The organism is Brevibacillus borstelensis (genome assembly GCF_036700025.1).
Classification (GTDB): Bacteria; Bacillota; Bacilli; order Brevibacillales; family Brevibacillaceae; genus Brevibacillus; species Brevibacillus borstelensis.
Map to the genome: position 1 here is coordinate 2,670,069 of NZ_CP144922.1, position 57,671 is coordinate 2,727,739.

Sequence of the window (57,671 nt, forward strand, 5' to 3'; positions counted from 1 at the left end):
CACGTGAGGGAAACCTCACTCAACAATTTCATCTCATTAAAAATAGGGGGTATTCTGACATGAAAAAGGTACTTTCTGTCCTGTCCGTGGCAACCCTTAGCCTGTCTTTGGTTTTGGCCGGCTGTGGAAGCAAACCAGAAGGACAACCAGGTGGTGCTAACCAAGGTGGAGCAGAAGGGGGAGCCCAAGGCGGAGCAGCGCCTACTGCACGCATCGGCATGGTTACCGACGTGGGCGGGGTAAACGACAACTCCTTTAACCAAAGTGCATGGGAAGGGCTGCAAAAACTGCAGAAGGACCTGAACCTGCCGCAGGACAACGTAAGCTACCTGCAATCCACCTCTGATGCTGACTACATCCCGAACTTGACTCAATTTGTAAAAGACAAGTGGGATCTGACTTGGGGTATCGGTTTCGTTATCGGTGACCACGTGAAGAAAGTAGCTACTGAAAACCCTGACAGCAAGCTCGCTATCATCGACGCAGAAGTAGACGCGCCAAACGTGGAATCCGTTCTGTTCAAAGAGCATGAAGGTTCCTTCCTGGCTGGTGTCGTAGCGGCGAAAATGTCCAAGAGCAAAAAAGTTGGTTTCGTGGGCGGTATGGAAATCCCAGTAATCAAGCGCTTTGAAGTTGGCTTTGAAGCTGGTGTAAAAGCAGCTGATCCAAGTGTTGAAGTAGTAAAAGTATACACGGGTGCATTTGACAAGCCTGACCTCGGTAAATCTACTGCATCCCAAATGTACGGCCAAGGCGTAGACATCATTTTCCACGCTTCCGGCGCAACTGGCGATGGCGTGTTCAACGAAGCAAAAGACCGCAAATCCAAAGGCGAAAATGTTTGGGTAATTGGTGTAGACAAAGACCAGTCCCTGACATTTGGTGATGAAGTAACGCTGACTTCCATGGTAAAACGCGTGGATGAAGCTGTTTACCGCGTATCCAAAGACGTGATCGACGGCAAATTTGAAGGCGGAAAAATCGTATGGCTCGGTCTGGCTGAAGACGGTGTAGGCCTGGCAGAAACCTCGAAGAAAAATGTGCCTGAAGACGTATTGAAGCTGGCAGATGAGTTCAAGCAAAAAATCGTTAAAGGCGAAATTACAGTACCAGAAAAGTAAGAAGACCTCTAAGACTGCACACGGACAAGGCTAGTTCGAGCGACTAGCCTTGTTCTTTACCTTCTACACTAGACCCACAAAAACGGGGGGAACATGGTTGAAACCTGTACAGACTGTTGTTGAAATGCGCGGTATCACAAAGCGCTTCCCCGGCATTATTGCCAATGACAACATCAACCTTGTTGTGAAAAAAGGGGAAATCCACGCCCTCCTGGGAGAGAATGGCGCTGGCAAGTCCACACTGATGAATGTTTTGTTCGGTTTGTATCAGCCTGAAGAGGGCGAAATCCTCATTAACGAGAAGCCGGTGAAAATCACCAGCCCCAGCGTAGCGAATGATCTTGGTATTGGAATGGTTCATCAGCATTTTATGCTCGTAGAAAAGTTTACGGTTACAGAAAACATTGTATTAGGAAATGAACCGAAATCCGGGTTACAGATAGATATGCAGAGTGCCATCAAAGCAGTCGAGAAGTTGTCCAATCAATACGGCTTGAAGGTGGATCCGCGAGCCAAAATTGAGGATATATCCGTGGGGATGCAACAGCGTGTAGAGATTTTGAAAACGCTTTACCGCGGCGCCGATATTCTGATCTTCGATGAGCCGACAGCTGTGTTAACCCCTCAAGAAATCGTGGAACTGATCGAGATTATGCACAACCTCGTCAAAGAAGGCAAAACGATTATCTTGATCACCCACAAGCTAAAAGAAATCATGGCTGTCTGTGATACGGTTACCATCATCCGCAGAGGAAAAGTCATCGATTCCGTAGGGGTAAAGGATACAAATCCGGATGACCTTGCGGCAAAAATGGTCGGTCGTGAAGTTAACTTCCGTGTCGATAAGAAGGAAGCAAATCCGAAAGAAGTCATTTTGTCTGTGGAAAATATTACGGCGATGGGCAACAGAGGCGTCAATGCGCTCAACAGCATCTCGCTGGAAGTAAGGAGCGGGGAGATCCTCGGCATCGCGGGTGTCGATGGCAACGGGCAAAGTGAACTTATCGAGGTATTGACAGGGCTGCGGAAAGCCTCCAGCGGACGTGTGCTGCTCAAAGGTCAAGATATAACGAACAAGACACCGCGCGTCATTTCGGAGTCGGGCTTGTCGCACATTCCCGAAGACCGCCACAAGCACGGTCTTGTCCTTGACTTCCCGATGAGTGAAAACATGGTGCTGGAAACGTATTTCCATCCAGAGTTCAATAAAAACGGCTTCCTGGACTACGCGGCAATAGACAAGCATGCGAGCAAACTGATCGAGGAGTTTGACGTGCGGACACCGAGTATTCACACCCCTGCACGGGCTCTTTCCGGGGGCAATCAGCAAAAAGCGATTATCGCCCGCGAAGTGAACAAGGATCCGGATCTGTTGATTGCAGCTCAGCCTACACGTGGTCTCGACGTTGGAGCCATCGAATTTATCCATAGACGTCTGATTGAACAGCGGGACAAAGGAAAGGCCGTCTTGTTGCTATCCCTAGAGCTTGACGAGATCATCAACGTTTCCGACCGGATCGCGGTCATTTACGAAGGCCAGATCGTCGGCATTGTTGATGCGAAACAGACGGACGAGCAAGAACTTGGCTTGATGATGTCTGGTGGAAAACGAATGCAAGGAGGCGGCAACGGTGAATAGAGTCATTGCCATCTTTACCAAGGAGTCGTTCCTCGTACCGGTTGCTGCCATTATTCTGGGCCTGTTGACGGGCGCTGTCGCCATGCTGGCAGGCGGTTTTAATCCAATTCAGGCATATGCGTCCCTGGTTGAAAAGGTATTTGGAAGCTCTTATAACTTTGGGGAAACGATTCGTCAGATTACCCCGCTGATCTTTACAGGTCTCTCCGTGGCATTTGCGTTCCGGACCGGTCTTTTCAATATCGGTGCCGAGGGGCAATTTATTATCGGGATGATCGCTTCTACGGCAGTAGGGATTTCTTTTGATCTTCCGGCGTATATTCATGCTCCGCTCGCAGTGATTGCAGGTGCTCTTGCCGGGGGACTGTGGGGCGCTATCGCGGGATGGCTCAAGGCTGCGCGAGGCGTAAACGAAGTGATCACGACAATCATGTTAAACTGGATTGCCTTGTACTTTGCCAACTACGTTGTCAAGGCGTTTTACCTTCAAGAAGGCCAGCAGCGCTCGGAAATGATCAAGGATTCGGCGTCTATCTCTTTTGCATGGCTTTCCCAGATGTTTGACAGTGCCCGCCTGCATTGGGGGACGTTGCTTGCGATTTTGGCCGCGGTATTCTTTTATATCCTTCTCTGGAAGACAAAGTCGGGCTTCGAGCTCCGCGCTGTAGGGTTAAACCCGCATGCTTCGGAATACGCGGGGATGAATGTGAACCGCAATGTGGTCAATGCCATGTTCGTCGGCGGCATGTTCGCAGGTATCGGCGGAGCGTGCGAGATTTTGGGCGTATTCCATTACCAATCGATTATGGCTGCACAGCCCGGATACGGCTTTGACGGTATTGCGGTAGCGCTGATCGGAGGAAACACCCCGCTTGGTGTCATTTTGGGGGCCATTCTGTTTGGAATGCTTACATTTGGAGCTGCCGGTATGAAATTCGGTGCAGGGGTACCGGTCGAGCTGATTCGGGTAGTAATCTCCTCTGTCATTTTCTTCGTTGCAGCGCATGGAATCGTCAAGTTTTTCATTAAGCCACTTTTACAGAAGAAGGAGGGTGGAAACTGATGGATTGGGGAGTGATTATCGGCAACCTTATTCATGATACCATCGTGTTTTCCACTGCCTTGATATTCGCCGCTCTGGGCGGTATGTATTCGGAGCGATCCGGCGTGGTGAACATCGCGCTGGAAGGGATGATGGTCATCGGCGCCTTTACCGGTGCAGTGTTTACTTTCTTTGCTCAGGATTCATTCGGCTCATTGGCTCCTTGGATCGGTTTGGTGGGAGCGTGCATTGCCGGAGCGCTATTCGCTACGCCGCACGCGGTCGCTTCTATCACGTTTAAAGCCGACCAGGTCGTCAGTGGTGTCGCCCTCAACTTTTTGGCAACAGGTCTGTCTGTCTACCTGACCAAGATCATTTTCAACGGTGCAGGACAAACGACGACATTGCAGCAAGTATTCAGCAAGTGGCACATCCCGGTGCTCAGCGACATTCCCATTTTGGGACATGCCATTTTCGAAGGCTACCCGACCAGTTATATTGCCTTCGCACTGGTTGCGCTTTCCTGGTATCTGCTGTTTAAAACGTCATTCGGGCTTCGCCTGCGGGCGGTCGGGGAACACCCGCGTGCTGCCGATACCGTTGGGATCAACGTAAAACGCATGGGTTACACGGCTGTTATGATCAGCGGCGCTTTGGCAGCTATGGGTGGAGCAACGATTGCGCTTACTACCACCAGCAACTTTTCTCACAATACCGTGTCCGGACAAGGCTTTATCGCCCTTGCCGCTCTCATTTTCGGGAAATGGCATCCTGCCGGCGCGATGGGGGCTGCCCTGTTCTTCGGGGTAGCGCAAGCGATCAAATCGCTGGTTCAAATTTTTGGTCTCACCAAATACGTCCCGACCGAAGTGATTTTCATGCTTCCATACATTCTCACCATCCTGGTGTTGGCTGGTGTGGTTGGACGCTCCAGCGCTCCTGCCGCATTGGGCAAAGTGTATGATACCGGATCTCGCTGATTAACATTTTTTGCGTCTGGAACCTGCTTTCTCCCCTGTGCGATAATGTGTACGAGTTTGAACGCATAGGGGGGAAAAAGATGACTCGCTGTGTACATACTAACAGCCCTCGTCTTATCAGCAGGCTTCTGGGCGCTTTTTTGCTTGTGACATCTTTCACGATAACCCACAGCATGGATGCTCATGCCCAGACATCACGCCCCGTCATCTCGATGATGATAGATGGCAAAGGGGTGCTCTCCGATGTACAGCCTCTTCATCAGAACGGACGCATTTTGGTTCCAATCCGCCTGCTTGCGGAGCACTCGGGCGCAGATGTTTCCTATGATCCGGATACACGCCAGGTGACCTTGCGGGATGGAGCCCATCAGGTGGCTGTGTTCCCTGAAAGCAGAGTGGGATATGTAAATGGAAGCCGCAAAAAGCTGGATACAGCACCCGTAGTCAGAAATAGACGGACACTTGTACCGATTCGGTTTGTCAGTGAATCCTTGGGATACGAAGTGACGTGGGACCAACGGGCAAAAGTGGCGAAGATTTGGACAAAGCCAGTCGCCGAAAATGAAAGGAAGCGCTTGGAGCGAGGAAACCCGTATATCGTCCAGGCTGGAGATACCTTGGAGACGATCGCCAAGCGGCATGGTACAAGTGTTTCTGCAATTCAAGGCAACAATGCTGACGACGCCGGGTATCTGCTCACGGGTCAACTGCTGTTTTTGCCGGGTAACGCGAAAAAGGCAGTGAACCCTCTGTCTGCCGCGGTGGACCATTCTGTGCTGCTCTCGGAAAGATACGTCTTCCCATTTGACAGCAAAAGCGAGTATCAGCCATTTGGAGACAGCTTTGGCTTTGGGCGGGAGTGGACAGAATCAAACTCGGGAACAGTCCGCTCCCATGAAGGAATTGACATCATGGCACCACAGGGGACGCCTGTTTACAGCGTAGGAGACGGCGTGATCAATCGGATCGGCTGGAACACTTATGGCGGGTGGCGAGTCAACATCACCGATGAAAACGGGAAATACCGGATGTACTACGCCCATTTGACAGCCTATCCGCCTGATCTGAAAGTAGGTTCGACGGTCAGACCCGGGCAGTTGATTGGATTTGTCGGCACGACAGGCTATGGACCACCTGGGACAGATGGCATGTTTCCGTCTCACCTGCATTTCGGACTGTATCGGACTGCAGACGATCGGGCAATCAATCCGTACTACTACCTGCAATACTGGGAAAACAACAAGGTTGATTAGCAGCTGATTAGCAAAGGAAGCATTTGGGGCAGACTACCTGTATGGAAGGACTTCAACCATGAGGAAGAAGGAGGACACCATATGTGGACATGTCCCTACTGTGGCGGGAATCACGGCTTGCCTTTTCATGACGGTCAGCTGGACGGCATGCTTTGTCTGGAACCCGATTGCGGGCGATTTGCGGAAAGCGTTTCAGACCACGACGATCTCAGTGAATGGGACGCCACGGATTTTTAGTGCATGATTAGAGGGAGCGCCAATCGCTCCTTTTTTATTTTCCTTTTTTTCGGTAAAGTGGAAGCATAAAGGAGGTAATCCGATGCAGATTGAATTGATCGAATTTTTAGACTTGATTCCGTACGGGATTGTTTTGGTTGATCGGGATGGAATGATTACCTTTGTCAACACGGCCGGTTCACAGCTTTTGGGACTGAAGAGAGAAGAGATTGTGGAGCGGCCGATCAGCAGTATTGCCCCCGGCTCTGATATGCTGCAGGTCATGAGCCAGGGACGACCCAGTTTACGCAGAGAGATTCGCTATGGCGAAAAGCTTTTTCTCGTTGACCGCCTCCCTTTCTCTGTTGCAGGAGAAGTGGTAGGTGGCATTTCCATTTTTCAGCCTCTGGGCCATATGGCAGACAGCCTCGGAAGGTGGACCGAACAAGAACGCGAGCTGCATCAGTTCAAAGAGCTGGTCGAGCAGCTGTATGACGGAATTGTCATGTGTGACAAAAGCGGGATCATTACGATGATCAATCAAAGCTACTGCGATTTTTTAGGCACGACGATTGAGGAGGCGATCGGACGCCATGTTACGGAAGTGATTGAAAATACGAGAATGCATCTCGTCATCAAGAGCGGCAAACCCGAGATAGACCAGCTAATGCGGATCGGTGACAGGGAGATCATCGTAAGCCGTATGCCGCTGAAGGAAGGGGAGGAGACGGTAGGCGCATTGGGCAAGGTCGTATTCAGCGATTTGCGCGAGCTGCGCAGTATCGTGGAACGCTACAACATCATGGAGCGAAAGCTGGACTTTTACCGTCAGGAGCTAAAGCGGATGATGGGAGCGAAATACTCGTTCGCCCATATTTTTGCCGAGCACCCCCTCATGAAAGAAGCCGTCCATCTGGCCAAACGGATCGCGCAAACGAAATCCTCGGTATTGATCCTCGGTGAGAGCGGGACCGGTAAGGAGCTGTTTGCTCATGCAATCCATGAAGAGAGCAGCAGGGCGGATGGAGCGTTCGTCCGGGTAAACTGTGCCGCCATCCCAAAGGATCTGATGGAAGCAGAGCTGTTCGGGTACGAAGACGGAGCGTTTACCGGAGCGAAAAAAGGAGGAAAGCCCGGCAAGATTGAGCTGGCAAACAACGGGACGCTGTTTCTCGATGAGATCGGGGACATGCCTTTGGATATGCAGGCGAAGCTGCTTCGCGTCCTGCAAGAAAAGGAAGTGGAGCGGATCGGAGCGACCAGACCGGTCAGCGTGGATATTCGCGTCATCGCGGCCACCCATCGTCCTTTGGAGAAATTGATTCGGGAAGGCAGCTTTCGCGAGGATTTGTATTATCGACTGAATGTCTTCACGATTAACCTGCCGCCTCTCCGGGTGCTCGGACTCTCCATCATTGCGCTGGCCCATGAGCTGATCAAAAAGCTGAACAACGAGCTGTATACCGATGTAACAGGCATCAGCCGGCAGGTACAGGAGATTTTTTTGGCGCATCGTTGGCCGGGCAACATGCGGGAAATGAACAATGTGCTGGAGAGGGCCGTACAGTTGGCGGAACAGGGGGAGCTGGAGGTGGAGCATCTGCCGCCTTATTTGCTGGACAGACAGGTGACTGTTGACAGTGAAAATGCTTCGTTTGACCTCGAGGCGGAGGTGGCCAAGACGGAAAGACTCGTGCTCGAAGCTGCACTGGCTCACTGCGGCGGAAACAAAGTCCAGGCAGCCCAACTGCTAGGCATACATAGGGCAAGCTTGTACCGGAAGCTGGAAAAGCACCGGATACCCAACGAATGATCGTCGCAAAAACGCAACATGTCGCAAAGTTGAATCAAGAATGTGTCGCAAAAATGAAACATTCAGATTCAAGAAAGCGATCAATTCTGCTCCTTTCCACTTGGCACAAAGGTTGCAAATATTCTGAATTGCAAACGGTTACAAGTGTGGAAGGAGGACCTATGCTAACAAATCTGAAACTCGACAAAGTCGCTTTGATTACAGGGGGGGCAAGCGGGATCGGGCTGTCGATCGCAGAAAAAATGTATGCCGCGGGGTGTCAGATCGCCATCGCTGACATCGACGAAAAGAAGGCGCGGTCTGCTGTTGACTCCATGGAAGCGAGGGACAGCCAAAAGAAAATCGCCATTCAGGCGGATTTGTCCAACTTCGCTTCGATCCGCGAGATGGTTGCTGTTTGCCAAAAAGAGCTTGGCGCTGTCGACATCCTCGTGAACAATGCCGGCTTCCAGCATGTTTCTCCGATTGAGACGTATGATCCTGCGACGTTTCAAAAAATGATTGAGGTCATGCTGGTAGGACCATTCGTGGCGACACAAGCCGTTTTTGCCCAGATGAAACAGCGGGGCTGGGGCAGAATCATCAACATTTCCTCGATCAATGGCAAAATCGGTGCTCCGTTTAAAGCCGGTTATTGTTCTGCAAAACACGGGATTATCGGACTGACGAGAGTGACGGCGATGGAAGCGGCAGACTCAGGTGTGACCTGTAACGCCATTTGCCCCGGGTATGTGGATACGCCGCTCGTCCGCAATCAATTGGCTGATCTTGCAAAAAGCTACCAGGTACCAGAAGAAGAAGTGCTCGAAGAGGTGATTCTCAGAAACGTGCCCCAGCACCGCTTGCTGGAGGCGGGGGAAATTGGCGAATTTGCGGTATTTCTCGCATCTGACCAAGCTGCGGCAATCACCGGTCAGGCCATCAATATCTCGGGCGGATATGTCATGCACTAATAATTTTGGGTAAGAGGGGGACTGGCAGCAGTGAAAAAGGCAAGATGGTGGTTTACGTTGGCGATGGTACTTGCCGTGGGGGCAGCGGGATGCGGACCGAAGCTGGACCAATCTTCAGGCGGTCAATCCGGCGGGCAGACGCAGGCGGGAGCAGCACCCGGCAGCCAGAGCTCCGGGGGAGAGTTCAACGTCGGATTGGCGATTTCGCTCAGCGGCGGAACGGCCAAGTTCGGGGAAGCGGTCAAGCGGGCTGCCCAAATGGCGGTCGACGAGTTTAACGAAGCGGGCGGAGCTGATGGCAAGAAAGCGAAGCTGATCGTGTACGATGACGAGGCCAAACCCGAGAAATCGGTTGAGATCGTTCAGAGATTGATACAGCAGGACAAAGTGGTCGGCTTTGTCGGGCCTGCCAACTCCGGAAATGCAAAAGCCCACATCAAGTTTGCTCAGGAAGCCGGGGTGCCGGAGATCATCCCGGTCGCGACGGGAACGACCATTACCCAGACCTATGAAAAGGAGGACAAGAACTACATCTTTCGGGTAGCGCCCTATGACAAGGGGCAGGTAGAAACCATCCTGAAGTGGGTCGTGGAAGAGAAAAAATTGACCAAGATCGGTCTGCTGCATGATACGACCGGTTACGGGCAGGGCGGCAAGACGGACGTGGAAGGCGTGCTGAAAGACAAATACAACATGACTTTGACCGCAACCGAGTCGTTCCAGGTAAACGATACGAACATGGAGGCGCAGTTGAGCAAAATGCGCGATGCACAGGTTGAAGTCGTGATCTTTTACGGTCTTGCCCCGGAGGCGGCTCAATATTTGAAATCCCGGCAAAAGCTGAACTACTATCCGCTGACGGTCGCGTCCTGGGCGATGGGGGACCCGACAGTGAAAGAGCTGGTGGGAGATCTGGTCAACAAGGACGTTTACATGGTTCAGTCCTTTACGATCGATCAAAGCGCTGAATCAAAAGCATTTCACGACAAGGTGGTAGCCAAATACGGCGAAGACATCTTCCCGATCGCATCGGCTCAAGGGTACGATTGCATGCAGCTGATCCTGCAGGCCGTCAAGAAAGCGGGAACAGACCCGAAGGCGATACGGGACGCTATCGAAAATATGACCGGCTTTACCGGCATCACGGCGATTGGGGAACAGCCGTTTACAAAAGAGAATCACGAAGCGTTGACCAGCTCCAATATGTTTTTGGCGACCTATAGGGACGGCGTAATCGTCAAGCCTTAGCGCTTCGAAGTTCTCTTGACGACTTCGTGGCACGGAAGATCTGGAGAGGAGGTAGTGTTATTGCTGCAAGCCATCGTGAGCGGATTGATTCTGGGGAGCATTTACGCGATTATTGCCCAAGGCTATTACATTACGTTTGTGACCACCCGGACGATGAACTTCGGCCAGGGAGACTTTCTGATGCTGGGCGCTTTGGTGGGATTGACAACATTGGGTACGGTGACTTCTGCAGGAATGAACCTGTTTGTATCAGTTCTCGTCACGATGGTGGTCGTGGCAGCGGCTATGGCCATGCTTGGCTGGGGGCTGGAGAGGGGAGCGATTCGGCCCCTCGGCCACGTTTTGTCCGTGGGCTGGATTCTCAGTACGGTTGCCGTTTCCTTGATGATTCGCAATATTGCGATGCTGATCTGGGGGAGAAATGTGATCCCGTTTCCGTCCCCTTTTGGAAATGAGGTCTACCGATTTGGTTCCGTGGGCATCACCAAGCACGAGATCTTTGTCGCGATCTGTGCCATCGTCATCATGGCCTGCCTGTTTTTCTTCCTGAACCGATCGCTGCTCGGAAAGGCTCTCGCTGCTGTCGCTTTCAACCCGGATGCTGCGTCGCTGATGGGCATTAACCCAAGGCGGATGGCGGTACTCGCCTTTGCTCTCTCGTCAGCGTTGGCCGGCGTCGGCGGCATCCTGGTCGGACCGATCACCAATACCGCGTTTTTCATGGGAGCAACACTCGGTTTAAAGGCTTTTGCTGCTGCCATTATCGGGGGATTGACCAATCCGCTCGGAATTTTGATCGGCGGACTGCTGCTCGGGGTCATCGAGCAGGTATTCTCTCTCTACAGTTCTGCCTACAAGGATGCCAGCGCGTTTTTGCTGATCCTGATCGTCCTTATTTTTATGCCCCAAGGATTGCTCGGAAAGAAAGTAAAGGAGAAGTTTTGATATGAAAAAGTGGCTCCTTTATCTCTTGATAGCGCTTGCCTTGTACTTCTTTCCCTGGCTGTTTCCCAGCTCGTATTACGTGCACATGGCCCAAGGCTTCCTCTACACCTATATTGTCGTAGCCGGACTCAATCTGCTTGTCGGCTTGTCTGGCCAGCTTTCATTGGGGCATGCCGGATTTTATGCCATCGGTGCCTATGTCACCGGCCTTTGCACTGTAGCCGGGGTGCCGTTTCTTCTCAGCTTGCTGCTAGGGGTCCTGATTTGTGCCGGAGCGGGCGGACTCGTGGCAATGCTGTCGCTCCGGGCCAAAGGGCCGTATCTTGCAATGGTGACGATCGCCTTTGGTTTGCTCGTGGAGATTGTAGCCAATCGCTGGGTAGAAGTGACGGGTGGACCGGCAGGCTTGTATTTGCCGGAAGCAAAGCTGTTTGGACTTGGTCTTGGAACGGTGTCTTACTACTGGTTCATTGCTGTCATAGCGCTTGTCGTCACCGTTTTGATCGACAATCTCTTTACCTCTCGATATGGCAGAACATTCCGGGCGATGGGGAACAGTGAAGTAGCTGCGGCCACAGCAGGCGTACACGTAAGCAACTGGAAGGTGCTGGCGTTTGCAATCAGCGCCTGCACGGCCGGTCTCGGAGGAGCGCTGTTTGCGTTTCAAAATGCGTATTTCAACAGCGATACCTTCACCTTCGACAAATCGATTCTGTTTCTTGTCGGCGTCATTGTCGGCGGTGCCGGTACGAGACTGGGACCGCTGGTCGGGACGATTGTCATTTTCCTCCTGCCGCAATGGGTGCAAAGCTTGTACAATTACCACCTGCTGATATTCGGCGGAATTCTGCTGCTTAGTCTGATCGCCCTGCCTGAGGGGATCATCGGGGGGATCCAGCGCATCTTCAAACAAAGGAACCAATATTCCGGCACACCTTCGCTACCTGCTCCTGATTCGGATGGGCCGAGCCAGATGGGCAGCCGGGACGGAGCCGATTTAAACGTACAGGCAGCGGTCATGGAGTTTGACGGATTTCGGGCGGTGGATGCCATCGATCTGCAGATAAAAGGCTCGGAGGTAAGAGGGCTGATCGGGCCGAACGGGTCGGGCAAAAGTACGACTGTCAACATGCTCTCCGGCGTCTATGTCCCAACCAAAGGGAAGCTGTCGTGGAAGGGTGTGGACGTAACCAGCTTTCCGCCTCATCGGATGGCTGCCGCCGGGATTACCCGAACGTTTCAAAATCTGCAGCTTTTCCACGAATTGACCGTACTGGAAAACGTGATGCTCGGCTTCCATCTCCACTACCGGAAGGGCTTTGCCGCCAATATCCTGCATACGCCCGGCTTTTTGAGAGAAGAAAGCCATTTCCGGGCGGAAGCGATGCGTCTGCTTCAATTTGTCGGCCTGGCCGAAAAAGCGGGCGAGCAGGCGGCAGCGCTCTCCTACGGTCAGCAGCGCTTGGTCGAAATCGCCCGTGCACTCGCCACCAAGCCCGATCTTTTGATCCTCGATGAACCTGCGGCAGGAGCCAGTCTGTATGAGGTGGACAATATCGTTCGGGTCATCCGCAAAGTGAAGGACTCGGGGATTGCCATTTTGCTGGTGGAGCACCATATGGAAATCGTCATGAACGTCTGCGATACAATCACCGTGCTGGACTTTGGGAAAAAGATTGCCGAGGGCGATCCGGCTTTCATCAAGAACCATCCGCAAGTCATCGAAGCCTATCTGGGCGGGGAGGAGGTGACGAAGCTTGTTGTCGGTTAATAACGTTCGGGTTCATTACGGGATGGCCGAAGCACTGCGTGGGGTCAATCTCCAGGTCGCGAAAGGGGAGGTCGTCGCTCTGATCGGGCGCAACGGCGCGGGCAAGACAACGCTGTTAAAAGCGATTACGGGACTGGTAAAACTGCGAGAAGGGGAGATTCATTTCCAAGGAAAGCGGATATCCGGCATGCCTGCTCATGAGATCATGCGTCTCGGCATCGGCCATGTACCGCAGGGGAGGCAAGTATTCGGAGACCAGACGGTGGAGGATAATCTCATTCTGGGGGCGTATACAAAGATCAAACAGCAGCCACGTCAGGTTCGCGAGTGGCTGGAGCGGGAATACACCCGTTTTCCAAGACTGAAGGAACGCGCGAAGCAAATGGCCGGGACCTTGTCCGGGGGAGAGCAGCAAATGCTGGCGCTGTCCCGTGCGCTGATGTCGGATCCCGAGCTGCTCGTCCTGGATGAACCGTCAATGGGGCTGTCGCCCTTATACGTGAAGCTCATTTTGGATACGGTGACACAGCTTCGCAGCGAAGGCAAAACGATCCTTTTGGTAGAACAGCTGGCTGCCGCTGCCTTGGCCATTTCAGACCGGGCCTATGTCCTCTCCTCCGGCCAGGTGGAAATGAGCGGAGCTGCCGACGAGCTTTTGCATGACGAAAAAGTCGTACGCACCTATCTCGGCGCATAATGTAAGAAAAGCAGCAAAAGGCGGATTGTGTAAATGCCGCTTTTTGCAGGGCAAACCGCCCGGCCGTAGCTCCTGCTATGCCGGGTGGGTTATTTTCAGGGAGTGATCTTTGCTGAACCCCCTTCCAATTGGTTACAATAGAGGGGAGTAAGTCGACGGAGAAGGGAGTTTGGCCATGAGCGAAAGCGTAAAGGAAATTTCATTTCATACCACTGCTTTGAACGGTATAAACGTACATATCATGCCTACAGCCAAATTTAAGACAACGACAATCGTGACCATGATCGAACAAGAGCTTTCAGAGGAAACCGTCACGAAGACGGCTCTGCTGGCGATGGTGATGAAGCGGGCAACAGCCCGATTTCCGGAGACCAAGCAGCTTCGTGAGCATCTGGATTTTCTTTACGGAGCGATCTTTGATGTGGACGTTGTGAAAAAAGGCGAGCGGCAAATCCTCCAGATCTACATGGAGGTCCCAAACGAGAAGTACCTGTCCCAGGAAAACGCTCTTTTGGAAAGCGCGATCCGCTTTGTGGGCGACGTGCTGAGCCGTCCCTATCTGGAAGGGAATGCATTCGCAGAAAAATACGTTGCACAGGAAAAAGAGACGCTGCGCAAGCGGATCGAAAGCCTGATCGACGACAAGATGAAATACGCCAACCAGCGCGTGACGGAAGAGATGTGCCAAGGCGAGCCGTTTGCTCTCCTGGCCCAAGGGCGGACGAAGGATCTTGCCGGCATCAGCGGCGAAAGCTTGTACGCCCATTTTCAAGAGCTGATGAGCCACAGTCCGATCGACATTTTTGTAGTCGGAGACGTGGAGCAAAAAGAGGTTGAGGCGGCAATCGGCAAATTCGTTCAGCTTGACCGCAAGGATGTCAAGCAAATCGGGCCGACCAAAGCAAAAAAACAGGTTGCCGAAGAGCATGTCGTGATCGACAGGCTGGAAGTAAATCAGGCCAAGCTGAACATTGGCTGCCGTACCCAGATCAGCTATGCGGATGAAGACTACCCGGCGCTGCTTGTGTACAACGGCGTATTGGGCGGCTTCCCGCACTCCAAGCTGTTTGTCAATGTGCGCGAAAAGGCGAGCCTCGCTTATTACGCGGTCTCCAGACTGGAGAGCCACAAGGGTATCATGATGATGATGTCCGGGATCGATGTGAAAAACTTCGACCGGGCTGTCACGATTATCAAGGAACAACTGGAGAGCATGAAGCAGGGAAATGTCGGTCAGGAGGAGCTTGAGCAGACGAAGGCGACACTCTCCAACCAATTTCGCGAGCTTCTGGACAGTGCCCGGATGATGATCGACTTTGCCTATAACGGCGTGATTAGCGGACGCAAGCGGCATCTGGAGGAGCTGCTCGCCCAGATCAACGGGATCACCGTCGAGGATTTGAAGCGGGTAGCGGCACAGGTGGCCATTGACACGATATACTTGCTGCGGGACAAGAAGGGAGATGCCTGATATGCAGACGACCGTATTTGAACAGCTGAATGAGACTGTCTACGAGGAAAAGCTACCAAACGGACTGGCTGTCTATCTGGTGCCCAAGCAGGGATTCAGCAAGACCTACGCTGTATTTACGACTCGTTACGGCTCGATTGACAGTCACTTTCGCTTGAAAAACGGCGAAGAAGTGCATGTTCCAGACGGGATTGCCCACTTTCTGGAGCACAAGATGTTTGAGAAGAAAGACATGGATGTCATGCATGAGTTCAGTAGAAATGGTGCCTCGTGCAACGCATTTACCAGCTTCAACCGGACCGCGTACCTGTTTTCTTGCACGGAAAACCTTGACCGCAATCTCAATCTGCTGCTTGATTACGTGCAAGAGCCGTATTTTACCGAGGCCAGCGTAGAAAAAGAAAAGGGCATCATCGGTCAGGAAATTACGATGTACGACGACAATCCGGATTGGAAAGTGTACATGAACCTGTTGAAAGCCATGTACCAGAAGTTCCCGATCAACATTGAAATTGCCGGGACTATCGAATCCATTTCCCATATCACCAAGGATACGTTGTATCAATGCTATGAAACGTTCTACCATCCTGCGAACATGGTGCTGCTGGTAGTCGGTTCCTTTGATCCGGAAACCGTGATGAAATGGGTGCGCGACAACCAGGCAGCGAAAGAATTTCCGCCAACGCCGGTCATCGAGCGCTTGTTTCCGCAGGAGCCGTCTGCGGTCGCCAAAGAGCGCATAGAATTTCAGTTGCCGGTAGGCTTGCCCAAATGCCTGATCGGCTATAAGGAAAAAGCAGACGGTCTGACGGGAGAGGCCTTGTTAAAGCGCGACCTGACCACTAAACTGGTATTGGACATCGCGTTCGGCACCAGTTCTTCGCTCTACCAAAAATGGTACAACGAGGGGCTGATTACGGAGAGCTTTGATTTCGACTACAGCGGAGAAAAGGAGTACGGCTACTCCATTATGGGAGGAGATACGCCTGATCCCGACAAGCTCGCGGCACAGATCAAAGAGGGAATTCGCCAATTGCAGCAGGCTGGAATCAACCAGGAAGACTTTGAACGGGCGAAACGGAAAAAAATCGGGCTGTTCCTCCGTTCGCTCAACTCGGTTGAATTTATTGCCAACCAGTTTACCAGCTACAAGTTCAACGGGAACGAGCTGTTCTCCGTGGTGCCGACGCTTGAGTCGATCACCCGCGAAGACGTAGAAGCGCGCATGAAGGAGCATTTTGTTCCCGAGCAAATGGCTGTCTCGATTGTTCGTTCCGCTTCGCCACAGGAGTAGTGAAGGTTTATGTACAGTACGCCGCCATGGGCATTGGTTACGGGAGCCTCCGGCGAGATCGGGCAGGCGATCAGCCTGGCTCTCGCCGAAAGAGGCATCCCGCTTTACCTGCATTATCATCAGTCGCCGCACAAGGTAGAGCCGATCCTTCAGGCTTGCCATGAAAAAGGGGTCTCGGCCTACGCCTTTCAGGCTGATTTGCGTCATACTGACCAGATCGCCGGGATGTTCGCAGCAATGATCACCCCACCGCTGCTCATCGTCAACAATGCATCGGTCGATCACGTAGGCCTTTTTGCTGACGTGTCGCCCATGCAGTTCGATGACTTGATCGCGACCAACGTACGGTCCGCATTTTTTGTGACCCAGGCTGCACTGCCCGCTATGCTTCGCGAGCGCTTTGGTCGGATTGTCAACATCTCCTCCATCTGGGGGATGACGGGAGCGTCCTGCGAGGTGCTTTACTCGCTTGGCAAGGGAGCGGTCAACTCCTTTACGAAGGCGCTGGCCAAGGAGCTCGCGCCAAACGGCATTACCGTAAACGCGGTTGCCCCCGGTGCCATACAGGGCGGCATGATGAACCGGTTTTCACCCGAGGAAGTGAGTATGCTTGCAAGCGAGATTCCGGCCGGACGTCTGGGCACGCCAGAGGAAGTTGCGGCCGTCGCAAGGTTTTTGCTTTCTGCGGAAGCCGGTTACGTGACCGGGCAGATCATCAGTCCGAACGGCGGTTGGTACGCATAGAAAATCGTGCATATTTTTCCCTGCTTGTTGGAACTCTACCAATGTAACGGTCGCATAGGGGACCGCAATGCATAGGAGGAGGGAAAATACATGTCAGTTCTTGACAATTTTCGCGATTGGAAAGCGTTTCTCGGCGAGCGGGTTGAGCAGGCGAAGCAAGCGGGGATGGAGAGCGACACGCTGCAAAATGTAGCCTATCAAATCGGGGGCTACCTGGCTGAGCAGGTCGATCCGAAAAACGATCAGGAACGCCTGCTGAAGCAGCTCTGGGACGCCGGCGACGAAGAGCAGCAGAAGGCGCTCGCTTCTCTGATGGTCAAGCTGGTCCAAGATCCAAACAATGTAAATCGCGGCAATTAAATAGGGTCGTAATGAATCACAAATCCCCGTCTTTTGGGGATTTTTCTTTTCCGTCCATTGTCGATTATTCGGAACGTGTTATACTACTTAGGAAGAGAAATTTGGGTGTCGGAGAGGATCGGGCATGGAAGCGCAAAAAGAGTGGTACATGGAATACGAAATTTCAAAAAATCGCCCCGGTTTATTGGGAGATGTCGCATCCATTTTGGGGATGCTCGGGATCAACATCGTGACGATCAACGGTGTTGACGATATGCGAAGGGGAATGCTGCTCACGACGGATGATGACGAGAAAATGGAAGTTCTGCGCAATGTTATCCAAAAGATGGACAAGATAACGATAACGCGGTTGCGTCCACCCACGATGCTCGACCGGTTGGCGGTTCGGCACGGCCGTTATATCGAGCGTGACAGCGAAGATAAAAAGACATTTCGTTTCGTGCGGGATGAGCTGGGCTTGCTCGTCGATTTCATGGCAGAGATTTTGAAGCGGGAAGGACATCAGCTCATCGGAATCCGGGGAATGCCTCGCGTAGGCAAGACGGAATCGATGATTGCCGCCAGTGTTTCTGCCAACAAGCGATGGACCTTTCTTTCCTCAACCCTGCTCAGACAGACGGTCCGCAGCTCGCTTGCCATTGATGAGATGTCCGCTGATCATGTATATTTGATTGACGGGATTGTTTCCACCATGCGTGCGACAGAGAAGCATCATTCTCTCCTGCGGGAAGTCATGAGCTTTCCGGCAGCCAAAATTATCGAACATCCCGATGTCTTCGTGCGGGAGTCGGAGTACGAACTGTCAGAGTTCCATTACATTATCGAGCTGCGGCAGCACCCTGATGAGGAAATTACATACGAACTGATCAACAACCGCGGATTCGACAATTTTGACATGACATAAGATGAAGGAGGGTAAGCTGTGTCTGAGCTAGGTCAAGTACTAAAAGAGGCCCGCGAAGAAAAAGGAATTACGCTCGACGACATTCAGCGGATCACAAAAATTCAACGGCGTTACTTAGAAGCCATTGAAAGGGGCCATTTGCACGTACTGCCCGGCCACTTTTACGCGCGCGCGTTCATCAAGAGCTATGCGGAAGCTGTTGGGCTAGATCCAAACCATATCATGAGCCATTTCCAGTCGGACCTGCCAGCCCAACCTCCACAGGAACAATTGGAACGGCTCCGCCGGCGGCGAGTCGCTACAACAAGCAATCCGCTTCAAGCAGGCAAGTGGGTTACCAAGACGCTGCTGGTGCTCTTTGTAGGGCTGATCATCGGGGTTATTTACGTAGCTGCTGTCAATAGCGACGGGTTTTCGACGCAGCCGGTTCCCGGAGGCAATTTGAATCCAGGGGCAGAGGTTGTAGGACCGGGCCAGGCAGGAAATCCGACACCAGTGCCACAAGTGCCACAGGCGCAAACCCCCAATCCGCCTGCTGTAACGCCGGAAACAACGCCGGATAACGGTTCGACAGCACCGGTTGTTCCGGAGGAGGTGCCGCAGTCGGTACTGACGTTTGAATCCCAGCAAGGTTCTCTGTACAAGTACACCCTGACTGGCGGCGACAAAATCAAAGTAAAAATAAAAGCGGTTGGAGAAAACTGCTGGTATGGCGCGGCGGAGGCGAAGACGACGAAATTCCCGAAACAGGGTACGCTGACCAAGGATCAGGAAGTTGAGATCGAGCTGGGAAAAACAGCGTATATACGTCTTGGCAAACCGGGTGCAGTGCAAGTGACCGTCAACGGAACGGCATTGGATACATCAAAACTGAAGTTCATGCCATCCAACGTAAGCATCACTTTGGGGCAGCCAGTCACTGAGTAGGCAAGCATTTTGCTTGCCTCAGCCTGTAGACAAAGTTCCGTAAGGAACAGGGTCTGCAGGCTTTTTTGTTGAATATAGAACATGTTACGTTTTCAAAAGTTATTTTTTAGAGGTGGCATTATGCTTAATAAGCAAGAGGCCGAAGGGCGTTATCAGATATCTGCATTCTCGCTAGATGAGTTGGTGCCAGAAGATCATCTCGTAAGAAAAATTGAAAATGCAATCGACTTTTCGTTCATCTATGACTTGGTGGAAAGCCTCTACTGTCATGACAATGGCAGACCCAGTGTTGACCCTGTAGTCTTAGTTAAAATTGCTTTCATCCAATATATTTTTGGAATTCGTTCCATGCGACAAACGATTAAAGAGATCGAAACCAATGTTGCCTATCGGTGGTTTATTGGCTATGATTTCAGTCAGCCCATTCCCCATTTCACGACCCTAGGCAAGAACTATGTTCGCCGTTTTCGGGATACTCAACTCTTCGAGTCGATCTTCCTTCGAATATTGGAGGAGGCGGTTCATCATGGATTCGTGAAGCCTGATGTGCTTTTCATTGATGCTACGCATGTAAAAGCCAGTGCGAATAAGCATAAATACGTGAAAGAAATCGTTGAAGAACAAGCGAAGAAATATCAAGAGCTGCTGGACGAAGAAATCAATCAGGATCGTATTGCACATGGAAAGAAGCCCCTTGAAAAAAAGACAGAAACTTCGAAGAAGGAGGTGAAAGTCAGCACAACTGACCCGGATTGCGGATTGTTTGTAAAAGGGGAAAAGGAACGTGTATTTGCTTATAGTTTTCATACAGCATGTGATCGAAATGGATTTGTGCTTGGTGCCAAGGTAACGCCAGGCAATGTGCATGACAGTCAGGTTTTTGAGGATGTTTTGAATCAAGTGCGAAAGACGTTTGCACAGCCTCAAGCTGTGGCAGTGGACTCGGGATACAAGACGCCTTACATCAGTAAAACACTCCTTGATGACCAGATTCGCCCCGTTATGCCCTACACAAGACCACGCACCAAAGAAGGTTTTTTTAAAAAGCACGAATATGTGTATGATGAATATTTCGACTGCTACATCTGCCCGAACGAGCAAATCTTAACATATGAGACAACAAACAAGGATGGGTACCGTATCTATCGATCAAATTCTCAAGTTTGCCGAAGTTGTCCGTTCTTGAAACAATGCACGGAAAGTAAAGACTACACAAAGAGAGTGAGTCGCCACATCTGGGCTGATTACCTCGAAGAGGTAGACCACCTCCGGCATACCGAGGAAAACAAACAAATCTATAGCAAACGGAAAGAAACGATTGAACGTGTATTCGCTGATATGAAGGAAAAGCATGGCATGCGTTGGACGACCTTACGAGGACTGGAGAAGGTCACGATGCAGGCGATGCTTGTTTTCGCTGCCATGAACTTGAAAAAAATGGCGACCTGGCTATGGAAATCAGGTCGCCAAAAGGTGAACGATCAAAACACCTTCGGTATTTTCATCAAATTATTAAACAAACTCCCTCTGCTGTTCGTTCAGCGAGGGAGTTTGTCTGCAACCTGAGGCAAGCATTTTGCTTGCCTTTTGCGCGTTCTTCAACTTTGACACTCCGTTGTAGCTTATATTATACTGTATAGGTGTAATCTGGGCTGGTGTGACCAATTGGAGGAAATGAAGGATGACAGAGAAGGTAGGCTCACGAGAAAAAGTTGCGATCGTAACATTGGGCTGTGAAAAAAATCTGGTCGATTCGGATATGATGGCCCATTTGATAGATGAGAAAGGCTACGAACTGGTCGACAATCCTGATGAAGCGACTGTCGTCATCGTCAATACCTGCGGTTTTATTGATGCTGCCAAGGAAGAATCGGTCAACAAGATTCTCGATATGGCCGAGCTGAAAGACTCCGGAAAGCTGAAATCGCTGGTAGTGGCAGGCTGTCTCACGCAACGATACAAAGAGGATATCCTGAACGAGATTCCCGAGGTGGACGGAATTGTCGGTACGGGCGACTTCATGTCGATCACCGGCATTATCGAGGAATCACTTGCAGGAAAACGTCCGGTCTATGTGGGCAATCCCATTTTTACGTACGAGGAAGTAGTCAAGCGGAAAGTAAAAGCAGGCACCTACTCCGCTTATGTGAAAATTGCCGAGGGCTGCGACAACGCCTGTACGTTTTGCAGCATTCCGATCATGCGCGGAGGATTTCGCAGCCGCACGATCGAATCCATTGTGGAAGAAGCAAGGCATCTGGCCGAACAGGGCATTGTCGAAATCAGTCTGATTGCGCAAGACTCAACCAATTACGGAACCGATATTTACGACGGAAAACACATGCTTCCCGAGCTGCTGAACCGCCTGGCAGAGGTGGAAGGGATAGAGTGGCTGAGGCTTCACTACGCTTATCCGGGCTTCTTTACGGACGAGCTGATTGACGTTTTCGCCTCCAACCCGAAAGTATGTAAATACGTGGATATGCCCCTGCAGCATTCCGAGGACCATGTCCTTAAAAAAATGCGCCGCCCAGGACGCCAGCGGGATACACGTGAACTGGTGGCCAAGATCCGGGCTCAGGTGCCGGATGTGGCTCTCCGTACATCTCTGATCGTCGGTTTTCCGGGTGAGACCGAAGAGGATTTCGAGCGGCTTTGCGAGTTCATAAAGGACGTGAAATTCGATCGGTTGGGTGTGTTTACTTACTCCAATGAGGACGATACACCAGCAGCACGGCTTCCTGACCATGTCGATGAAGAAACAAAGGAAAAGCGAGCAAACATTCTGATGGAGATCCAGCGGGAGATTGCCGCTGAGCGGAACGGACGTTTTGTCGGTCGCGAACTGGATGTTTTGATCGAACGTTACGAAGGGCGCAATGACATTTTCGTCGGTCGCACCCAGTACGATGCACCGGAAATTGACGGTGAAGTGTTTGTTTCCGGCTACAAAGGCGAGCTGGGCAAGATCGTGAAAGTAAAGATTACGCACTCCTACGAATATGACTTGGCCGGGGAGGTAGTCTAGGTGAATCTCGCCAACCGCATCACCCTTGCCAGGATTTTCCTGGTGCCCGTAGTCATGTTTTTTCTGCTGGTGCGTTACAATATCGGGAGTTTTACCATCGGCAGCCTGACGATGACCTACAACGAGCTGATTGCGGCATTGGTTTTTATCCTAGCGGCCAGTACGGATGGTCTAGACGGCTACATCGCCCGTAAAAGAAAAATCGTTACCAATTTGGGGAAGTTTCTCGACCCGCTGGCTGACAAATTGCTGATCTCTGCGGCCTTGATTTCTCTCGTGGAAATGCAAAGGCTGGAGGCATGGATTGCGATTATCATCATCAGCCGGGAGTTTGCTGTTACCGGTTTGCGTCTCGTCGCAGCGGCAGAGGGACAGGTAATTGCAGCCAGCGCCTTGGGCAAAATAAAAACGTGGATTCAGATCGTGGCGATCACGGCCGTGATTATCCGCAACTTCCCGTTTGCTATTTTTGGGATTCCATTTGATACAGTAGCGATCTGGGCCATGGTAGTGATCACTCTATACTCGGGCTATGACTACTTCGCCAAGAATCGCAACGTAATCCAATACTCGTAAGAAAACGGGTATTGGACTCTTTTTTCAATCCTCAAAGAGAATGGATGAGGGGCATGAAAGCGGAGATTATTGCTGTTGGAACAGAGCTTTTACTGGGGCAGATCGCCAATACCAATGCGCAGTTTTTGTCGCAAAAATTGGCGGAGATCGGCGTAGGAGTCTATTTCCATACGGTTGTGGGCGACAACACCGAGCGGCTGATGCAGGTCATCAAGCAAGCTTCTGTCCGCTCCGACCTGATTATTTTTACCGGCGGTCTGGGCCCGACTCAGGACGATTTGACCAAGGAAACGGTCGCGGCACATATTGACGCCGGACTTGTGACTGATCCTGTGGCGCTGGAACGCATTGAATCGTTTTTTCACCAGCGCGGCATTGTCATGACAGAAAACAATCGCAAGCAGGCGCTCGTTTTTGACCGCGGGCAGGTGTTTCCGAACGACACGGGGATGGCGCCGGGGATGGCAGCAGAGCACAATGGCCGTACATTTGTGCTTTTGCCGGGGCCGCCGAGCGAACTGTACCCGATGGCCGATCGGTATGTCATGCCTTATTTGATCGGCTTGCTGCCGGAGCAGCAGGTGTTTCACTCCCATGTCCTGCGTTTTTACGGGATTGGCGAATCCGCATTGGAAGAACAGCTGCTCGATCTGATTGAAAGCCAGGAGAATCCGACGATTGCCCCTTATGCCAAAGAGTTTGAGGTTACACTGCGGATTACGGCACGGGCAAAAACGGTGGCCGAAGCAGAGAAGCTGATCGAGCCGGTCGAGCGGGAGATTTACAGACGTTTGGGCGAATTTATCTATGCCAAAGGGGAAACCTCCCTCCACGAGGTCCTTGTAGAAGAGTTGAAACAAAACGGGAAGACCATCGCATGCGCCGAGAGCTGCACAGGCGGCAAAGTCGCCTCGCTAGTTACCTCCGTTCCCGGCAGTTCAACAGTCATGCGCGGGGGAATCGTATGCTATACGAACGATGCCAAGCGCGAGCTGGTCGATGTTCCCCAAGCTGTACTCGACACTGACGGAGCGGTAAGTGAGCAAACAGCAAGGCTGCTTGCCGAAAACGTGCGTCAAAAACTGCGCGCGACCTGCGGCATTTCGGTAACCGGTGTTGCCGGTCCGGACCCTTCAGAGGGCAAACCCGTGGGACTTGTTTACATTGGAGTGGCAATAGATGGACTGCCGACTGTTGTCAAAGAGCTCCGACTTGCCGGCAGAAGACACGCTATCGTGGGACGTGCTGCCAAATTTGCTTTATTCTACGCGCTTCAGCGACTAAAGAAAGGTGAACGTATATGACGATTTTTTCTGATTTTCCTTTACATAAATCAATTGTGCAAGCCATCTATGACATGGGCTTCGAGGAGCCGTCACCGATTCAGGCGGCGTGCATCCCGAAAGTGCTTGAGGGCGGAGACCTGATCGGTCAAGCCCAGACGGGTACGGGAAAAACAGCAGCATTCGGGATTCCGCTCGTGGAAAAAGTGACGCAAGGCAACAGAGTGCAGGCCATTGTATTGACGCCGACGCGCGAATTGGCCATTCAGGTAGCAGGCGAACTGATGCGAATTGCCAAGTACAAAAAAATCCGCACCCTGCCGATCTACGGAGGACAATCGATCGGCCACCAAATCCGTGCGCTTCGTCAAGGCGTGCAAGTGGTCGTGGGGACTCCGGGACGCGTGCTCGACCACCTGCGCCGAAAAACGCTCAGACTGGAAAATGTACATACACTCGTACTGGACGAAGCAGACGAAATGCTCGACATGGGCTTCGTGGATGACATCGAAACGATTATCAACCACCTCCCGGAAGAGAGACAAACCTTGCTCTTCTCCGCAACCATGCCTCCTGAGATCAAACGCCTCGCCAGCCGGTACATGAAGCAGCCGGAAACGATTGCAGTGAGCCGCGAGGAAGTGACCGCTCCCCTGATTGAACAGGTCTACTACAAGGTTTTTGACCGCAACAAGGTAGAGAGCCTTTGCCGCATTCTGGACAGCGAAGACGTCGAGCTTGGAATCATTTTCTGCCGGACGAAAAGAGGCGTAGACGAGCTGACAGAGGTGCTCCAGACACGCGGATATTTGGCGGACGGATTGCACGGGGACCTCTCTCAGGCGCAGCGGGACAAAGTAATGAATGCGTTCCGTGAAGGCTCGATCGAGTTCTTGATCGCAACTGATGTAGCTGCCCGCGGGATCGACGTCGGAAATGTCTCTCACGTCATCAACTACGACATTCCGCAGGACTCCGAGAGCTATGTCCACCGGATTGGACGCACGGGCCGCGCCGGACGCAAAGGTATCGCCATGACGCTGGTGACCCCTCGCGAAATGAGACAAATGATGTTTATCCAGAAACAGACGAAAGCGCAGATCATCTCCCGCAATGTTCCGTCCCTGGAGGAAGTGGCGGAGCGCAAGCAGGAGCAGCTAAGAGAGCAACTGATCTCGCTTCTGGAAAACGATACGATCGCCGAAATGTACGCGAAGGTCGCAGAATCGCTGACGGAACAGTATCCTCCTGAAAAGGTGGCAGCCGCAGCCCTGCATCTTGCCTTCCACAGTGAAATTGGCGAAACGGAAGAGGCTGAAGCCTACAACTTTGGTGAAACCGGCGCAGCAAAAGGCATGGTTCGTTTCTTCCTGAATGTAGGGCGCAACGCGAATGTTCGCCCGCAAGATTTGGTTCGCGAAATCTCCGAGTCTGTCGGCATCCCCGGCAAGGCAGTCGGCCGCATCGACATTTTCGAAAACTTCACGTTTGTCGAGGTGCCTGAGGAAGTGGCGCCGTTTGTATACGAGTCGCTGCGCCAGACGCGGATAAACGGCAAGCGGATCAACCTGGAGCCTGCAAAGCCGCGCGGCAAGCGCTCCTGATCCTTCTGCAAGGCTGGAAAAAACCACCGAGCCCCGCATTTCGGGCAGGTGGTTTTTCTATGCGAATATTTGTTCGCAAAAAATACTTGGCAAACCCTTCTGTCTCGATGTATGATGAAGACAAGAAGATAACAGTAACGATTTGGAAAGGGAGTGTCGTATTTGTCAGACCGCCGCGCCGCTTTAGAAAGTGCATTGCGTCAAATAGAAAAACAATTTGGTAAGGGTTCCATCATGAAGCTGGGGGATATGGCGAACGTTCAAGTTTCCACCGTATCCACTGGCGCTCTAGCCATTGATATTGCTCTCGGTGTGGGAGGATTCCCGCGTGGCCGAATTATTGAAATTTATGGACCGGAATCTTCCGGTAAAACGACTGTCGCCCTTCATGCGATTGCAGAAGTACAGCGTCAGGGAGGACAGGCAGCATTTATCGATGCGGAGCACGCACTCGATCCTGTTTACGCCGCCAAGCTGGGCGTCAACATCGAGGAACTGCTGCTGTCCCAGCCGGATACTGGCGAGCAGGCTCTGGAAATCTCGGAAGCGCTGGTTCGTTCAGGCGCGGTAGACATCATTGTCGTCGACTCCGTTGCGGCACTCGTACCGAAGGCTGAGATTGAAGGGGAGATGGGCGATTCGCACGTCGGTTTGCAGGCCCGTCTGATGTCGCAAGCTCTGCGCAAGCTCTCCGGTGCCATCAACAAGTCCAAGACGATTGCGATCTTTATTAACCAGCTGCGTGAAAAAGTAGGGGTTATGTTCGGAAACCCTGAAACAACGCCTGGTGGACGAGCTCTGAAGTTCTATGCCAGCGTTCGCCTGGATGTCCGCAAGGCTGAATCGATCAAAGTAGGCAATGACGTGATCGGCTCCAAAACCAAGGTGAAGGTCGTCAAGAACAAGGTAGCGCCGCCGTTTAAGACTGCGGAAGTGGACATTATGTACGGCGAAGGGATTTCCAAGGAAGGAAGCATTCTTGATATCGGTGCCGAAATCGACGTGGTGCAAAAGAGCGGAGCATGGTATTCTTTCAATGATGAGCGTTTGGGCCAAGGCCGTGAAAATGCCAAGATCTACTTAAAGGAAAATCCGGCAATCGCAGCCCAAATCGAGGCCAAGGTACGTGAATACTACAGCCTGAACCCAGGTTCCATCCCGGCAACCGAACCGGTCGTCGATCCTGAGCAAGATGAGGAACCGATGTTCGATCTGGAGTAAACTGAAAATGTGGCAGCCTGTCGCTCTAGACAGGCTGTTCCTGTTTTGTGAGAGGGGAGAAGCCGATGAAGAGCGGCAAGATCACCGCTGTTCACCGCGATATAAAAAATAAGCATCGCTATCATTTTTATATCGGTGATGAACTGGTTTTCTCGGTCCACGAAGATATATTGGTAAAGTATCAGCTTGCCAAAGGCGTAGAAGTAGACGATGGGTTTGTGCGGGAAATCCTTTTGGCTGAGGAAGAGCACAGAGCATTTTTGCTTGCCCTGCGCTATTTGGGGATCAGACCGCGTACTTCCCAGCAGGTAGTCTCCTACCTGCAAGAGAAAGGGTATCCGCTGGAAGTGGCGGAAACTATTGTGAATCGATGCAAGCAAATGGGATATATCGATGATCAGGCCTTTGCGAGGCAATGGGTAAATGAACGGCTGCGGTTAAAGCCGAGAAGTCCGATGATGCTGAGGATGGAGCTGAAACAGCGGGGGATCGACAAGGAGACAGCCGAAGGAGCGATGAGCACAGTCACCAGAGACGATGAGCTTGGTGCCGCACGTGCACTGGTTCAAAAGAAACTGCGCCGCTTCGAAGGGGAATTAGATCGAAACGACGAGCAAAAAATTCTGGCCATGCTGTACAGGAAGGGATTCTCGCAATCAGTCATTCAGGAGATTCGCCGAGAGCTGAGAGAGCACGGTGCGGACTAGAATGGCTCCATTTGCATGTTCTTGACAATTCTTGTTCACAAATAATAAAATAGATATGTATTTACTAGCTGTATCATACCTTTTCGCTGATTTGATCGCTCGTACCCAGTGAACAACTGAAGAACCGTACGGGATGTACGGATTCAGCGGACCGAGTAAAATCGGTCCTGTTTTTTAGCCTTTCGTAAGAGCGATAGAACAGCAGTACGCCGTGAATAACGAATGCTTGGAAAGCGGGGAGATGTCTTACCACAAGGAGGTGAAACAAGAAAGCCTATGAGTGCCATTTTTGAAAACTCCATAGTTATGATGATTGTGCTTGTTGCCGTGCTGCTTGTCGGACTTGCCATTGGCTACTTCGTACGCAAATCCATCGCGGAGGCAAAAATCTCCAGCGCTGAGGAAGCGGCACGACAGATCGTGGAAGAAGCCAAACGGGACGCGGAAGCCGTCAAGAAGGAAAAGGTGCTGGAAGCGAAGGATGAAGTATTCAAACTTCGTTCCGAAGCAGAGACGGAACTGCGCGAGCGGCGCAACGAGATCCAGCGCCAGGAACGCCGCATTCTGCAAAAGGAAGAGGCGTTGGATCGCAAAATGGAACAGCTGGAGCGCAAGGAAGAAGAATTGGCCGAACGCGACAGAACCATTGCGGACATGCAAAGCAAGGTGGAGCACTTATATAAAGAGCAGGTTTCAGAGCTGGAGCGCATCTCCGGTTTGACGCAAGAAGAAGCGAAAACCATCATTCTGACTGAGGTAGAGCACACGGTTCGCCACGAGATGGCCGTCATGATCAAAGAGATCGAGACCCAAGCCAAAGAGGAAGCCGACAAACGCGCTCGCGAAATCATCACAACGTCGATTCAACGTTGTGCTGCAGATCATGTGGCGGAAACAACCGTTTCGGTCGTCACGTTGCCGAACGATGAAATGAAAGGGCGAATTATCGGTCGAGAAGGACGAAACATTCGCGCGTTGGAGACACTTACCGGGATTGATCTTATCATCGACGATACTCCAGAAGCCGTTATTTTGTCAGGGTTTGACCCGATTCGCCGGGAGATTGCGAAAACCGCTCTGGACAAGCTTGTTGCTGACGGACGTATCCATCCGGCTCGTATCGAGGAAATGGTTGAAAAGGCTCGTCGGGAAGTGGATGAGAGAATTCGTGAGTACGGAGAACAGGCTACTTTTGAAACAGGTGTTCACGGCCTCCATCCAGATCTGATCAAGATCTTGGGACGCCTGCGTTACCGGACCAGCTATGGTCAAAACGTGTTGAAGCACTCGATGGAAGTTGCTCATCTCGCCGGTTTGATGGCAGCGGAATTGAAAGAGGACGTGAAGCTTGCAAAACGGGCAGGCCTTTTGCACGATATCGGAAAAGCAATCGACCACGAAGTGGAAGGTTCCCACGTGGAAATTGGCGTCGAGCTGGCCAAGAAGTACAACGAACATCCTGTGGTTATCAACAGTATTGCATCTCACCACGGAGACACGGAACCAACTTCTGTTATCGCCATGCTGGTTGGAGCCGCGGATGCTCTGTCGGCCGCACGACCAGGTGCGCGCCGCGAAACGCTGGAAACCTATATCAAGCGTCTGGAAAAGCTGGAGGAGATCTCCGAGTCGTTCGATGGCGTGGAAAAATCTTACGCCATTCAGGCTGGACGCGAGATTCGCGTCATGGTGCAGCCTGAGAAAATCGACGATGCCGAAGCAACTCGTCTGGCACGTGAGATTACGAAGCGAATTGAAAATGAACTTGACTATCCAGGTCACATCAAGGTTACCGTTATTCGTGAGACCAGGGCAGTCGAGTATGCAAAGTAAAGTGGCAGATGCCACTTTACTTTTTTTTATCGTCGCTGTGGGGAATGAGCGGAGTCATAGTTGCTGCCCTTTTTCGAGCGAATAAAATGCTTCTTCATCACAAAAGAGCCAGCAGCGGCGCGTCAAAAGCTTCGATGGCCGAAATGTTTACGACCGTGCAAAGCCGTTGCGGAAGTGCCGGCGCCAAGAGAAGGGCCGCTTTTTTTTCTGCGAGCAAGAAATGCTATACTAGTACTTGAGGTGAAGGCGAAATGAAACTGCTGTTTATTGGAGACATCATGGGATCTCCTGGACGAGACATCGTCAAAACGTATCTTCCATTATTGAAAAGAAAGTACCAACCCGCTTTTGTGGTTGTAAACGGAGAGAACTCTGCTCACGGAAGAGGGATAACAGAGAAAATTGCCAAGGAGCTGTTTGGCTTAGGCGTCCATGCCATTACAATGGGAAACCACACTTGGGATAACAAAGAAATATTCGACTACATCGACGGTGAGCCTCGCCTGATCCGTCCCGCCAATTTCCCGCAGGGAGCTCCGGGCAACGGGATTACGTATATCAAGCAATCAGAAGGAGAGCTGGCGGTCATCAATCTGCAGGGCCGGACTTTTCTGCCGCCGCTGGACTGTCCGTTTCAAACGGCGGATCAGCTTGTAGAGCAGGCGCGAAAGCGTACCAAATACATCTTTGTCGATTTTCATGCGGAGGCAACCTCAGAGAAACAAGCGCTAGCTTGGTATCTGGACGGCCGGGTTACCGCGGTAGTCGGCACGCATACCCATGTGCAGACAGCGGACGAGCGGGTTCTCCCGCAGGGTACAGGCTTTTTGTGTGACGTCGGGATGTGCGGTCCGATGAACGGTATTTTGGGTATGGATCGCGAGGCCGTCATCAGAAAGTTCATGACCCAGCTTCCTGCGAGATTCGAGGTAGCCGGGGAACCGGCCCAACTGAACGCTGTGCTCATAACCATCGACAAAGCAACAGGGAATGCGAAGAAACTAGAGAGAATCCGAATTGACGCCGACCATCCATTTATGGAATAATAAGAATAAGATTTGAATTTTTTGAATCTTTCATGTGCAGTTGCAGGAATTTTTAGGGGTTATGCGAATATCATTCTAATGATGAGAGGATTCCTATCAGACGGGAGGTTCAAAAGGATGGAAGTATTAAAAGTTTCAGCAAAGTCTAACCCCAACTCCGTTGCTGGTGCCCTAGCAGGTGTGCTTCGCGAACGCGGGGCGGCTGAGATTCAAGCCATTGGCGCCGGGGCACTTAATCAAGCTGTAAAAGCAGTAGCAATCGCACGAGGGTTCGTAGCGCCGAGTGGTGTTGACCTCATTTGCATTCCAGCCTTTACCGACATCGTGATTGATGGAGAAGAGCGCACAGCAATCAAGCTGATCGTAGAACCCAGATAATTCCTAACTGAACATGCTTTGGACTGCCTGTTTGTTCGTAGAATGAACAGGTTTTTTTCATGTATACGAAAGCAGGGCAGGTATGGTACGGTTTGATTTGAGAGTGATGCATGTCAGAGAGCTTCTATAGATATGGAGGGGTGGCTGTGGGGATTTTTGATGCCCATTGCGACGTGTTGTCCAAGCTGTGGGAGAGACCGGAGCTTGATTTTTACCAGGGGCATGAGGAGCTGCAGGCAGGTTTCCCTGACCTCCAAAAAGGGAATGTGGATATACAAGTGCTCGCTTGCTACGTGCCGCAGCATGTTCCGTTCGGAAGGCGCTTTCAGGCCGTGCTGGAGATGCTTGACCTGTTTCATGAGCGCGTGGCGAGTGAACAGTTCCGTCCAATTCTAAGCAACGCTGATTTGGAGGAATGTGTATTAAAGGGAACCAAAGGGGCTATTCTGTTTGTAGAAGGCGCGCATGCACTGGAAGAAAGCCTGGTTCAACTGAGAACTTGGCACCGTCTGGGTTTGCGAGGCATGACCTTGACCTGGAATCACGGAAATGCCGTGGCGTCAGGCTGCCAGGAACCGAATCCGGGAGGCTTGACAATGTTCGGCAGAAAGGTGATTGCGGAAATGAATCGCCTGGGGATGGTGATCGATCTCTCGCATGTGGCCGAGCCCGGTTTCTGGGATACGCTGGAGCTGTCGAAAGATCCGGTCATCGCTTCCCATTCCAATACCCGCAGCATATGTGATCATCCGCGCAACCTGACCGATGAGCAGATCAAAGCGCTCATTGCCAATAAAGGCGTGATGGGCCTGACCTTTGTAGACTTCTTTGTCACCTCGGAAAAGAGAACGGTCTGGATCGACGACCTGCTTCGTCACTTGGATCATGTTTGCGCTTTGGGAGGAGTCGACCATGTTGCTTTCGGCTCCGATTTTGACGGCATCACGACAACCTTTGGAGACCTTGCCAGAGCGGGCGATTACCACAATCTGGTGAATGCGCTCCAGAAGCGTTATAAAGAGGCGGAAGTACAGAAATTTATGCGTGAAAACTGGTTGCGTGTTTTCCGAAACGTGCTACAATAGTCATTGAGAACATTAATGTACCAAGTTCAACGTTTTATTCAGGTCAAAGTTAAGTTGAGTAAAAGCACTTGCTTTTTTGCATGGCTCGGACTACAATTGGTACAGTCTATGCACAATTTTGTCACATCTTATCGGAACCTGTCGTGTAAGGTGGGGCAGCTTTTTCTCACAGTCACTGAAAGGGTGGAATCTGAATGATTAGTCAACTTTCCTGGAAAGTTGGAGGACAGCAAGGGGAGGGTATCGAGAGTACTGGTGAAATCTTCTCGATGGCCATGAATCGGATGGGCTACCATCTGTACAGCTATCGCCACTTCTCTTCCCGTATTAAGGGTGGACACACCAACAACAAAATTCGTGTGAGCACCAAGCCTATGCGCGCAATCTCCGACGATCTGGACATCCTCGTTGCTTTCGACCAGGAGACCATTGATTTTAACGCTCACGAGCTGCGCGAAGGCGGTATCATCATTGCGGACGCGAAATTTAACCCGAAGCTGCCGGAAGGTCTGAAAGAAGTTCGCTTCTTTACCGTTCCTTTGTCCGAGATTGCAGACGAACTGGGTACGTCCCTGATGAAAAACATGGTGTCCATTGGTGCTTCCAGCGCGATCCTCGGCATTCCGGCGGAAAGCTACCGTAACATTGTTGAAGATATGTTCCTCCGCAAAGGCGAAAAAGTAGTCGAAAAGAACATGGAGGCTATTCGCCGCGGATTTGACTTTGTCAACGAATTGACGGGTGGACAACTCCCTGAATTCCAACTGGAGAAGGCTGAAGGTCAAAAACAATTGTTCTTGATCGGAAACGACGCGATTGCCCTCGGTGCAGTAGCCGCAGGCTGCCGTTTCATGCCTGCATACCCGATTACTCCGGCTTCCGAAATTATGGAATATCTGATCAAAAAGCTGCCGAAGTTTGGCGGTACTGTTATTCAGACTGAGGACGAAATCGCTGCCATTACAATGGCTATCGGCGCTAACTTCGGTGGCGTTCGCGCGATGACTGCTTCTGCAGGTCCTGGTCTGTCCCTGATGATGGAAGCAATCGGTCTGGCAGGTATTACAGAGACACCGGTTGTGATCGTGGATACACAACGCGGCGGCCCATCTACAGGTATGCCTACCAAGCAAGAACAATCCGATGTAAACGCAATGATCTACGGTACTCACGGCGATATTCCGAAAGTCGTTATCGCGCCGAGCACGGTTGAAGAGTGCTTCTATGACACTGTGGAAGCGTTTAACATCGCGGAAGAATATCAGCTCCCAGTCATTCTCATGACCGACCTGACACTCTCTTTGGGTAAACAAACCGTTGACCCATTTGACTATAGCAAGGTTGAGATCCGCCGCGGAAAACTGCTGGCTGGACAAGAACTGCCTGAAAAAGAGCAGAACGACCTGTTCAAGCGTTATGAAGTAACGGAAGACGGCGTTTCCCCGCGTGTTATTCCGGGACAAAAATACGGCTTGCACCACGTTACAGGCGTTGAGCATGACCAGACGGGTCGTCCATCTGAGAACGCAGCTAACCGTGTCGCTCAAATGGATAAGCGCATGCGCAAACTGGAAGGCGTGCTGAAAACCTTCAAAAACCCAGTCGTATTCGATGCGAAGCACGAAGAGGCTGATGTATTGATCGTAGGAATCAACTCCACGATCGGTACGATCCAGGAAGCAAAAGCTCGTCTCGAAAACGAAGGCGTAAAAGTAAACCATGCACAAATCCGTTTGATTCATCCATTCCCGGCTGAACAACTGAAAGCGCATGTTGAAAAAGCAAAACAAGTGATCGTAGTTGAACATAACGCACAAGCGCAAGTAACCAATCTGCTCAAACAGCACGTCGGACACGCTGAAAAGATCCAATCCGTGCTGAAATACGACGGAAACCCGTTCTTGCCGAAGGAAATCTATAGCGAAGTTAAGGGGCTGATTAAACATGGCGACTTTGAAAGAGTTTCGCAATAACGTAAAGCCAAACTGGTGCCCGGGCTGTGGAGACTTCTCCGTACAGGCATCGATTCAACGCGCTGCTGCTAACGTAGGTCTCGAACCTGAACAATTGGCAGTCGTATCCGGTATCGGGTGCTCCGGACGTATTTCCGGTTACATCAATTGCTACGGATTCCACGGCGTGCACGGTCGTGCACTTCCAATCGCGCAAGGTCTGAAAATGGCGAACCGCGAGCTGACTGTTATCGCTGCCGGCGGTGACGGTGACGGTTTCGCGATCGGTATGGGCCACACTGTTCATGCGATCCGCCGCAATATGAACATCACCTATATCGTAATGGACAACCAAATCTACGGTTTGACAAAAGGTCAAACGTCTCCACGTTCCGCGACCGGTTTCGTAACCAAGTCGACTCCGGCTGGTTCGATTGAATCTGCCATTTCTCCAGTTGAATTGGCTCTGTCTGTCGGCGCTACCTTTGTAGCCCAATCCTTCTCCAGCGACCTGAAAGGGTTGACTGAACTGATCGAAATGGGTATCAAGCATGAGGGCTTCTCTCTGATCAACGTATTCAGTCCTTGTGTAACCTACAACAAGGTAAACACCTATGACTGGTTCAAAGAAAACATTGTGCCGGTAGACACCATCGAAGGCTATGATCCGCATGACCGCATCAAAGCGATGGCTACTTCCATGCAGTACAAAGGCCTGTTGACCGGTCTGATCTACCAAAACACAGAACAAAAAGCTTACGAGCAGCTGGTAACCGGATTTAAAGAAGAATCCTTGGCTGGTCAAGATATTCGCATGAGCGAAGAAGACTTTGCGAAACTGGTAGCTGAATTCGCGTAAGCATGCATATTCGCACCTTTTGATGAAAAGCATGAGAAAAACCTCTCCGGGTGATGGAGAGGTTTTTTTGATGGCTGCGGAGTGCTCTTCCAGAATGCGTCACGATGTCGGTTTCCCGCGGATTTGCTGGATAAACAGCATCAGGAGGAACAAGATTACGAGTTGTCCAAACATGGGATAAAGAAGACGAAGCAAGGGACCAAAACCGATGAAGCTGATGGCGTATCCGACCAGCAGGATGCCTGCTACAATCGTATAGCGGCGTAGGCCTGTTGCCTTCTTGATCTGTTCGGAGAGGCCGAAAACATTCGCGACGAGCGTTGAGAATATTTCCGTGTAGACCAAAATCGAGAAGAAAAACGGAATCCCTTTGCCGAGGCCCTGCAGCAGAGCGATCATGGGCATCTCTGCGTGGCCGATCGCCGGCATGCGAACGGACATCGAAGCATAGGCCAACAGCAAAAGAATGCCAATGCCCAAACCGCCCAGTATGCCTCCCCATATCAGCGGTCTCTCGCTAAAGCTGTGACGACCGATTGGAACGAGCACAGCTTGTGTCAGCGAGATATTTAAGGCAACATAGTAGAGAGGGGAGCTCAGCCAGGCCCAAGGCTTGACGGCTTCGATCAGGGGCTCGTCATCCAGCCAAGGCCGGGAATATAGAAATACGAGCAGGGTAAAGCCGATCAAAAGGGGGACGAACAAGCTGTTGACGGAATGAATGGCAAACAAGCCTTTTCGTGCCACCAAAAAAATCAGGATCATGCTTACCCAAATCCCGAGCTGCGGAGATAATTGGAAAGACTCCAGGAAGACAGCTCCAGTTGCAGCCAGCATCACTGAGGTTGTTCCAAACAACACAGTCAAGAGCAGCATGTTGAAGATAGTACCGACGGGTCGTCCAAACAAATAGGTACTCAGGTCCTGGTAAGAATCGGCCTGAATCCGATAGGATAGCACCATGACCCGGATTCCGCCCCAGATAAACAAGCCGGTGGCAAGCAGAATGCCTACCAGCCCCTGAGAGCCATACTGAACAAAAAACTCAACAATTTCTTTGCCGGAAGCAAAGCCTGCTCCCACCACCGTACCGATATACGTAAAGGCAATTTGCAGTGCGGCCTTCCAAGAACGCTGCATGACAAACCTCCTGTCCCACTTACTTCATCCTATGAGAGAGGAAGCGATGAATATGCTCCTTACTGTCCTGGGGTTTCAGTCCCCTTATCCGGGCCCTGCCGGAGCGACTCCCGGCTACCTGATTCAGACCGCATATACCAACCTTCTGCTCGATTGCGGGAGTGGTGTATTAGCTCAGCTTACCCGTCATCTGCCGGTTTACGATCTGGATGCGCTCATCCTTTCCCATTATCACCATGATCACGTAGCCGATGTCGGCGTATTGCAGTACGGCCTCATGGTCCATCAATTATTTGGCCAGCGGGACAAAGAGTCTCCGCTGCCGATTTACGCTCCGGGCAAACCTGCTGAAAAAACGGCGGAACTGGTGTACCGCGATGCGACTCGTTTTTACCCGGTAGATGAAACGACAACTTTGACGATCGGGGATATCCGCGTCTCATTCCTCCGCACCGATCATGGAGATGGCGACCCTTGCCATGCAATCCGATTGGAATCGTCGGGAAAAACGATTGTATATGGAGCAGACAGCGGTCCGGGAACGGATTGGACACCGTTCGCCAGCCAGGCCGATTTGTTTATTTGCGAGGGTACTTATCTGGAGCGAAACAAGCCTGCACGCCCAAATGGACATCTGAGCGTTGGGCAGGCGGCGGAATGGGCGGAGAGACTGCGCTGCGGCTCCCTTCTCATCACTCATCTGTTTCACGAGTACACAGAAGAGGAAGTGCGGCAAGAAGCGAAAGCGTACCGGAGCGGCACTTGTTATGTAGCAAAAATCGGTTTGCAGATAGATCTATCGCTATAGAAAGAGAGGAGAGAAGCAAGATGTTTCCCAATGTCTTGGAAGTAGCACGAACATTAATACGGGAGAGAGTTGTTGCCGGGGAAACGGTGATCGACGCAACGATGGGAAACGGGAACGACACCCTGTTCCTTGCTCGTCATGTGGGTGAAACCGGCAAGGTAATCGCTTATGATATCCAACCCCAAGCCATGGAGAAAACAAAAGAACGCCTCGAGCGAGAGGGAGTCCTCGAACGGGTCGAGATGAAATTGGCGAGCCACGAGGAGATGACGCAGCTGACGGGGCCGGTCGGGGCGATTATGTTCAACCTGGGGTATTTGCCAGGGGGAAACAAAGAGATCACGACCCAGGCAGCGACTACGATCCGGGCGATCGAAGCGGGTCTGTCCCTTTTGAAGCCCGGCGGAATTATGACCGTCATGGTTTATTGGGGGCATCCGGCTGGCTCCGCTGAAAAGGAAGCGGTGCAGTTATATTGCTCGCAACTCAGCCAATTGGAATTTTTGGTGCTCCAATACCAGTATCTCAATCAGCAGAACCAGGCCCCTTTTTTGCTGGCGATAGAACGAAGAGAAATGTGAGGAGCGTTTTGCCATTTACGGAGGCCTGATTTTTGTATTTCGCAGCTTTGGACTGGCGGCAGAGATTTTTTCTTTCCCGGGCAAGCGCATGTTCCGACAACCTTAAAAAAGAATGCAAAAGGGTGTCGAAGGAGCAAACAAACATGTTCGGGAAAATAGGCACGCCCTTCCCGGGTCATATACATACCCTATGATGAGGAATGCATCAAGGGGGCAAAACTCCGTGAATAAAGTCGGAATCATGCTGGATTGGAACATCATCCAACACGGCATCAACGGCAAAAAATCGTATGAACGACTGCCTTATTATGTGGAAATCGGGAGAGAATTAGGTCTTGAGCCAGTCTTTTTTCATCCTCGCCATGTCTTGTCGAACGGAAAGGTGAAAGGCTATTTTTGGAATGGGAGCCGCTTGGTTCCGAGAGTGGTTCCTGTGCCGCGGGTTATCCATAACCGCGTGTTGACAGGAGACCTGAAAGCCCGTCAAGTAATCAGAAGCCTGAGCAAGACACAGCTCGTTTTTAACGGTTTGGTCGTCAGAGACAAGCGGAAAGTCCATCAGATGCTTTGGAAAAACCCGCAAGTGCGCAGCTATTTGCCCCATACGGTCCCTTATTCAAGAGACAACCTGCGTCATTTCCTCGACCGCTATCGAATCGTCTATGTGAAGCCATCGATTGGTTCGGTAGGAATCGGTGTGGTTCGCATCGAGCGAGAGGGGGACCATTACCATTTCATCTCTTCACAGTATCGAAAAGTATTATCTCGGCAAGGTCTGATTGTGGAGCTTGCCAGGTGGATCGGAAACAAACGGTACTTGATCCAGCAAGGTATCCCTCTGGCCCGGTATGAAGGCAAAACATTTGACATACGGGTCTCCGTGCAAAAAAACCGGGAGCAGAAGTGGTCTGTAAGCGGAATGGTTGCGAAAGTGGCCAATCAAAAGAACAAGCTGAGCAATTTGGCTCGCGGAGGTAGAGCTTTCCCTCTGGAGACCGTTTTGAGAGAGAGTTTTTCTCCTGAGCAGCAGAAGGAAATCATCGAAAGGATCGGGCTTGCAGCGATACAGTTGGCCAGGCAGTATGAAAGCTACTACCCTTCGCTTGCCGATTTGGGAATGGACATGGGGATTGATGGGAAAGGGAACCCCTATCTCATCGAGATCAATATTCGAGATCAGCGCTACTCCTTTTATAGCGCGGGGGAAATGGCAATGTTTAAGCAGACCTATCGCCATCCCCTTGAATACGCCAGCTCCCTGATGAGAGGGATGGTTCCGTCTATCAGAAAAAGCAGCCAGTAAAAAAAGCAGACCTGTTTGCCGAAAGGCCAGGCCTGCTTTTTTCTTTTAGCAAAAATGAGGGACACTATGTAGCATCAGATGGAGTGGCCTGATTTTCTGCCGCCGGGTAAGGAAGTTGGCGGAAATGGCGATATGCCACTGCCAGGATGGATTTTCGCGTCAGGATGCCCTGGAAAACCCCTTCTTCGTCCTCAATACATATAAATGGATGGTTGATCGACATTTCCAACGCTTTCAAAAACTCCTCAGAATTCTTCATCCGGGCAATTTTGGTCGTCATCACCTCATCGACTGTATAATCATCCATTTTTTCATATTCAAATCGTTCCAAGCCCAAGATTTTGTTTAAAATATTCGTTGTGCTGACCTGACCGTGCAGGCGATAGGAGTGATCCAATACGGGAATTGCCGAATAGCCAGACTTGATGAGTACGAGCAGGGCATGTTCCAAAGAATTCCCCAGTTGTACGTGAGCTACTTTTGTCGACGCAATTACGAGATCTTTTATTTTTGTATGGAGCAGTTGCCAGTCCGGATTCAAACAACGTCCACCACCTTTCTCTACATTGGCGAACCTGATTCGCCTTATGTGGTTCACCTCTATGATACCGTATGGAGAGAGGGAAGGGTAGGGCTGCGTGCAAACAAAACAAAGATGCCCGGCAAAACAGCCGGGCAAATATCGAGGTGTGGAACAAACGTCCCTTACCCTGTAGTATGCAGGATCGCAGGGCTATTTACACTAGGATTTTGTAGGAAAACAGGCGTAACTTTTTTACCGGTTCAATCGTCTTACTGATGGATCCCCTTTTGCTAGGAGCTGTGTTGCCATGCGAAAAACAATTTGGGGGGCTGTTGCCCTGTTCATGATCTTATCTGCAGGAGCCGGTTTTTTTGTGGGCAGACAGTTATCTTTGCACGGCTCAGGATTTGATCGCGCCCAAATGTCTGAAGTCCCCGACTGGCTCGTGGAGGATTTGCGCAAAGAGCTGGATGAAAGCGTGCGCAATCTGGTTGTTCCTGCCCAAATTACAGTTGTCCCTATAGGGATAAGGAAAATAGACGCATCTATAAAGCCCTCTTCGGCGACTGAGGGTACGCCGGATGCTCCTGATCTGCTCGCGGCTGTAAAACTGCCAGAGGGACTAGGGGCGACAATCCTGTACGAACGCCGAAATGGTGACTATGAAGCTGTATTCAGCAAGCAGGAGAGCGTATACAGCTATCAGGTTGTCGGGGAGGATTACTTGGTTCTGACGACAGACATCTCCGCTGTGCAAGGAGATGAGCGTGCCTTATACGTGATTCATAAGACGCCCGAAGGTTATCATGAGGCCTGGAGCGGTATCGCCCACCGCCGCAATCAACAAGAGACGATGGATGTGCTCGATGCCACCGTAAAGCTGGACCCAGAGGGAAAAACCATGGTTTATTTCAGTTTGGAACGCACTTTGGACCAGACGGGAGTCGCTTTGATGGAGAAGAGCTCCTACCAGCTTCTGCGTTACAATGAACGGACCCATCGCTTTGAAAAGTGAAAGGCGCCTAAGTTGTTTAGGCGCCATGTGTGTTTATTTGTACCCGTCTACGGCTCTTGCGTTTTGGCCTTTGGTTCCAGAAGGAAATCAGGGTGTGCTCATACAGGAAAATACACAATGGCGGGGTAATTACAAACATTGCCGCCATTAAGACCGGAGTTGACCAATTCAGCCGGAAGATGACGTAGCTCTCCAGCAGGAATAGGATCAGCGGATGCACAAGGTAGATGGCCATATTATACCTCGCCCATTTGGACAGCCATTCGCTGAGCGCCGGTAGTTTGCCAAGATACCGGGAGAGCGGATAAAAACCGACCAGGAAGCTCGTCGTATAGATCAAGTAAATCGGATCAAAAATATTCAGGCTCTGTTCATAACTGATGTGGTTGTTCAAATAGCGGTACGCGATCCAAACGCCCAGACTGATTGTCAAGATCCATGCTGGCAGCTTGATGCGATCTGTCCAGAGCCGCCATTTATCCACATGAAGTCCGGCATATGCCCCCAGTGCGAAAGTAAAGAAGTACATATAGACGTAATTTTGACCGCTTACGTATCCGTGCTCGATCAGAGAGAGCAGCGGGCCCGCAGACCAATCGATTGCCCACTGAGGATCGGCAAATAAATAGTGGAATGCGACGTACAGCGCATTTTGCAAGAAAAACAGCAGAGCGACCATCCAAAAGCGCAAATACCGCTCAAACCACTCCTTGCAAACAAAAAAGAGCAAATTCAGCTGCAGATATAACGGAATATAATATAAATGATAAAAAGAACTGCCGGTTAGCAGGCTGTGAAAAAATTGTGGAGCCAATTGGGCCACGTTAACGGTTTGCAGCTTGAAAACTGTATAAATCGCCGTCCAAATGATATAGGGAAGAACGATGACTCTCCAGCGCTTTCGCCAGAATGCCCCCCAGTCGACCTGGCGTTTCTGATACCAGTAAAAAAGCAGCATCCCCGTTGCAAAGATAAACAGCGAGCGTCCAAACCGCAGCAATATGAGCAAGACAGCCTCGATGTCCGTATTCCAGGGATACTCGCTCTGTGTCTGAATAAAGAAACCCAGAATATGAATGACCAATACGGTAGCAGCCCCAAAAACAAAAAGGGCATTCAGATCCTGAAAAGTCCCCTTTCGATTGCTATTCATATCTCCTCCTAAAGCTTTTAACAGCACGTTTTATCCACGTGCTTTTTTCTGGTTGCCAGGAAATACGTTTTTACGGTTCGGCTGTTAATTTCCAGTCTGGTTTACGCAACTCTTCCGCTGTAAATGCAAATAAGTCAAGCCTTTCTGCCAAATGGACACGAGACTCGGAAAGTGTTTGCGCATCAACGGCAAACGCTGCAGGCTGTACGGGCCATTCTGATTGAATGGCAGCAAGCAGCCGTTCTTTGACGTCGGCTACAGAGACGCTTTTGCCGGTGAGGGCATCAATACTGCCCACTGTTTTTCCGTCAATAAAGGGGATCGGCTTGTTTTTCTCCATTTCAGCCAGGCCGGCCAAATCGTAAAAATGTTCCATCCACTCTCCGCGGGGCTGGTCTTCCACATTGATGCACAACTGCAGGATGGAACCAAAACGAGTGCGGCGCTGAGCCATGCCGCCGATTTTTTTTCCGTGAATCGAAAAATCATACTCTCCGGCACAGTAAGAGCCTGTCACCTCCCCGAACTCGATGACACCGTAGTCACGCAGTCCGACTGCGAGCAAGCCGGTAACGAAGCGGAAAAATGCATCGATAGAGATGGTGGTATCGGGCAGCAAACAGGCCAAGTTTAGCACACCAGCATCGAGCGGGACACAGGCGCCGCCGGAAGACCGCAGCACACAGCCAAAGCCTTGCTGTCCAAAATGGCGTAAAGCGTCCTCCAACCGGGGGAGCTTGGCATCGCGCCGCCCCAGGTACAGGGCTTTGTCATACACCCACAAATGTAAAATGGGGGCTGCTCCATCTCTCTTCATCTGAGCCGCCAACGCTTCGTCACGGGAGAGAGGCTCAAGCGGGCTTTCCCGGTAGATGCCCGAATCCATCCACAAAAACGGCTGGTTTACAAGAAATGACATAGGAAACCCCTTCCCGGTCAAGAATCGCTACCATTATAACTCTGAACGCCATTCATTTCTAGTGATCTTCTACACGCAATTTTTGCCGCGAATAAAAAAACCGTTTCCGGCTGGCGGCCACAAGCGGACCGCACAACCGACGGAAACGGTGATATCGAAACTCAGTCAAGCACTTTAAACGTGAAGTTATCAAGAGAGGTCAGCTTGCGCGGAGCATCCTTTGTCGCATCTTTTTGCAAATAAAGGCCAAGCTGAGTATTGGAAAGCTTCAATTTTTCCTGGCCAAACAAATACTGGTTGTTCATGTAAATCGAAACGGCATCGTCTTTTACCACGATTTTCAATTTGTTCGTCCCTTTCAGCTTGTAAGAACCGGATGCAATGGTATCGAAATCGTCGTCATTGACGTCATCCACGGTCGCAAGGGTCACACGATCTTTGTTCAGGAAAACGACATGCGCTTTGCCGTCCTTTGCGTTAAAGTAAAGGCCGCCCAAACCGTTTGTCCCGTTCGCATTGACATCCACAGACATTTCAAAGTGATCCGTATTGGCCTTTTCGTTCCAGATCAAAGGCAGGAAGAAATGCTCCAGCTTGCGGTCAGTAGTCGTGGCCGTTGCTTGCTTGTTAATGACACCCCATGTGCCTACTGCATTGTCTGTATCCCAGTTTTTCAATTCCTCCGAAGAGAAATTGTCGCTGACGCTGGTCGGAAGCTCCGGAGTTGGCTTGTCAGGGGATGGGAAGACCACTTTTGTTTCATCATCTTCGCGATCCAACAGAGCCCGATACAGGAGAGAAGCCGCTTCCGCACGAGTAATCGCATCTTGCGGACGGAAGTAGTTGTTGCTTCCTTTCATCAGGTCGGTCTGGATCGAGATCGCAACGTAAGGGCGAAGCGCAGCCGAAATGCGGTCGTCATCGTTGAAGCGCTTCAGTACGCTAAGGTCGGCTTTGTGTGTGCGATCGTAGCCCAACAGGCGGACGAGCGCGACGGCAATATCTTCCCGTACAGCATACTGATCAGGCTTGTAGGTGTATTTGTTCCCGGATTTATACCCGGTCAGGTACGGCTTGGCGTATTCTACATAGTAGAACGCCCAGTGATTGCGCGGAACGTCCTGGAAGGTCTGGCTCACCTTTTGCTTGTGAATATCGACGCCAGCTGCTGCAATCATGATTTTGGCAAATTCGGCACGGGTTACCTTGTTGTTGGGACGGAATTTTCCATCCTCGTAGCCTTTGATAATCCCTTTGGACGCCATTGCCTGGATTTCTTTGTACGCCCAGTGACTCCGAGGGACATCGGAGAAGGTCGTCGACGCGCTGACGAACGGCACGACAGTGACAAAGAGCATCACCGCCATTAAAAACGTAAGAACTCTTTTCATAGAAACCTCCTGATCTCTTTTGATTTCGTTCGGCCTGCTTCTATGACGCCAGGGGACAAGGATAAGTTGCAGAAAACCAAGCCCGTTTGGCAAAATTGTGTAATTAGTCTCACGCAGAAACGCTGTTCTATGAAGAAAGCAGGAAAAGGCTATGACGCAGGGGCTCTGAAAGGGGAGCCGGTATGAATGAGACAAGTACAAGGAAACAGGGGAGGCACGGACCACAGCAGATGTGCTCTTGGGAAATTATATGGGACCGTTTCCTCATTCATGAATCCGCTTTTCGCGGACATGCCATACCGTTCGGTTGGATGAGCGAAGGAGCGGATAAAGCTCTCTGGAATCTTCATAGGATATTCGTATTTCATTTCAGGAAAAAGGCATTGATGTGCTATAATCATGAGTTGTAACTACCTACAAACACATCTTGCAGATGAGGTGATAGACTGATGTCAGTAAACAAGGAAGCGACTCCGGACTTAAAATCCGGGAAGTCATCCAAAACGGTAGAGGATTTCGCCAAATATTTTCAACCGCCCTCTTTAAAGGAAGCAAAAAAACGGGGCAAAGAAGAAATTCAAGTACACTACAACTTTGATATCCCGGAAGAGATGAGAGAGATCGGGAAGGGCAAGCGCTATCATGTACGGACATATGGCTGTCAGATGAACGAGCATGATTCAGAAACCATTGCAGGTATTCTCGAACAGATGGGGTATACGTTTGCAGAGGATTTCGAAGAGGCTGATGTAGTTCTCTTCAATACCTGTGCGATTCGCGAAAATGCCGAGGATAAGGTTTTTGGCGAGCTGGGACATATGAAGCGTCTGAAAAACAACAATCCCAACTTGATACTCGGTGTCTGCGGTTGCATGTCCCAGGAAGAGAAGGTTGTCAACAAGATCCTGAAGAGCTACCAGCAGGTAGACCTGATCTTTGGGACGCACAATATTCACCGGCTTCCTTTCCTGCTTCGGGATGCCATATTCAGCAAGGAAATGGTCGTCGAAGTGTGGTCTAAAGAGGGCGACATTATCGAGAACATGCCGAAGAACCGCGTAGGCAATATCAAGGCCTGGGTCAATATTATGTACGGTTGTGACAAGTTCTGTACGTACTGTATCGTTCCGTACACGCGCGGCAAAGAACGCAGCCGCCGTCCCGAGGACGTGATCGCAGAGGTGCGCGAACTGGCCCGCCAAGGCTTTAAAGAAATCACTCTGCTCGGCCAGAACGTCAACGCCTACGGAAAAGATTTTGAGGATATCGAATACGGATTTGGCGACCTGCTTGACGAAATCCGCAAGATCGACATTCCGCGTATCCGCTTTACGACGAGCCATCCGCGTGATTTTGACGATCATCTGATCGAGGTGCTGGGTAAACGGGGCAATCTCGTTGAACACATTCACCTGCCTGTCCAATCCGGTTCGACTGAGGTACTCAAACGGATGGCCCGCAAATATACGCGCGAACACTATCTGGAGCTGGTGCGTAAAATTAAAGCGGTGATTCCGGATGTAGTGCTGACAACCGATATTATCGTCGGATTCCCGGGAGAGACCGACGAGCAGTTTGAAGAGACGCTTTCGCTTGTTGAAGAGGTAGGCTACGACTCCGGGTATACATTTGTGTATTCGCCGCGCGAAGGTACCCCTGCAGCTGTCATGGAAGACAATGTTCCCATGGAAGTGAAAAAAGAGCGGCTGTATCGCTTGAATGAGCTGATGGCAAAAATCAGTTTGGAAAAAAATAAACCATTGCAGGATCAAGTCGTCGAGGTATTGGTTGAAGGCGAATCGAAAAACAACCCGAACGTGCTCGCTGGGCGTACCCGGACAAACAAGCTGGTTCACTTTGCGGGTGATAAATCGCTGATCGGACAATACACGCATGTAAAGATCAATGACGTAAAAACATGGACCTTGCACGGCGAAATCGTGACAAAAATCGAGGTGTAATGAATGATGGAACAAACAGGCCTGTACACGCAAAAAGAGATTTTGGATAAAGCAAGAGAGCTGGCAGCTATGATTGCACAGACCAAAGAAGTAGATTTTTACAAGCGGGCAGAACTGCAGATCAAGCACAATGAGCGCGTGCAAGATTTGATCGACGATTTAAAGAAGAAACAAAAACAGATGGTCATGTTTGAATCGATGAACAAGCCGGAGCTGGTCAGCAAAGTGGAAGCAGAATACAATCAGCTTCACGATGAGCTGGACAGCATTCCGATTGTTACGGAATTTAAGCAATCGCAAGTCGATGTAAACGATCTTCTGCAAATGGTCACCACGGTTATCACCAACACCGTTTCAGAGCGCATCGTACTGGATACCGGCGGGAACCCGTTGACAGGCGAGACTGGCGGCGGACCAGAGAAAAAGCATAAAGGCGGCTGCTGCTCCTGATACTCCGGCAACGGAAAGATACGGGAGGATGAACCGGCGACAAGCTCTGCCAAAATGGCAGTAGGTGTTTGCACCCTAGTCGGATGCCCTGCATACAAATGTACAGAAACGTTGTATGGAGGAGGTAACGAAATGTCGGGTACAGACAAAGACCTGCAGTGCCGGGAACTCATCGCAAAAGCCGTCTGCGGTAAAGGTCATAAATTCACACAAACGACCCACACCATCATACCGTCGCATACTCCTTCGACGATCCTCGGATGCTGGGTGATAAACACGAACTTCCAGGCAGAGAAGGTAGGGGACGCGGTTGAGGTATCTGGTACGTATGACGTCAACCTTTGGTACTCGTTTGCAGATAACACGCAAACCGAAGTAAAGCGGGAGACAGTCAATTTCTCCGTACTCGTTCCGCTTACGTTCTTCGACAGAAACAGCCGCGGAGACCTGGAAATCCTGGCCCGCGCCGTTGAACAGCCGAAGTGCGTCAAAGCCGAACTGAGCGGCGGTGGCACCGTCACTGTAAGAGTCGAAAGTGAATATGCCGTCGAAATAATCGGGGAAACCAAGGTATGCGTAGTCGTTTGCCATAGCTGCGACGACAAGGATTACCATTTGATTGGTGATTACGAAGACAACAGCGACGAGTTTGATGACTTTGATTCGGCCACCCTGCTGGACGAATTGGATTAAGAGGAGAGAAACTGTCTCCTCTTTTTCTTTTTGCCAAATGAAGCCCGTCTGCAAAAGCAGAGCGCGGCGGCTTCACTTTTTGCCGGATTGCGACATAGGCTATCACATCAGAGTGGAGGTGAGGCCCTTGTTTGCAAAAAGTGAAGTGGATTGCTCTCCAGCTCGATGGGGAGATCCTGGATGCCAGACAGCCTTGCCCGGAAATGAAGAGAGTACAATCAAATTTATGCAAAAACCGGATCGAATTCTTTATTTGCTGCGAACCAGCGGCATACCGGTGACGACGAAAGCGGCCCCTGAACCCGGAACCAGAATCTACCGCGTTCATCTTTTTGAAAATCACGTGCTGATGGTCGAAAAATCCTATGTGCAGCAGCAGTGGACCAAGTACTCCATCGCTCATAGCGATTTCCAGCGAATAGATCCGGCTGTCGACGATTATGAGGCAAGGGCGGTTATCCGCCTCGCGATCCGCAGCTTGTATGCGGTCGGTTTGCACCTAGGTCAGATCATCCTGCAGGCGGCCTCTCCATTTCGTGTGAAAGTACGCAGTATCTCCGCCGAATGGGACGCGGAGCATAAGCCGGGATTTCTCGCCGAGGCTGAAGCGTGGTGGTTGAAGGAACAGGGTAGCTGGGAAAGTCCTCAAATCCAGCTTGGGGCCGATCCGGAGTTTGCGCTTCGTCATCCCGACGGAAAAATGGCGCTTGCCTCTGATTTCATGGGGATCAGTGGTGTAGTAGGGTGCGACTCAACCCGTTATCGCGAAGACCTTGCACTGCATCAGCATCCGCTGGTCGAGCTCCGCCCCGCGCCCTCGGCAGAGCCGGACGCGTTGTTCTCGCGCATTGTCAAAGCGCTCGGAGCTGCAGCCAAGAAAATCGTCGACAAGGAAGTGGAATGGATCAGCGGGGGGATGCCATTCGACGGCTACCCGACAGGCGGCCATATACACTTCAGCGGGATCAGACCCCATTTTTCCCTGCTGCGCCGCCTGGATGCATACCTCGCGCTTCCGCTTGTCCTGATCGAAGATGAAGGCTGTCAAAAACGGCGTCCACGCTATGGATTTCTCGGTGATGTTCGCGAAAAGGAATACGGAATCGTAAAAGGCTTCGAGTATCGCACCTTGCCCAGTTGGCTCGTGCATCCCGTCGTGGCGAGAGGCGTTCTTCATCTGGCGCGACTGGTTGCGTCTTCGGCGGATATATTATCACGAGGCTGTATCGCCCCTGCCTTGATCCGTGCCTATTACAAGGGGGAAAAGGAACAATTGGTCCCTTACGTAAACAGCATTTGGAAGGAGATATCTGCGCTGCCTGGATACGAGCGTTCGCGGAGTTGTCTGGACGATTACTTTTCTTTTTTGCTGGCAGGTCATACTTGGCCGGCAAACAGCGATCTGAGGAAGGTATGGTGCCATTACGTCGGCAAAGCATAATCGCCAGGATGAGCGCGATCTCTTGCAGCCATGCACGGGGAAAGGTTCAACATACGGCTTTCCCCGTGTTATAATGGACGAACGAGAATGAAGCTAGGAGATAGGTTACAATGGCACAATATACACCGATGATTCAGCAGTATCTGGCGATCAAGCGTGACTATCCGGATACTTTCTTATTTTTTCGCTTGGGCGATTTTTATGAACTGTTTTTTGAAGACGCAGTCGTGGCATCGCGTGAGCTGGAAATTACCTTGACAGGGCGCGAGGGCGGCGGCGAAGAAAAAATCCCGATGTGCGGCGTTCCTCATCACTCTGCTGATGCTTATATTGCCGAATTGCTGAAAAAAGGCTACAAGGTAGCCGTCTGTGAACAAGTAGAAGATCCAAAGGAAGCGAAAGGAGTCGTCCGTCGGGAGGTCACGAGGGTTATTACTCCCGGGACGATGATGGAGGGCAAATGGCTCTCCGACAAGGAAAACAATTACATGGTTGCGATTGCGCAAGCGGAGGGCAGCATGGGTGTCGCCGCTTGTGACATGAGTACCGGCGAGATGTACGTAACCTCGCTGATTGGCAGACGAGAGGCAGCGCTGGATGAAGCGATGCAGTACCACCCCAAGGAATTGGTGTTATCCGGGTGGGCTGGAGAGCTCAAGTCAGATGTACCTGTCACATACATAGAGGACACTGAGCTGGACGGGCTTGCCGTCGACCGCCAATACGGCAACGACGCACGTGAGCTTGATCTCGCCATGCGCAAGGCAGTCAACACCCTGCTTCACTATATCGGCGTCACACAAAAGCGAAGCCTGTCACACATGTTGTTGATCAAGCGCTATGATGCCAAGCAGTACCTGCAGATGGACGGCTTTTCCCGCAGAAATCTGGAGCTGACCGAAACGATACGGGACAAATCGAAGAAAGGCTCGCTGCTCTGGCTTCTGGATCGCACCGAAACAGCGATGGGAGGCAGGCTGCTTCGCCGCTGGATTGAACGTCCGCTGGTAAACAAAAGTGAACTTGAGGCCCGCCTGGATGCCGTTTCGTATTTGAAAGGGGACATGCTGCTTCGTTCAGACTTGAGGAACTGTCTGGATCAAGTGTACGATTTGGAGCGTCTGGCAGGAAGGATCTCTTACGGCAATGCGAACGCTCGCGATCTGGTACAGCTTCGTCATTCGCTGGAAACGATACCGATGTTGAAGCGGCTGCTGCTGGAGACAGATGCACCGGTTTTGAAGGAATTGGCTGCGGGAATGGATGAGTGCGCAGACATCGTCACGTACTTGCAGGCTGCTCTCGTAGACGATCCGCCTATTTCGGTACGGGAAGGCGGTTTGATCCGGACCGGTTATGATGAGTATCTGGACAAGCTTCATACAGCGAGTCGCGAGGGCAAGACGTGGATAGCCCAACTGGAGCAGACAGAGCGGGAAGCGACCGGGATTCGCTCGTTAAAAGTGGGATACAACAAGGTCTTTGGCTATTACATCGAGGTTTCACGGGCGAATCTGGCTAACGTGCCAGCTGGCCGGTATGAACGAAAGCAAACATTGGCGAATGCGGAACGCTTCATCACGCCCGAATTAAAGGAAAAGGAAGCGCTGATCCTGGAGGCGGAAGAAAAGCTGATCGAGCTGGAGTATCAATTGTTCGTCCAGATTCGCAATGAGGTAGCGGCTCATATCCCGCGCTTGCAGAGCCTTGCGGAGCGGGTGGCAGCGATCGACGTGCTGCAGGCATTCGCTACAGTAAGCGACGAACGCGGGTACGTACGTCCGGAGCTGGTCACAACGGGTGAATGTGTCATTACAGATGGCAGACATCCTGTGGTAGAAGCCGTCCTCGAACGGGAAAAATACGTCGCCAACGACGTTCATATGAACCAGACAGATCGGCAGATTCTCCTCATTACCGGTCCGAATATGGCCGGGAAAAGCACGTACATGCGGCAAATTGCGCTCTTGGTCGTCATGGCGCAAATCGGCTGCTTCGTGCCGGCAAAAGCAGCCCGGTTGTCTTTGGTCGATCAGATTTTCACGCGGATTGGCGCTGCCGACGATCTGGCCTCCGGGCATTCCACGTTTATGGTGGAAATGCTGGAAACCAGGCACGCTCTGCAAAAAGCAACGGCCCAAAGCTTGATCCTGCTCGATGAGATTGGACGAGGCACCTCTACCTATGACGGAATGGCTCTGGCACAGGCGGTAATTGAATACATCAGACAAAAGATCGGTGCCAAAACGTTGTTCTCTACCCATTACCATGAGCTGACAGGTCTGGAGGAATCGTTGACCGGAGTCGTCAATGTGAACGCAAGATGTGAAGAACGGGCCGGAAAGCTGCTCTTTTTACACAAAATTGAGCCTGGCCGCGCAGACAAAAGCTACGGAATCCACGTCGCAGAGCTGGCCGAGATGCCCCAGCAGGTCATTGAACGTGCACGAGAAATTTTGGCGGGATTGGAGTCGGCGGGCACGACGGCAGGTGATGTGCAAATGTCCCTGGAAACGCTCTGGTCTGCTCCAGTGGCTGCTGTACGCGAAGAACCGAAATCCCTGTTGTCGCCAGAAGAGGAACAGGTGCTGTCTGAGCTCCGCGAGCTGGACCTCAATCAGACGACGCCGATGGACGCCATGCTGAAGCTTTTCCATTGGAAACAGCAAATGAAAAAAAGCAAGTAAACCAGTTCGAGGAGGAAACCGATGGGGAACATACATGTGCTGGATGACAACCTGGCCAATATGATCGCCGCAGGCGAAGTGGTAGAACGGCCCGCTTCCGTTGTGAAAGAACTGGTGGAAAATGCAGTTGATGCAGGGGCAAGCACAGTGGAAATCCATGTGGAAGAAGGCGGCCTTTCCCTGATCCGTGTAGTCGACAACGGTCAAGGCATGGATCGGGAGGATTGCCGTCTCGCCTTTGAACGCCATGCGACGAGCAAAATACGCAGTCCCCGAGATTTGTTCCGAATACGGACGCTTGGCTTTCGCGGAGAGGCCTTGCCCAGTATCGCGGCGGTTTCCCGGGTGGAACTGACGAGCACCCAATCGAGCGGGCAGGTAGGGACTCGGTTGATGATGGAGGGTGGAGCGATTGCAAGCATTAGCGAAATCGCAGCTGTCAAAGGGACCGAGATCATTGTCCGCGACTTGTTTTACAACACGCCAGCCCGCCTCAAGTATATGAAATCGATTTCTACGGAGATTGGCCATATTTCCGATTACGTCAACCGTTTAGCCCTGACATACCCTTCAGTGGCATTTACGTTGACTCATAACGGAAAGAATTTGCTGCATACATCCGGGGATGGCAAGCTGCTGCACGTAATGGCTGCCATTTACGGTGTTCAGGTAGCCAAGCTGCTGCTGCCGATCAGCGGAGAGACGCTCGATTTTCGGTGGACCGGATTCATTTCCAAAACGGAAGTAACCCGGGCAAACCGGTCGTATCTGTCTACCCTTGTAAATGGTCGATACGTACGCCATTTCGGGTTGAACAACGCGATCATGAGCGGCTATCATACATTGCTTCCGATCGGCCGCTACCCGATCGTCACGCTCCAGATCGAGATGGACCCGACTTTGCTGGATGTCAATGTCCATCCAGCAAAGCTGGAGGTTCGTTTTAGCAAGGAAGACGAGCTGTGCACGGCGATCGAGCAATGCGTGAGGTCTACGCTGCGCCAGGGACTGGACATTGTGCGTCCGTTGACAGCAGAGCGCAAGGCAAGGGTTATCGAGCAGGTGGTACAGCCGCAGTTTGATCTGACCTGGTCAAAGCCTGCCGGTCAATCGAATGCAGACACTACAAAGCCATTTCAGGCAGAAATACAGCAGCCGCTTTCCAGTCCCGGCAGCTTCCATCCGGAAATACAGGGAGCGAACGAAGAGATGCCGGCCGCTGAAGCGGTGAGCCTCGTTCGGGCGCATGATTTGGCCCGTTCAAATACAGAGCAGGCTGTTGATGCCGGAAAGCAGAAGCACAACGCTGTAAAAGAGGGCAGAGAGGAATACACAGCGTGGCAAAACGGCGGTATGGCTGCTAATACAGCACTAGCGGCCGTTTCTCCGGGGGTGTCCACGGCGACCACAGCAAGTGGGGATGATTTTGAAAGGACCGACCTGGAAGTTCATCTTCCCCGGGATGGATATGAAAAAGGTCCCGAAGAACGTGGAGCGGAGAGCAGCTTGGATCCATACGGGGAAGATGTAGCTGTTGCGGAGAAAACGGAGACAGTGCCGCAAATGTATCCCGTCGGCCAAGTGCACGGTACGTACATTGTGGCTCAGAATGAGAATGGCATGTATTTGATTGACCAGCACGCTGCCCAGGAACGTATCTTCTATGAGCATTTCATGCAGAAGCTGGCGGAGGAAAGTGTCGCAAGTCAGATGCTGCTGTTTCCGCATACGGTTGAATTGACTGCCCAGGAAGCGTTGAAGCTGGACAAACGGCTCCCGCTGCTGCGCTCCTTTGGGCTTGAGATTGAGTCCTTCGGCACAAAGACGTTTATCGTACGTGCACATCCTCACTGGTTCCCGGAAGGAAGCGAGCTGGAGGTAATCGAAGAGCTGATCCAATTTGTCATGGAGGCCAGCGAGGCAGCACAGGCTGATATTCGCTCGATGAGGGAGAAGGCAGCGATACTCATGTCCTGCAAAGCGTCGATCAAAGCGAATCGTTTCCTGACACACGCGGAGATGGAAAGCCTGCTAAGCCAACTTCGGGAAAGCTCCAGTCCATTCACCTGTCCGCATGGCCGCCCGATCATCATTCATTTCTCCAGTTATGATTTGGAGAAAATGTTCAAGCGCGTTATGTAAGTTTCTAAGTGAAAAAAGGGTCAAGGGCTGTCTGCACAAGCCCTTGACCCTTTTCATGTAAAGGAAGATATGGTCGAATGTTGCGAATCGCAAGTCAGGACTCTGCTTTGGTTACTTCAATGTACTTCAGCGTATGGCCAGACATATCCACTACCTTGAAGCAATAGCCGTCCTCCACGAGCTTGTCGCCGGTCTTGGCAGTGAAATGCTTGGAGAGGAACCAACCGCCGAGTGTATCGATGATATCGTCTGAAAGGTTGGTGCCGAGCAGGTCGTTTACTTCGCTGATGATAAGCTTCGCGCTTAAAATATAGTGATTGTCTTTCAGTTTGCGGATATCGGGTATCTCGTCAGCGTCGAATTCGTCTCTGATTTCCCCGACTATTTCTTCCAAAATGTCTTCAACAGTAACCAATCCGGATGTGCCGCCGTATTCATCCAAGAGGATCGCCATGTGAATGCGCTCTTTTTGCATTTTTACCAGCAAATCGCGGATTGCAATGGTTTCAATGACCCGGATGACCGGATGGATGAACGACTCGAGTCTCATATCAGAGGATTCGTTCACAAGCCTGGCCGTCAAAATTTCTTTTATATTGATCATCCCGAGAATATCGTCTTTATCACCGTTTACGATGGGGTAGCGGGTGTAGTTCTCTTTCCTGATGGTTTCTACCATTTCCTCAAAAGAATCATGGATGGACAAGCTGACGATTTCTGTACGGGGAACCATAATTTCTTTTGCGATTCTTTCGTCAAATTCGAAAATATTGTTCACATACTTCAATTCATTCTGATTAATTTCACCACTTTGATAGCTCTCTGACAGCAGCAGCCGGAGCTCTTCCTCAGAGTGGGCCATTTCGTGTTCAGAAGCCGGTTTCATACCGAAAACGCCGACCAGTACACGTGCAGATCCATTTAACAACCAGATGAAAGGATACATCAATTTGTAGAACCAGATGATCGGTCTGGCGAAAAGCAGGGTAATGGTCTCCGCTTTTTGAATGGCAACCGTTTTGGGCGCCAGCTCGCCCACTACAACATGAAGGTATGTCATGGCGACAAAGGCAATGCCGAAAGACAACAGATGGGAGATAGAGTCATTCAAGTCCCACTTTACAAATAAGGGATGAAGCAGCCTCTCGACTGTCGGCTCCCCTAACCAGCCTAGTCCCATTGCGGTAACCGTGATACCTAATTGGCATGCCGACAAATACTCATCGAGGTGCGTGGTTACTTCCTTTGCAGCGAGCGCACCACGCCGACCTTCTGCCACCAGTTGGTCAATCCTGGTGCTTCTGATCTTCACGATTGCAAATTCAGTTGCCACAAAAAAACCGGTTAATGCAATCAGGATCACTACCAATATTAAGTTAACTAGTTCCAATGAGTAGCCTTACACAAGTAAGGCGTACACCTCCCTGTTCGAATGTATGGTTAGCTGCATCCATATTAACATTTACGAATATCAATGCGCCGGGTTTCACATGTCTTTTCTATGTATTTTTTGTAAGAGGGCAAAATCTAGAAGAGCGATGGAGGCTTTGATGTGGATGTTGGTGCAATCCTAGCGGGGTCATGTTTTGCGAACATGTGTGTTCCGTTGTTCAAGAGATTTCTGCACATTTGGCAGCAATGGCTAACATGGAGAGAAGGTATACTCCGCATTTACGGATGCACGAATTTTGATTTCACCAGGCTGGATCGGGGTGGCCGCTCTGGCAAGGAATGTCTCGGCTCGAGACGAAAGAGCCTCAGGAGCTGAGGTAAGCTCTTGCACCTGATGAGGAATAGGGTTGTATCGGACACCGAGTGTCCTTGCGATCGTTGCGGCTTTTTGCTGGCTGTCCTTGACCGCCGTCGAGAGAGCTTGATTGTAAAAGTACTCGGGGTCTCTTAGAGTGAATTGGATGCTGGAAACGGTATTTGCACCATGCTCGACAGCCGTATCGACAACAAGCCCGGTCTGCTCAATCTGGCCTATGATAACTTGGAGCATATGAGTCACTTTGTAGCCCTGGAAAATTTGTCTGCCATCCTGGTATTGGTACTGGATTTCGATTTGGTAGCGGAGTGTTTTCAGCAGCTCTTGTGGAATTCCCAGGTTCGTCAGAGATTGAATGACCCGCGACACAGCTTCTGCATTTTCGGCTTGAGCGAGCTGGAGATTTCGGTTTTCTGTAATTGTTCCCAAAATCGCAACCGCCTGGTCCGGAGCCGCGGAGATTGTACCTTCGCCAGTAACCTTGATCACGTACGGATTCCGGGGAGTTGGCAGCACAGGGTAATGAGACATGGATTGATGGGGATACATCAAACGAACCACCTTTCATAAAAATATGCTCTCTACACTGTATTACGCCGCATCGAGACCATACCTCAAGATCAAAGGTCCAGCGATTGTAAACTTCTTGTAAAAAATTTATTGCAGGCCAAGGGAGAGGCAAAAACAGATTTGACATCCCCAACCGGAAAAGATATAAAAATGAAGTGGACAAGAATGCCAAAAAAGCGAAATGTGGAATGATTGTAAAAAGGAGCGTCTTGGACAGATCATGATTTCATTACGAACGGGTGATACGGATGATCGTCACCACCTCCCTTGAACCGAGCGCAGAAACGACGAGGCACGCACGTGAGCTTGCGGCGCGTTTCAACCTGACTCTCGTAGAGCGAAAGGACTACTCGCTTGCTGAATTGAGAAAAAGATTTGCTGAATCGGAAGTATTGATCGTATCCTCCAAGGGAGCTAGACTGGAGGCAGTGGGAAAAACAGCGTTCTTTTTTCACCCGAACACGGCTGCATTTCGTATAAAGCGGTTGGAGCGCGGCGATAATGATACTATGCTCACTGTTTGCCAAATTCAACCAGGAGACAAGGTTCTGGATGCCACCATGGGCTTGGGCGCTGATGCCATCGTGTTTGCTCATGGCGTTGGAGAAACGGGACGTGTAGTCGGGGTTGAATCCGAGCGGACCATCGCTTTGTTGATTGAAGACGGGCTTGCATACTGGCCAGCCGAATCACAAGCTTTGCGTGAAGCGATGAAGCGGGTGGAAGTTCGGGTCGGGAACCATTTGGACGTATTGAGAAGCTTGCCTGCCGATTCATTTGACGTGGTGTACTTTGATCCCATGTTCGAAGAGACGGTGAACAGCTCCGCGGGAATAGCCGGAATCAGGGAATGGGCAAATAACCGTTCACTGGAGCAAGCTGCCGTAGCGGAGGCGCTTCGCGTTGCCAAAAGGCGAGTCGTCCTGAAGGAAGGGAAGACAGGAAGGCTGTATCAACAGTTCGGTTTCACTCCCTATCGAACCAGAGGAAACCAGGTCGTATACAGCTATAAAGAGAAAGGCGGAGGGGAGTGAACGTGCAAGAGAAAGAGAGACTCGTCGTAATCGTAGGACCGACGGCAGTGGGCAAGACAGCTTTAAGTCTGGAGCTGGCTGAGCAGTTTCGGGGAGAAATCATTTCCGGTGACTCCATGCAGGTTTACCGCGGGATGGATATCGGCACTGCAAAAGCGTCTCCGGCTGAATTGGCAAAAGTACCGCATCATTTGATCGACATTATTGATCCAGATGAAGAGTATTCAGTAGCCCGCTTTCAAGAGTCAGCTACCCGATTGATTACCGAGATCAACGGACGCGGACATCTGCCCTTTATCGTGGGAGGAACCGGGCTCTACATAGAGTCAGTGACCCATCGCTTTCAATTTGCTGCAGCCGAGCAAGATTTGGAATTGAGAAGCCGTCTGCAAAGGCTGGCCGAGATTGAGGGTGTGGAAGAGCTGCATCGGCTCTTGGCTGATGTGGATCCGCTGACGGCGCAAAGACTGCATCCCAATGATGTGAAACGAGTCATCCGAGCCCTGGAGATCTATCAACTGACGGGTACGCGGATGTCCGATTTTCAACACAGGGAAGCATATTCGCCTTATGACATCTTCATGATTGGCCTGACGATGGATCGGCAAAAGCTGTATGAGCGCATCAATCAGCGAGTGGACAAGATGATTGAGGACGGTCTGGTAGAGGAAGTAAGGCGACTTTTGGATCTCGGCTACGGTTCGGCATTGACCTCTATGCAGGGACTCGGGTACAAAGAGCTGATCCCTTACCTCTACGGAGAAATCACATTGGAGAAAGCCGTGAACGATATCAAGCAGCGTACGAGGCATTTTGCCAAAAGGCAGCTTTCCTGGTTCCGGCGGATGTCAGCTATCGAGTGGTTTGACCTTACGAACACCGATGACTACCCGAAGATCGTCCAAACAATCAAACAGATAATGGCAGGAAAGTTTCCTCAATTGCCGAATATATAACATACAAGTCCTTTTAGGGGGTAATGACCAATGAAACAGACGATCAACATTCAAGATACGTTCCTGAACCACTTGCGGAAGGAAAACATCGCGGTCACCATCTACCTGGTAAACGGTTTTCAATTGCGCGGTTACATCAGAGCGTTTGACAATTTCACGATTGTCATTGACAGTGAAGGGAAGCAG

At 51.2% G+C, this 57,671-nt stretch carries 51 protein-coding genes (1 of these 51 only partly in view); 44 read left to right on the forward strand and 7 right to left on the reverse strand.

Annotation, left to right across the window (positions count from 1 at the left end; all coding sequences use genetic code 11):
• The first annotated feature begins 59 nt into the window (after window positions 1–59).
• The 31 genes from V5G20_RS12560 to V5G20_RS12710 all read left to right on the forward strand — a co-directional run bounded on the left by V5G20_RS12560 (window position 60) and on the right by V5G20_RS12710 (window position 34,950).
• Entirely contained in the window at window positions 60–1,121 is a 1,062-nt protein-coding gene (locus V5G20_RS12560; protein WP_003385809.1) for a BMP family lipoprotein, read from the forward strand.
• Window positions 1,122–1,218: 97 nt separating this feature from the next.
• Window positions 1,219–2,760: an ABC transporter ATP-binding protein gene (locus V5G20_RS12565; protein ID WP_003385807.1), complete on the forward strand. Its 1,542-nt coding sequence runs from the start codon at window positions 1,219–1,221 to the stop codon at window positions 2,758–2,760.
• Window positions 2,753–3,823, forward strand: coding sequence for an ABC transporter permease (locus V5G20_RS12570; RefSeq protein ID WP_003385804.1), 1,071 nt, complete (start codon window positions 2,753–2,755; stop codon window positions 3,821–3,823). The genes V5G20_RS12565 and V5G20_RS12570 overlap by 8 nt, the downstream gene beginning before the upstream one ends.
• Entirely contained in the window at window positions 3,823–4,782 is a 960-nt protein-coding gene (locus V5G20_RS12575) for an ABC transporter permease (RefSeq protein WP_338463434.1), read from the forward strand. The genes V5G20_RS12570 and V5G20_RS12575 overlap by 1 nt, the downstream gene beginning before the upstream one ends.
• Window positions 4,783–4,862: 80 nt before the next feature.
• Window positions 4,863–6,035, forward strand: a complete 1,173-nt coding sequence (locus tag V5G20_RS12580) for a stalk domain-containing protein (RefSeq protein WP_039071453.1) — start codon at window positions 4,863–4,865, stop codon at window positions 6,033–6,035.
• Between the two features lie 81 nt (window positions 6,036–6,116).
• Window positions 6,117–6,272, forward strand: a complete 156-nt coding sequence (locus V5G20_RS12585; RefSeq protein ID WP_170208368.1) for a hypothetical protein — start codon at window positions 6,117–6,119, stop codon at window positions 6,270–6,272.
• A gap of 82 nt (window positions 6,273–6,354) precedes the next feature.
• A complete protein-coding gene (locus V5G20_RS12590) occupies window positions 6,355–8,064 on the forward strand; it encodes a sigma 54-interacting transcriptional regulator (protein ID WP_338463435.1) in 1,710 nt (569 codons plus the stop codon).
• Between the two features lie 161 nt (window positions 8,065–8,225).
• Complete coding sequence (locus V5G20_RS12595; protein ID WP_031932896.1) at window positions 8,226–9,017, forward strand: 3-hydroxybutyrate dehydrogenase; 792 nt, start codon at window positions 8,226–8,228, stop codon at window positions 9,015–9,017.
• A gap of 30 nt (window positions 9,018–9,047) precedes the next feature.
• Window positions 9,048–10,265 (forward strand): ABC transporter substrate-binding protein, encoded by a 1,218-nt coding sequence (locus V5G20_RS12600; RefSeq protein WP_003385798.1) that lies wholly within the window; start codon window positions 9,048–9,050, stop codon window positions 10,263–10,265.
• A gap of 54 nt (window positions 10,266–10,319) precedes the next feature.
• Complete coding sequence (locus V5G20_RS12605; protein WP_035979482.1) at window positions 10,320–11,210, forward strand: branched-chain amino acid ABC transporter permease; 891 nt, start codon at window positions 10,320–10,322, stop codon at window positions 11,208–11,210.
• Between the two features lies 1 nt (window position 11,211).
• Window positions 11,212–12,981: a branched-chain amino acid ABC transporter ATP-binding protein/permease gene (locus tag V5G20_RS12610; protein WP_338463436.1), complete on the forward strand. Its 1,770-nt coding sequence runs from the start codon at window positions 11,212–11,214 to the stop codon at window positions 12,979–12,981.
• Window positions 12,982–13,003: 22 nt separating this feature from the next.
• Window positions 13,004–13,678: an ABC transporter ATP-binding protein gene (locus V5G20_RS12615; protein WP_051567369.1), complete on the forward strand. Its 675-nt coding sequence runs from the start codon at window positions 13,004–13,006 to the stop codon at window positions 13,676–13,678.
• Between the two features lie 175 nt (window positions 13,679–13,853).
• Window positions 13,854–15,149, forward strand: coding sequence for an EF-P 5-aminopentanol modification-associated protein YfmF (gene yfmF, locus V5G20_RS12620; protein WP_338463437.1), 1,296 nt, complete (start codon window positions 13,854–13,856; stop codon window positions 15,147–15,149).
• A gap of 1 nt (window position 15,150) precedes the next feature.
• Window positions 15,151–16,443 (forward strand): EF-P 5-aminopentanol modification-associated protein YfmH, encoded by a 1,293-nt coding sequence (gene yfmH, locus V5G20_RS12625; protein WP_031932893.1) that lies wholly within the window; start codon window positions 15,151–15,153, stop codon window positions 16,441–16,443.
• Window positions 16,444–16,452: 9 nt separating this feature from the next.
• On the forward strand, window positions 16,453–17,187 hold the full coding sequence (gene ymfI / locus V5G20_RS12630) for an elongation factor P 5-aminopentanone reductase (RefSeq protein ID WP_327970472.1): 735 nt from the start codon (window positions 16,453–16,455) through the stop codon (window positions 17,185–17,187).
• A 90-nt stretch (window positions 17,188–17,277) separates the two neighbouring features.
• Entirely contained in the window at window positions 17,278–17,547 is a 270-nt protein-coding gene (locus V5G20_RS12635) for a DUF3243 domain-containing protein (protein ID WP_003385789.1), read from the forward strand.
• 124 nt (window positions 17,548–17,671) lie between these two features.
• Complete coding sequence (locus V5G20_RS12640; protein WP_003385788.1) at window positions 17,672–18,451, forward strand: YmfK family protein; 780 nt, start codon at window positions 17,672–17,674, stop codon at window positions 18,449–18,451.
• Between the two features lie 18 nt (window positions 18,452–18,469).
• Entirely contained in the window at window positions 18,470–19,378 is a 909-nt protein-coding gene (locus V5G20_RS12645; RefSeq protein WP_003385787.1) for a RodZ domain-containing protein, read from the forward strand.
• Between the two features lie 120 nt (window positions 19,379–19,498).
• Entirely contained in the window at window positions 19,499–20,944 is a 1,446-nt protein-coding gene (locus V5G20_RS12650; RefSeq protein WP_024985259.1) for an IS1182 family transposase, read from the forward strand.
• Window positions 20,945–21,059: 115 nt separating this feature from the next.
• Complete coding sequence (gene rimO / locus V5G20_RS12655) at window positions 21,060–22,406, forward strand: 30S ribosomal protein S12 methylthiotransferase RimO (RefSeq protein WP_003385786.1); 1,347 nt, start codon at window positions 21,060–21,062, stop codon at window positions 22,404–22,406.
• Window positions 22,407–22,982 carry a CDP-diacylglycerol--glycerol-3-phosphate 3-phosphatidyltransferase gene (pgsA, locus tag V5G20_RS12660; RefSeq protein WP_003385785.1) on the forward strand — a complete coding sequence of 192 codons (576 nt, stop codon included), beginning with the start codon at window positions 22,407–22,409 and terminating at the stop codon, window positions 22,980–22,982.
• Between the two features lie 53 nt (window positions 22,983–23,035).
• Window positions 23,036–24,286, forward strand: a complete 1,251-nt coding sequence (locus tag V5G20_RS12665; RefSeq protein WP_311068399.1) for a competence/damage-inducible protein A — start codon at window positions 23,036–23,038, stop codon at window positions 24,284–24,286.
• Window positions 24,283–25,869, forward strand: coding sequence for a DEAD/DEAH box helicase (locus V5G20_RS12670; RefSeq protein ID WP_003385783.1), 1,587 nt, complete (start codon window positions 24,283–24,285; stop codon window positions 25,867–25,869). The genes V5G20_RS12665 and V5G20_RS12670 overlap by 4 nt, the downstream gene beginning before the upstream one ends.
• A 162-nt stretch (window positions 25,870–26,031) precedes the next feature.
• Window positions 26,032–27,090: a recombinase RecA gene (gene recA, locus V5G20_RS12675; protein WP_338463438.1), complete on the forward strand. Its 1,059-nt coding sequence runs from the start codon at window positions 26,032–26,034 to the stop codon at window positions 27,088–27,090.
• Between the two features lie 65 nt (window positions 27,091–27,155).
• On the forward strand, window positions 27,156–27,797 hold the full coding sequence (locus V5G20_RS12680; protein ID WP_003385781.1) for a regulatory protein RecX: 642 nt from the start codon (window positions 27,156–27,158) through the stop codon (window positions 27,795–27,797).
• Window positions 27,798–28,103: 306 nt separating this feature from the next.
• Window positions 28,104–29,630 (forward strand): ribonuclease Y, encoded by a 1,527-nt coding sequence (gene rny, locus V5G20_RS12685; RefSeq protein WP_003385780.1) that lies wholly within the window; start codon window positions 28,104–28,106, stop codon window positions 29,628–29,630.
• 251 nt (window positions 29,631–29,881) lie between these two features.
• Complete coding sequence (locus V5G20_RS12690; RefSeq protein ID WP_024983816.1) at window positions 29,882–30,676, forward strand: TIGR00282 family metallophosphoesterase; 795 nt, start codon at window positions 29,882–29,884, stop codon at window positions 30,674–30,676.
• Window positions 30,677–30,793: 117 nt separating this feature from the next.
• Entirely contained in the window at window positions 30,794–31,054 is a 261-nt protein-coding gene (gene spoVS / locus V5G20_RS12695; protein WP_003385776.1) for a stage V sporulation protein SpoVS, read from the forward strand.
• A gap of 146 nt (window positions 31,055–31,200) precedes the next feature.
• The gene (locus tag V5G20_RS12700; protein ID WP_003385774.1) at window positions 31,201–32,139 is read left to right on the forward strand and encodes a dipeptidase; all 939 of its coding nucleotides are present in this window, start codon (window positions 31,201–31,203) and stop codon (window positions 32,137–32,139) included.
• Between the two features lie 194 nt (window positions 32,140–32,333).
• A complete protein-coding gene (locus tag V5G20_RS12705) occupies window positions 32,334–34,112 on the forward strand; it encodes a 2-oxoacid:acceptor oxidoreductase subunit alpha (RefSeq protein ID WP_003385773.1) in 1,779 nt (592 codons plus the stop codon).
• A complete protein-coding gene (locus tag V5G20_RS12710; RefSeq protein WP_003385771.1) occupies window positions 34,084–34,950 on the forward strand; it encodes a 2-oxoacid:ferredoxin oxidoreductase subunit beta in 867 nt (288 codons plus the stop codon). Before V5G20_RS12705 ends, V5G20_RS12710 begins: the two co-directional genes overlap by 29 nt.
• A 99-nt stretch (window positions 34,951–35,049) precedes the next feature.
• Here V5G20_RS12710 and V5G20_RS12715 read toward each other — a convergent pair whose 3' ends face one another.
• Window positions 35,050–36,090, reverse strand: a complete 1,041-nt coding sequence (locus V5G20_RS12715; protein ID WP_003385769.1) for a hypothetical protein — start codon at window positions 36,088–36,090, stop codon at window positions 35,050–35,052.
• A 52-nt stretch (window positions 36,091–36,142) separates the two neighbouring features.
• On the opposite strand from V5G20_RS12715, the gene V5G20_RS12720 reads away from it, so the two are divergent.
• From V5G20_RS12720 to V5G20_RS12730, 3 genes are all read left to right on the forward strand, one after another.
• Window positions 36,143–36,898, forward strand: coding sequence for an MBL fold metallo-hydrolase (locus V5G20_RS12720; RefSeq protein WP_338463465.1), 756 nt, complete (start codon window positions 36,143–36,145; stop codon window positions 36,896–36,898).
• A gap of 20 nt (window positions 36,899–36,918) precedes the next feature.
• A complete protein-coding gene (locus tag V5G20_RS12725) occupies window positions 36,919–37,479 on the forward strand; it encodes a class I SAM-dependent methyltransferase (protein WP_024983812.1) in 561 nt (186 codons plus the stop codon).
• Window positions 37,480–37,702: 223 nt separating this feature from the next.
• Window positions 37,703–38,782, forward strand: coding sequence for a YheC/YheD family protein (locus V5G20_RS12730; RefSeq protein ID WP_003385766.1), 1,080 nt, complete (start codon window positions 37,703–37,705; stop codon window positions 38,780–38,782).
• A gap of 64 nt (window positions 38,783–38,846) precedes the next feature.
• Here the strand turns inward: V5G20_RS12730 and cbpB are convergent, their stop codons facing one another.
• Complete coding sequence (gene cbpB, locus V5G20_RS12735) at window positions 38,847–39,323, reverse strand: cyclic-di-AMP-binding protein CbpB (protein WP_003385765.1); 477 nt, start codon at window positions 39,321–39,323, stop codon at window positions 38,847–38,849.
• A 289-nt stretch (window positions 39,324–39,612) separates the two neighbouring features.
• Here cbpB and V5G20_RS12740 point away from each other — a divergent pair, with 289 nt between their 5' ends.
• Window positions 39,613–40,320, forward strand: coding sequence for a hypothetical protein (locus V5G20_RS12740; protein WP_024983811.1), 708 nt, complete (start codon window positions 39,613–39,615; stop codon window positions 40,318–40,320).
• 16 nt (window positions 40,321–40,336) lie between these two features.
• On the opposite strand, the gene V5G20_RS12745 is transcribed toward V5G20_RS12740, so the two are convergent.
• From V5G20_RS12745 to V5G20_RS12755, 3 genes are all read right to left on the reverse strand, one after another.
• The gene (locus tag V5G20_RS12745) at window positions 40,337–41,473 is read right to left on the reverse strand and encodes an acyltransferase (RefSeq protein WP_338463439.1); all 1,137 of its coding nucleotides are present in this window, start codon (window positions 41,471–41,473) and stop codon (window positions 40,337–40,339) included.
• A 70-nt stretch (window positions 41,474–41,543) separates the two neighbouring features.
• Window positions 41,544–42,392 (reverse strand): lipoate--protein ligase family protein, encoded by an 849-nt coding sequence (locus tag V5G20_RS12750; protein WP_003385762.1) that lies wholly within the window; start codon window positions 42,390–42,392, stop codon window positions 41,544–41,546.
• 161 nt (window positions 42,393–42,553) lie between these two features.
• Window positions 42,554–43,783 (reverse strand): S-layer homology domain-containing protein, encoded by a 1,230-nt coding sequence (locus V5G20_RS12755; RefSeq protein WP_003385760.1) that lies wholly within the window; start codon window positions 43,781–43,783, stop codon window positions 42,554–42,556.
• Window positions 43,784–44,232: 449 nt separating this feature from the next.
• On the opposite strand from V5G20_RS12755, the gene miaB reads away from it, so the two are divergent.
• From miaB to mutL, 6 genes are all read left to right on the forward strand, one after another.
• The gene (gene miaB, locus V5G20_RS12760; protein WP_024983809.1) at window positions 44,233–45,744 is read left to right on the forward strand and encodes a tRNA (N6-isopentenyl adenosine(37)-C2)-methylthiotransferase MiaB; all 1,512 of its coding nucleotides are present in this window, start codon (window positions 44,233–44,235) and stop codon (window positions 45,742–45,744) included.
• Between the two features lie 6 nt (window positions 45,745–45,750).
• Entirely contained in the window at window positions 45,751–46,194 is a 444-nt protein-coding gene (locus V5G20_RS12765; protein ID WP_003385756.1) for a RicAFT regulatory complex protein RicA family protein, read from the forward strand.
• A gap of 132 nt (window positions 46,195–46,326) precedes the next feature.
• Window positions 46,327–46,887 carry an outer spore coat protein CotE gene (gene cotE, locus V5G20_RS12770; RefSeq protein ID WP_003385755.1) on the forward strand — a complete coding sequence of 187 codons (561 nt, stop codon included), beginning with the start codon at window positions 46,327–46,329 and terminating at the stop codon, window positions 46,885–46,887.
• Window positions 46,888–47,005: 118 nt separating this feature from the next.
• Window positions 47,006–48,328 (forward strand): putative amidoligase domain-containing protein, encoded by a 1,323-nt coding sequence (locus V5G20_RS12775; protein ID WP_311068401.1) that lies wholly within the window; start codon window positions 47,006–47,008, stop codon window positions 48,326–48,328.
• A gap of 110 nt (window positions 48,329–48,438) precedes the next feature.
• The gene (gene mutS, locus V5G20_RS12780; protein ID WP_003385753.1) at window positions 48,439–51,015 is read left to right on the forward strand and encodes a DNA mismatch repair protein MutS; all 2,577 of its coding nucleotides are present in this window, start codon (window positions 48,439–48,441) and stop codon (window positions 51,013–51,015) included.
• 21 nt (window positions 51,016–51,036) lie between these two features.
• Window positions 51,037–53,157, forward strand: a complete 2,121-nt coding sequence (gene mutL / locus V5G20_RS12785; protein ID WP_003385752.1) for a DNA mismatch repair endonuclease MutL — start codon at window positions 51,037–51,039, stop codon at window positions 53,155–53,157.
• 94 nt (window positions 53,158–53,251) lie between these two features.
• Here the strand turns inward: mutL and V5G20_RS12790 are convergent, their stop codons facing one another.
• The gene (locus tag V5G20_RS12790; protein WP_031932883.1) at window positions 53,252–54,547 is read right to left on the reverse strand and encodes a hemolysin family protein; all 1,296 of its coding nucleotides are present in this window, start codon (window positions 54,545–54,547) and stop codon (window positions 53,252–53,254) included.
• A 252-nt stretch (window positions 54,548–54,799) separates the two neighbouring features.
• Window positions 54,800–55,474: an SIMPL domain-containing protein gene (locus tag V5G20_RS12795; RefSeq protein ID WP_031932882.1), complete on the reverse strand. Its 675-nt coding sequence runs from the start codon at window positions 55,472–55,474 to the stop codon at window positions 54,800–54,802.
• Window positions 55,475–55,743: 269 nt separating this feature from the next.
• On the opposite strand from V5G20_RS12795, the gene V5G20_RS12800 reads away from it, so the two are divergent.
• The 3 genes in view from V5G20_RS12800 to hfq are tightly spaced (at most 30 nt apart) and all read left to right on the forward strand, a layout consistent with a single transcriptional unit that may run on beyond the window.
• Entirely contained in the window at window positions 55,744–56,529 is a 786-nt protein-coding gene (locus V5G20_RS12800) for a class I SAM-dependent methyltransferase (RefSeq protein ID WP_003385749.1), read from the forward strand.
• Window positions 56,530–56,531: 2 nt separating this feature from the next.
• Entirely contained in the window at window positions 56,532–57,485 is a 954-nt protein-coding gene (gene miaA, locus V5G20_RS12805) for a tRNA (adenosine(37)-N6)-dimethylallyltransferase MiaA (protein ID WP_422387996.1), read from the forward strand.
• Between the two features lie 30 nt (window positions 57,486–57,515).
• Window positions 57,516–57,671 carry the 5' portion of an RNA chaperone Hfq gene (gene hfq, locus V5G20_RS12810; RefSeq protein WP_003385747.1) on the forward strand. The gene runs 87 nt beyond the window's last position, so only the first 156 of its 243 coding nucleotides appear in the window; the start codon lies at window positions 57,516–57,518; its stop codon lies off the right edge, out of view.

Excerpts from the sequence above, each read along its gene's own strand:
- V5G20_RS12560 (WP_003385809.1), top strand. The coding sequence starts at position 60 with ATGAAAAAGGTACTTTCTGTCCTGTCCGTGGCAACCCTTAGCCTGTCT.
- V5G20_RS12575 (WP_338463434.1), top strand. The coding sequence starts at position 3,823 with ATGGATTGGGGAGTGATTATCGGCAACCTTATTCATGATACCATCGTG.
- V5G20_RS12580 (WP_039071453.1), top strand. The coding sequence starts at position 4,863 with ATGACTCGCTGTGTACATACTAACAGCCCTCGTCTTATCAGCAGGCTT.
- V5G20_RS12585 (WP_170208368.1), top strand. The coding sequence starts at position 6,117 with ATGTGGACATGTCCCTACTGTGGCGGGAATCACGGCTTGCCTTTTCAT.
- V5G20_RS12590 (WP_338463435.1), top strand. The coding sequence starts at position 6,355 with ATGCAGATTGAATTGATCGAATTTTTAGACTTGATTCCGTACGGGATT.
- V5G20_RS12595 (WP_031932896.1), top strand. The coding sequence starts at position 8,226 with ATGCTAACAAATCTGAAACTCGACAAAGTCGCTTTGATTACAGGGGGG.
- V5G20_RS12610 (WP_338463436.1), top strand. The coding sequence starts at position 11,212 with ATGAAAAAGTGGCTCCTTTATCTCTTGATAGCGCTTGCCTTGTACTTC.
- V5G20_RS12615 (WP_051567369.1), top strand. The coding sequence starts at position 13,004 with ATGGCCGAAGCACTGCGTGGGGTCAATCTCCAGGTCGCGAAAGGGGAG.
- yfmF (WP_338463437.1), top strand. The coding sequence starts at position 13,854 with ATGAGCGAAAGCGTAAAGGAAATTTCATTTCATACCACTGCTTTGAAC.
- yfmH (WP_031932893.1), top strand. The coding sequence starts at position 15,151 with ATGCAGACGACCGTATTTGAACAGCTGAATGAGACTGTCTACGAGGAA.
- ymfI (WP_327970472.1), top strand. The coding sequence starts at position 16,453 with ATGTACAGTACGCCGCCATGGGCATTGGTTACGGGAGCCTCCGGCGAG.
- V5G20_RS12635 (WP_003385789.1), top strand. The coding sequence starts at position 17,278 with ATGTCAGTTCTTGACAATTTTCGCGATTGGAAAGCGTTTCTCGGCGAG.
- V5G20_RS12640 (WP_003385788.1), top strand. The coding sequence starts at position 17,672 with ATGGAAGCGCAAAAAGAGTGGTACATGGAATACGAAATTTCAAAAAAT.
- V5G20_RS12650 (WP_024985259.1), top strand. The coding sequence starts at position 19,499 with ATGCTTAATAAGCAAGAGGCCGAAGGGCGTTATCAGATATCTGCATTC.
- rimO (WP_003385786.1), top strand. The coding sequence starts at position 21,060 with ATGACAGAGAAGGTAGGCTCACGAGAAAAAGTTGCGATCGTAACATTG.
- V5G20_RS12665 (WP_311068399.1), top strand. The coding sequence starts at position 23,036 with ATGAAAGCGGAGATTATTGCTGTTGGAACAGAGCTTTTACTGGGGCAG.
- V5G20_RS12670 (WP_003385783.1), top strand. The coding sequence starts at position 24,283 with ATGACGATTTTTTCTGATTTTCCTTTACATAAATCAATTGTGCAAGCC.
- V5G20_RS12680 (WP_003385781.1), top strand. The coding sequence starts at position 27,156 with ATGAAGAGCGGCAAGATCACCGCTGTTCACCGCGATATAAAAAATAAG.
- rny (WP_003385780.1), top strand. The coding sequence starts at position 28,104 with ATGATGATTGTGCTTGTTGCCGTGCTGCTTGTCGGACTTGCCATTGGC.
- V5G20_RS12690 (WP_024983816.1), top strand. The coding sequence starts at position 29,882 with ATGAAACTGCTGTTTATTGGAGACATCATGGGATCTCCTGGACGAGAC.
- spoVS (WP_003385776.1), top strand. The coding sequence starts at position 30,794 with ATGGAAGTATTAAAAGTTTCAGCAAAGTCTAACCCCAACTCCGTTGCT.
- V5G20_RS12705 (WP_003385773.1), top strand. The coding sequence starts at position 32,334 with ATGATTAGTCAACTTTCCTGGAAAGTTGGAGGACAGCAAGGGGAGGGT.
- V5G20_RS12710 (WP_003385771.1), top strand. The coding sequence starts at position 34,084 with ATGGCGACTTTGAAAGAGTTTCGCAATAACGTAAAGCCAAACTGGTGC.
- V5G20_RS12715 (WP_003385769.1), bottom strand. The coding sequence starts at position 36,090 with ATGCAGCGTTCTTGGAAGGCCGCACTGCAAATTGCCTTTACGTATATC.
- V5G20_RS12720 (WP_338463465.1), top strand. The coding sequence starts at position 36,143 with ATGCTCCTTACTGTCCTGGGGTTTCAGTCCCCTTATCCGGGCCCTGCC.
- V5G20_RS12725 (WP_024983812.1), top strand. The coding sequence starts at position 36,919 with ATGTTTCCCAATGTCTTGGAAGTAGCACGAACATTAATACGGGAGAGA.
- V5G20_RS12740 (WP_024983811.1), top strand. The coding sequence starts at position 39,613 with ATGCGAAAAACAATTTGGGGGGCTGTTGCCCTGTTCATGATCTTATCT.
- V5G20_RS12745 (WP_338463439.1), bottom strand. The coding sequence starts at position 41,473 with ATGAATAGCAATCGAAAGGGGACTTTTCAGGATCTGAATGCCCTTTTT.
- V5G20_RS12750 (WP_003385762.1), bottom strand. The coding sequence starts at position 42,392 with ATGTCATTTCTTGTAAACCAGCCGTTTTTGTGGATGGATTCGGGCATC.
- V5G20_RS12755 (WP_003385760.1), bottom strand. The coding sequence starts at position 43,783 with ATGAAAAGAGTTCTTACGTTTTTAATGGCGGTGATGCTCTTTGTCACT.
- miaB (WP_024983809.1), top strand. The coding sequence starts at position 44,233 with ATGTCAGTAAACAAGGAAGCGACTCCGGACTTAAAATCCGGGAAGTCA.
- V5G20_RS12765 (WP_003385756.1), top strand. The coding sequence starts at position 45,751 with ATGGAACAAACAGGCCTGTACACGCAAAAAGAGATTTTGGATAAAGCA.
- cotE (WP_003385755.1), top strand. The coding sequence starts at position 46,327 with ATGTCGGGTACAGACAAAGACCTGCAGTGCCGGGAACTCATCGCAAAA.
- mutS (WP_003385753.1), top strand. The coding sequence starts at position 48,439 with ATGGCACAATATACACCGATGATTCAGCAGTATCTGGCGATCAAGCGT.
- mutL (WP_003385752.1), top strand. The coding sequence starts at position 51,037 with ATGGGGAACATACATGTGCTGGATGACAACCTGGCCAATATGATCGCC.
- V5G20_RS12795 (WP_031932882.1), bottom strand. The coding sequence starts at position 55,474 with ATGTATCCCCATCAATCCATGTCTCATTACCCTGTGCTGCCAACTCCC.
- V5G20_RS12800 (WP_003385749.1), top strand. The coding sequence starts at position 55,744 with ATGATCGTCACCACCTCCCTTGAACCGAGCGCAGAAACGACGAGGCAC.